Origin of the sequence: Sphaerothrix gracilis Ecp01 (genome assembly GCF_030405905.1) — a bacterium.
Lineage (GTDB): Bacteria > Cyanobacteriota > Cyanobacteriia > Phormidesmidales > Phormidesmidaceae > Sphaerothrix > Sphaerothrix gracilis.
This window is the reverse complement of record NZ_JASATW010000019.1, coordinates 1-56,274: the sequence shown is the minus strand read 5'-3', so window position 1 is coordinate 56,274 and position 56,274 is coordinate 1. Positions and strand designations below refer to the sequence as shown.

Here is a 56,274-nt window from a genome sequence, read left to right as displayed (position 1 = left end):
CATAAACACAATGACCTTTATACAAACTGCCAAATCAGGCTCCCCGCTAGCAGGCAGCTCGCCAGAATTCCCAGAGAAGCCTGAATTCGCTTGAGCAAGGGCCGTACCTGATAGTCTACAATCAGGCGATCGCGAGTAGCGACTTCCTCTGGCTTTAGCCAAACCTGACCGTCATACCAGCCCGACTCTTCGTAGGGTACGGTTTTCGCTTTTAAGCGGTTACCCACATGAATCCAGCCCACATAGAGCTGCAGCAGCGCCAAAGTGGGGAGTAGAATCGCTCCAGCTGAACCGCTAATTAAGAACTTAGGCAGCACTTTATGCGGTGGGAAACTGGCCGCCGAAACAGGGCCGCTCACCAGCCAGCTAATGAGCCATAAGATCAAAATAGGCACAATGAAGCCCCGCAGATCGCGCGCAGCCCAACTGTAAAACCAAGATCCGCGAATGTGCTGATATTCATTAATCGGCTGCTGTTCAGGGGGAACCGGGCAGCGAGTAGATCTAGGCTTCATATGATTCAAGCGCCAGGGCGAGGCATGGACATCCTTTCTTTATTGTTAAAAATAAAGAAAATTAGTGCAAGCGACTCTGAGCGGCCCCCGTAGATGGCTCAAAGGCAACTTCTTGAGCATGGCCCCAAAAAGCCTCTAAGTCATAAAATTCGCGTTCTTGGGGCAAGAAGATATGCACAATCACTTCGCCGTAATCTTGCAGAATCCAGCTACTATCAGTTGTGCCTTCAGTTCGCAGTGGATGCCGCTGCCAGTTTTCTTCTACTTTTTCTTCAACTGATCGCGCGATCGCTCTCACCTGCACGTTGGAAAAGCCGGTCACAATCACAAAGAAATCAGCCAAATAAGAGACATCAGCTACCTGAAGAATCTTAATGTTGCCTGCCTTGCGATCGTCAGCAGCGTGAGCAATATCCATAGCAAGCTGCTTAGCCGTTTCTAAAGAGGCCGCATCAGTGGCGGAGTGGGCTTCTGGGGTTGCTAAGCGCTCAGCGGTGAAAAAGTTAGGACGATCTGCCATTAAAATTACATTTCCTCAATTCAGCTCTAATTACGGTTCATCAATCATTAAAGCCCGTTCATCCAATGGATAAACGAGTCGTCTCCGGATGCGTCTGACTGGCCTGTAGAAACCAATTGCGCGTGCGGACAGCACGGGGATGAATCAGCTTTCCTGACCGGATTAGCTGCGTGAGAGTATGTTCACAGGTTTCATAGACAGCCTGAAACAGGTTTTCATAACATAGCTGCCTGAGCCGATTTAGGTCACTCTGTTGCCCGCGACCTGGTTCTAGCGCATCGGCCAAAAAGACAACACAGCTAATGGCGTCCATGTTGGGCGCGCCTAGCGTGTGATTGCGAATGGCGGCTAAAACCACGGCATCTTTAAGATCAAACACCTCTTCTGCTACGATAGCGCCGATTTCCGCATGAAGCAGGTGCGGGTTAGCGATCGCCACCGGATCAAGGCTTAAGTTGGCTTGTTGAGCCATGCGCAGCAGGCGCTCTGCCGGAAAATATTTGGCTAAGTCGTGCATCAGGCCAGCTTGGGCAGCCTGCTCAACCCTGAAACCATGATGCTGAGCTAGCTCGACGGCTAGTTGCTCAACCCGCAGCACATGCCTGATTCTAGGTAGCGGTACATTTTCATCTAGCCAGCTCAGCACTTGCTGGCGCAAATGGCTAGAAAAATGAGTCATATGCTAGAAGAGTTTGAACGGCCTTTGATATCATTCTAAAGCCATTGTAAACGATGATTTTCTAGAAGCATTTTAAGCCCTGTTTCAAAGCGCAGACCCCAGGTAGACTGAAGCAGTGGTTACGGGTTAGGCCACTGAGGAGCAAATGTTATGACTTCGTTTCTGACTGCGAACGTGCTCTTGGGTTTCTTGGTAGGACTGTTGATTGCCCTGATTGTCTATTGGCTACAGCAGCAGCGAATTCGAAAACAAAGGAAAATGCTGCAGCAGTTGCAGCGACAGCACGAACAGCTTGATCAGACTCAGGTACAGCATCTAAACGAAAACGCTCACCAGATGCGGCAAAGCTATAAGGCCGAGCTGGCTCAAACAATTGAACACTATCAGGATCAGCTAGCTGAGCGGATCGAACAGGTGCGAGAGGAGTATGAGGCCCGGATTGAAGTGATGCAGCTAGCTCAACCTGTTTCGGAATCAGAGACTGCCTCCTCAGTGGACTGGCCTGAAGATGAACCCACGGTAGCAAACCCTGTTCAGCCAGCAACTGTGGGCAACAGCAGCGAACTGACGGCCACGCTGTCAGCCCCCGTCACCCCGCCACCTCAGCCGACGCTAGATCCGGCCCAGCTTGATGCCGCTTTGCAGCAGTTTCGGCTGGACTTAGACCAGCAGATGGCAGAAAGGCTGAAGCAGCAGCAGCGCCTGTTAGTGCAGCAAATTACTGATTTTAAGCAGGCTTACGACGGGCGGCTGCGATCGCTAGAGCAGATGCTCAAATCACAGGCTCAGGCCGCCGAGGAGTCAAACAGCTCTAATGCCAACACCGAGACTTACTAGTCTGTTTCAATAGTATTCAGCCGCGGCTAGGGCCGTGAATGCTGAGAGTCACTGCGGACTTCGCTTGCTAAATCAACCTGCCGGGGGCGATCGCTGTCGGCATCATAGACACCCCATTCTTCCAGTCCTGGGTGGTTAAACAGCACTGACTGTGCTCGTAAAATTTCGTCAGCCGTCCCTTCTACCACAATTAGATAGTCCCCTTGAGACAGGCGATCGCTGTAAACCTTGGCCCGGTCATCTGGAATGCCTAAGCCTGCTAGCGCTCCAACCAAGCCCCCAGAAACAGCACCAATGCCGCCGCCTGCCAGCGTTGTGGCTAGAGTTGTGGCAATCGTGCCCGCCCCGATAAAGACACCCACGCCCGGTATGGCAAATGTCGCTACACCCGCCAGTAATCCGCCCAGCAGTCCCAGCGTTGTGCCAGTAACGGCTCCCACTGCGGCCCCTTTGCCCGTCTCGTGCCCTGGCTCTTGGGTGAGGTCTTTCCCGGCTGTGGAGTTTTCAGTAGGCTGTTTCGCTACGACCGAAACATGATCAACCGGAAAGCCTGACTGTTTGAGATCTTCGTAAGCATATTGAGCATCGCGTTCGCGAGAAAAAACGCCAATAGCGCGCCGATGTTTGCCAAGTGTCATAATGTCACCTCTATAAAAATAAACAGTTACAGCTTAGATTGATAAAAATAGTTTTTTAATGGACTCAATTGTTAGGCGATCGCTTCACCCCAGCCTGTCTTACCGCAATACCAGGATGAAGCTTCACCGCCTGGACCCTCAGCATCGAATGGCAATCTGCCTAAACTGCGCCTAGAGGGCTACCAGATACTCTTTGAGATTGCCGCTTTGCTGACGCAGCTTTTTCACCGCTTGCTGCTGTAGCTGCCGGACGCGCTCGCGGCTGATGTTGAGTCGCTTACCCACTTTAGCCAGTGATAGCTCGCGGCCATCTTCTAGGCCAAATCGCAACGCCAGCACTTCCCGCTGCTGCGGCGTCAGTCCAGACATCATCTCGCGCAAATCTTGCTGCAGATTGGTCTGGATTGTAAAGTCTTCGGGGGAAGAATCGGGGTCTTCTAGCAAATCTCCCAGTTCAGTGTCCTGGTTGTCGCCCATACGCGTTTCCAGCGACAGGGGCTGACGGGCATAGCCGAGATATTGCCGCACTTTCTTGTTAGGAAGCTCTAGATGTTCGGCCAGCTCGGAAACGGTGGCTGAGCGCCCTAGTTCTTGGGCCAGGGTACGCTGAGCTTTCTTGATTTTGTTGAGCGTTTCGTTGATGTGAATGGGCAGGCGAATAGTGCGACTCTTCTCTGCTAAGGCGCGGGTCATGGCCTGACGAATCCACCAGTAAGCATAGGTAGAAAAGCGATAGCCTTTGGCTGGATCAAACTTCTCAACGCCTCGCTGCAGGCCAATGGTGCCCTCCTGCACTAGATCCATCAGATCTAAGTTGCGCTTGGTGTATTTTTTGGCGATGGAAACCACAAGACGCAGGTTGGCGGCCACCATTTTTTTCTTGGCAGACTCACCTTTCTCGACGACTTGCGCTAGTTCCGTCTCTGACACCTTAGCGGCTTCTGCCCATTCAGCTAAGGAGGGCTGACGCTCTTTCTCCTCAGCAAACGAGTCTCGGACGGCTTCTAGGGCCATTAGACGCTTCACCTGCTTACCGTAGGAAATCTCCTGCTCGTGGGTAAGCAAAGGAATACGACCAATCTCTTTGAGATAGTTACGTACTGAATCCGTAGAGTATCGAACAGTTGCCATAAAATTGAAAAACGCTTACCTTAGGTGTGATCTAGTTGCTCTGGAACAGGGCCGACAGGTTTGACTGTTGGGTCGTTTAAGTAAAGTAGTTCACATAGCTTATTATTCGTCTTATTAATAGTTCGCACATCTCCCAGGAGACGTAATCCCAAATTCTTTGGCTGATTACCCCCGCGGATCGCTACCAGCAGGCGGTAAATCTAAACTCAGCCAGGAAAAAGCAAAAAAAAGACGCGATGTAACTGCGTCTTTGAATGATTCACTGAGAAGAGTCAGCGATTAATTACTTGTCAATTTTGGGCACAACGTCAGGACGCTCTTTGTCCTCCCAACCTGCCGGGCGCTTCGAGTTGTACCAGGCAATTGAACCTAGAACGACTGCTGCCACAAAACCAATAAAAAATATCATACCCAGCGATATGGGTAGTGCCGTAGATTCAGCAGTTTGCATAAATAAGTTCATAGGTTAAATCCTTATATATCAACCTTTAAGCTCAGGTTACGAAACTGTTGCTGACGATACATCCCTCTTGCGACTTATTAGCGTATCAGCCCCAAAACGGCTAGCTAACCAGTCCAGTCCGTAGGGCACGGACGGCAGCCTGAGTGCGATCGCTGGCGCTGAGCTTATTGAGAATGTTGCAAACGTGGGTCTTGACCGTGCCGACCGTGATGTAGAGTTCCTCGGCGATCGCCGCGTTGCTGTAGCCCGCTACGATTAGCTCTAAAACCTCTAGCTCCCGCTCTGTAAGCGGATAGGCTGCTAATACCTGCTCGTAGTCGGCCTTAGAATTTTCCGCATCGGCAGCGTCACCGGAACTGGCAATCTCTACCTGCTGCTGCTGGGCCTGATTGAGAACAATGCGAGCAATGGTCGGATCAATCCAGGCATTGCCCGCGTGGGTGACGCGAATTGCCTCAATTAGCTGCTCAATGTCTACATCCTTAACGCTGTAAGAGTCAGCCCCAGCCGCAAAGGCGGCCATCACCGCTTCCTCATTATCGTGCATCGTCAGGATCAAAATTTTGGTCTCAGCCTCCCCCTGACTTTCCTTGAACTGCCGAGTTAGCTCCACGCCGTCAATATCCGGCAGACCGATATCCACTACGGCTATATCTGGCTGGATTTCCCGCAAAATGCTGAGTCCAGCCTTACCATTGCCTGTTTCTCCCACTACGCTCATGTCAGGCTGCTGCTGCATCGCAGCTTTGAGGCCGACGCGGGTTAAGTCATGATCTTCTATCAAAACGATTCGGATGTTGTCCATAGTGGAAAAATCAGGGGATATCTGGGTAAAGGCGATCGCTTAAAGCTCACTTGTAGGCGCAAAATGAAGTTTACTGCAATGCCTAAAATGGAAGCGCTTTAGGGTTCAGCTACACATGGCGGCGCTAGCCGAGATTAAGCTGTTTACGCTTAACTCCCTAATTCTACTATTGCTGCCTAGTTTCCTACAATTAGATTGCTGTTAGCCCTCGTTGAGCTAGCTGAGTTCAATTCAATCAATCCAGTTCACTGGCTAAGTTGCCGCCTTTTTCTTAATCTTGGGAATTGCATCAGGATTTCGCACGTCTGGAACTTTGTCCAGAATAGCTATCATGCCTGTGCGCCCCGTGCTGAGTTTGGCATCTGATAGTAGATCCAGGACTTCAACTGCAAAAATCGTCTCAATGAGCTGCTTGATCTCAGGCCGCAGCAGGCGCTCAATTTGTCCGTGAATTTCATCAGCCAGCTCAGTGCTGCCGTCTTCCACAATCAGCTGCTCTGGCAGGGTCAGGGAGTCTTCAAGCACGATCGCCAACTTCTGCTCGAACATCTGGCAGGTCACTTTACCTACGCGGTGTCCCAGTCGATGACGATAAAGCGCCTGCAGCTTCTGTGATAAATCCCGTTCAAGCTGACCAATCGTTTGCTCTTGAGATCCCATTCAACGCACCTCCCCGAACGGATAATCCAGACAGAGTAGGGGGCTGTCAACTAGCATGATTGGTCTAACTAAACTCAAAACTGCAATCATTATTTAGCAAAAAAGCAAAAACGTAATTTATTGTCACCTCATTAACCGCCCACTCTTCACTTCGACTTGTCTCTAGAATGGCGGTGGAAAATTGCCGTTATGTATTTCCCAAGTAAGTTAAGTGATTGATGAAATAACTGCAAAAATAGACTTCAAAACAGATTACGGCCAAATTTACTAAAACACCTACAGAATTAACGCCTGACAAAAGAACTATTTTTTGTCTTAGCTAGATAAATCTCTAGATAGATTTTGGGGGAGTATCATTTCTTAATTAAGACTTGGAAAACCGCCTTTGAGCCTCAACGGCCTCGCAGACGATTAGCCAAATTCTGAAATTTTGATGGATTGCGCTTTCAGGATAGAATTGCTGGGCGATGAAGATCCGAGAAACTACCCACAGAGTTGAACCATTCGGATATCTGTCTATAGTCATACGCTGTCGGGTTTTAGGGATGATTGAATTTATAAGGTGGGGATCAGGATTGCGCTAGGCTGTCCCTAGCAGCTAGCTCCCTGTGCTTCACGATTTACTGATGTCTGACTGGCATTTTGACAGAGGTTTCGGCTGAGATACCCTGTCTAGATCCCAGTTATGATCGCTCAGTCCTAAAGCGTTGTCTTTCGAATTTTTTCGTTAATGTTTTATGGCTCAGTTTCCAGATGCGTTTCATCCTCAAGAGCCTACGGCGCGCAGTCGTGGCGATCGCCTGCAGGAAAATTTGGCAGACACCCGGGTTGAGTATAGTCAGCTACAGGCCGATCACGAGGAGACTATGAGAGCGCTGCGTCAACAAGAACTTTTTTTACGCAGCGTTTACGACAATGTCAGAGAAGCAATTTTTGTCGTGGATGTTTTGCCCGATGGAAATTTTCGCTATGCCGGCTTCAATCCCGCTTCTGAGCGTTTGACAGGTCTATCGGCTGACCATGTGATTGGCAGCGGGCCAGAAGATATTTTGCCCGCTGCGGCAGCCGCGGCAGTGAGATCGCGCTATCAGTCCTGTGTGGCAGCAAGGCAGACGGTTGAGTATGAGGAAAAGCTGCCTTTTTCAGGCCAGGAGTCGTGGTGGTTAACTACCCTGACTCCTTTGAACGATGCCGACAAAGAAATTCATCGCATTATTGGCGTCAGCTTAAATATCACCGAGCGCAAGCAGATGGAATTCCGCTTGGCGGCGCTGAATCAGGAACTAGAGGAGCGGGTGGCAGCCCGTACGGCTGAGTTAGAAGTCGCTAACCAGGTGAAAGACAATCTGCTAAAACGAGAGCGCACAGCCAAGGCCGAAATCGAGGCTGCTAGACAGGCTCTGAGCCTCAGTGAACAGCGCTATCGCTCCGTCGTAGACAGTATTCGTGAGATTATCTTTCAGACGGACGCGGAGGGCAATTGGACATTCTTGAATGCCTCATGGCAGGCAATTACCGGTTTTTCGTCTGAGGAAAGCTTAGGAAAACCTTTCTGGCAGTATTTCCATGTTCAAGATCAGCCCTGGTGTCGTGACTGCACCCAGCAGATGGCTCAAAATTTGCAGCAGCAGCAGCGTGAACTGAGGTTGCAGACTCGTTCAGGCCAAACCTGCTGGATTGAAATAGACCTACAGCCTCAGCATGACGAAAGCGCCGCTTTTGTCGGTATGGTCGGGGTTATCAACGATATCAGCGATCGCCGTAAAGCCCAAGAAATGCTGGAGGCCCGCGCTAACGAACTGGCGCAAATTAATACGCTGCTGCTACAAACGACCGGCCTCTTAGAGCGACGTAATCAAGAACTCGATCAGTTTGCCTATGTTGCCTCCCATGATCTGAAGGCCCCATTGCGGGCGATCGCCAATCTTTCTACCTGGATAGAAGAAGACGTCGGCGATCAGCTACCAGCAGAAAGTCAAGAACATATGCGACTGATGCGGGGCCGAGTTCATCGCATGGAGGCGCTGATTGAAGGACTCCTAGCCTATTCCCGTATAGGGCGCAAAGAAGTCCCGACAGAAACCTTTTCACTGCAAGACTTTTTGGCAGAAGTGATTGATTTGCAGGCCCCACCCGACGATTTTGTGATTAACCTGCCATCGCATCTGCCGACGATAACCGCTAAGCGCCTGATTTTGCGGCAGGTTTTCTCGAACCTGATCAGCAACGCCGTTAAATACAACGACAAGCCTCAAGGCAAAATAGATATTCAATTCCACGACAAAGACTCATATTACGAATTTTTAGTCAGCGATAACGGCCCTGGAATTGCGCCTCAATATCACGATAAGATCTTTCAAGTGTTCCAAACCCTTGAACCCCGCGACAAAACTGAAAGCACCGGCATTGGTTTGTCTATCATCAAAAAAATTATTGATACGGAGGGTGGCGAGATTAATGTGGACTCTCAGCTAGGAGAGGGGACCACCTTTCACTTCATCTGGCCTAAACAAAACTGACGATGGGAATGCTAATAGATAGGCAGGCGGTTGGCTGAGCGATGGCTGTGAGCGAAAAATTCCAAACGCTAGAGTCTATCCCTTAGCAGATAGGTATTGACCGTCGGACTTGATATAAATGACAAAACCTTAACTTTGCTTTGTAGCAATCGCGCCTCATGGACTCTAGAGCGATCAATATTCTGCTGGTAGAAGACGACGAAGTCGATGTGATGAATGTGAAGCGGGCTTTTCGCAAAAATAACATCGTCAACCCACTTTATGTGGCTGGAAACGGTCTAGAAGCTCTAGAAATGCTGCAGGGAAGTCAAGATAAGCGTCCTTTGATCCCCGATGAGAGGAGACTGGTTTTGCTGGACTTGAATATGCCTAAGATGGGCGGCATCGAGTTTTTACAAAATCTCCGAGCTGATCCTAAGCTGTGCCTAACTCCCGTAATTGTGCTAACCACATCCAATCAGGATCAAGATCGGGTCGAAGCCTACAAGTTAAATGTTGCGGGGTATTTGTTGAAGCCTGTCACATTTCTTAACTTCGCTGAGGTGATGGCAACTTTAAACAAGTACTGGACTCTATGCGAAATGCCGTAAGACTGCCCACGTAAGCGTTAATGAAGAAAACGACTGCTGCCTCAACTGCACAATCAGCAAATTTGCTGAAGATTTTAATTGTTGATGATGACGAGATCGATCGTTTGGCAGTTCGTCGTGCTTTTAGAAAGGCTAATATTCCGCTGCAGTTTGATGAGGCAGAAAACTGCCAAACCGCGATCGCTATGCTGCGGCAGCTTTCCTTTGACTGCATCTTTTTGGACTACCGCCTGCCAGATATGAGCGGACTGGAGTTAGTCAAAGCTTTGCGCCAGTCCGGTCTGAAGATTCCGCTGATTGTGCTCACAGGTCAGGGCGATGAAGAAATAGCCGTCGAGCTGATGAAGGCTGGCGCTTCGGACTATTTATCAAAATCAAAAATCACTCCGGGTACATTAGTGCGCTGTCTGCGCAATGCGATCCGGGTCTATGAAGCTGAGCTTGAAGCGGCGCAGGCCCAGCAGGAGCTACGGGAAAAGAACGAAATTTTGACCCGGCAAAATTTAGAGCTGGAAAAGCAGCGGCAGCAAATCCAGCTCCAAAATATTGAACTCATCCGGGCTTCGCGGCTCAAGTCTGAGTTTTTAGCCACTATGTCTCACGAGCTGAGAACGCCGATGAACGCCATCATTGGGTTTTCTCAGATTTTGCTGCGTCGCGGTCAGGGGCGATTTTCGCAGCAACATGTAGATATGGTGCAGCGCATTTTAAATAACGGCAAAAATCTGCTGACCTTGCTGAATGACATTTTGGACTTTTCTAAGATAGAAGCGGGCCGCTTACAGCTCAAGCTAGAAAGGTTTAATGCGGCTCAGCTAATCGAGTCAACGACTGAGGAGCTGCGATCGCTAGCGGAAGAAAGCGGTCTATCTCTACAGCTCAAGATCCAGCTCAGCAACCCTTGGATCATCAACGATCCGATTCGCTTTCGTCAGATCCTCGTCAACCTTCTCTCCAACGCCATTAAATTTACGGATCAAGGTAGGGTTTCCGTTGAACTCACGGAAATATCGCCTGAGCAACTTTGTTTGCGGGTGAGCGATACCGGAATTGGTATTGAGCCTAATCATCTCAAACACATTTTTGAAGCCTTCAGACAGGTTGATCAAACCAGCACCCGCCGTTATCCAGGAACGGGGCTTGGGCTAGCGATTGTAGATTCTTTAGTCAAGATGATGCACGGCACAGTTGAAGTCAATAGTCATATAGAGCAGGGGTCTGTTTTTACCGTGAGTATTCCTCGCCATGTCCAAACAGCGGAACCTGACAGTTCTGAAACATGTACAAAGGTTGATATTTTGGCTTCCTAAAGGCTTGAGCGATCGCGCCTAGGTTGAGGTCTTGAACCTAATGACTGCGATCGCTGCGTACCTTCCAGCTTTTCCCTCGGCTAAGTTTGAAAATCATGTATTCTTACTAAATTATTTTCAAAATACAATGCTTCAGCCCATTCACGATGTCGATGCCTCACCCTCTTTTCAAGCGCAAAGCGATTGTATTTTAGTCGTTGATGATTCTCCTGATAACTTATTTTTAGTTCAAACCATTTTGGAAGAAGAAGGCTATCAGCTTAGCTTCGCCGAAGATGGTATGTCTGCTTTGGAGCAGGTTCATCAGTCTCCGCCGAGTTTGGTGCTGCTAGATGTGATGATGCCGGGTATGAATGGCTATGAGGTGACACAGAAGATTCGCAGCAATCCCAATTTGCCATTTATCCCCATTCTTCTCGTCACGGCCCACGAGGAGTCAAGCGTGGTGAAAGGATTAGATACAGGCGCTGACGACTTTATTCGTAAACCCTTTGACATGGATGAACTGCTGGCGCGGGTGCGAGCGCTGCTGCGGCTGAAGCACAGCATTGATGCTGAACAAGAAATTATGCGTCAGCGGGAGGATTTTGTCTCTCGCCTTACCCACGACTTGCGCACGCCTTTGGTGGCAGCCGATCGCATGTTAACCCTGCTTCAAAGAGGCACATTTGGCGATGTAGCCTCGACTGCCCAGGAAGCGATCGAGGGCATTATTGGCAGCAACCAAAATCTGCTGCAAATGGTGAATACGCTGCTGGAGGTGTATCGGCACGAAGCGGGTAAGAAAACAATGACGTTTGCTCGCTTCGATTTTGAAGGTTTGATTCGAGATGTGGTTGAAGAACTGCGGCCTTTGATTGAAGAGAAAGGGCTTAATTTGGAGCTGCAAACCAGCAGTTCTCAAGCCGCTAACTGGGATGGCAAGATTGTGGGAGACTGCCTAGAAATCCGGCGAGTGATTACGAATTTGATTGGCAATGCCATCAAGTTTACGGATGAAGGGGGAATTACAATTCGCGTTGAGTTAAAGAATGGCGACGGCAGAATAGATCGAGAAAAGTATGCCGTTGCGGTGATTCAGGATACAGGCACTGGCATTTCGGCAGAGGATCAGCAAGAGCTTTTTGAGTGGTTCCGCCAGGGACAGCACATGCGGGCAGGCAGCGGTTTGGGGCTGCACCTCTCATCTCGGATTATCAAAGCCCATCAGGGACGCATCGAGGTAGAGTCTCAGATCGATGAAGGCAGCACGTTTCGGGTTTATCTACCTGTCGTGCAAAACGTCAGCAGCGCTCAGAGCTAAGTCCCTTCGTCTACGGTCTGATGCACCAGTAAATCCCCAGGCTGACAGCGCAGTGCAACACAAAGCGCATCCAAGGTCGCTTCATCAATGCGGGTAAACCGCCGCCGACTTTTCAGTTTAGAAATTGAAGTCGGATGCATTCCCGTAAGCGCAGCAAGTTCTTTATTGCTCATATCGCGCTCTGCCATGACTACTGCTAACCGCCACCGAATCACACGATCTGCCAGTTCTCTATATGCAAGCAGATGCTATCATCCGGGGCTTTCAAATAGCTGTATGTTTGCCGTAGCGGCAATTTAATTTGCCGCTGCATTGATAAAAGGGCGCAAAAAACTTATACTACGACTTGTCTGATCACCGATAGATACGGACAAAAAAACGCGATCGCATCTGAAAGGCGATCGCGGGCAAACTTATTTGATTACTCATCATGATACCAACTGTTCAGACCATTCCAGAACTGCTGCAGCAAACGGCAGCGCCTTCTCCCGCCAACCGCCAACCGATTCGCCTGCTTGCCTGCGGCGTTCCAGACGGGGTTGAAAGCGTCATTATGCGGCTTTATCTGCAAGGCTTTTCTCAGGTTTATGAGTGGAGTCCGCCGCTGCCCTCCCCCATCCAGGGCGAAGTCATCCGAATTTTGACTCGATACTATCAGGGTTGAACGCCACAGCCGAGTTTCTTCCAACGCAGAAGAAACTCGGCTGTCACAAGCTGACTAATTTTGTAGATACACCCCAAATAGAACAAAGACGCAGATTACTGAGCCGCCCGCCGCTTGAGCGTACGCACAGTACCGAGTGCAAAGAGTCCTAAGGCAGCCGCTGCGCCCGGTTCGGGGACAGAGGCAGGATCTTCCGGCGATTGTGTTTCTTGATAGTCAAAGGAAGCGATCGCGCCGCTGGCTCCCTGATAGTTCACGATGATTTGCTTAATGCCGTCAAAGTCTCCATTCCCGTTGTCGAAAGTGAATTCTCTGAAGGAGTTGTCTCCTTCTAGTGCTCCACCTGTTCTGCCCGTTTTGGTATTGGAGTTGAAGTCCCACTCCTTTGATAAAACAGTGTCAGTCACGTAAGTTTCGTAGTTGTCGTTATCAATCGTGAAGTCGTCTCGGCCATCGGCGTAGGCGAAAGTGAAGTTCAGCTTTTGATTGCGAATAATCGCCTCGTCTAAATCCACAAAGCCAAACTTGTCGAAGGTAATACCGGAGGCAAACTTATCTAGGTCAAAGTCGATAAACACTTTGCCGCCGCTGCCATTGTCGTCCGGCGTATTGCTGCTGTTCTCTTGGATAATCAGGACGTTACCCTGTTCTGGCGTGTCGTAACCATACCAGTTTCCTCCTTGCTTGTAAGCGCCTTTGCCGGTGGCTAAGTCGCGATCGCCGCCTGTGCAGACATTGGTAAAGCCGTTAGCTGAATAGCCATTGTCACCCCCTTTGCCTTTGCAGGCTGTGTCATAGAGCAGCAATCCGTGAGATTTGTTGGTGCTAAAGCTGACGCCGTGCGTATTTTGCCACTGGTTAGTGATGCGAGTGCCGTCAGCCCCAGCAAAGCCCTCGTCAAAGTTGAGGCTGACAGCTTGGGCGGGAGCCGCAACCGTAACACCTGTCCCAGCTAGCAGTAGAGCAACAGCTAAAAGAGAACGTCGAATATGTTTCATGAATACCTCAAGCGAATGGAATTGTGCAGATCTGAGTAGGGGGCTTGAAGTAGTACAGGTTTTAAGCGCTTTAGGGATGGCTGCAAAAGCCTCGTGACATATAAGCGAAAAATTATTTGAAATCTTTTTCTTCTCCAACGCTGGGGAGCCAATGTTAGAGAAGTAATTAAACGGTCTGAGCTACTCAATACAGTCTGAGCGCTAAATTACTGAGCAGTACGCCGCTTGAGCGTACGCACAGTGCCGAGCGCAAAGAGTCCTAGGGCCGCTGCCGCCCCTGGTTCCGGAATTTCTTGGTAACCTTGTTCCGAGTTTTTAGGCGTGAAGATGGCGCGGGCGATAGTGGCATGAGAAAGTGCCTGGGCCTTTCCTTTCTTATTCGTGGAAACTCCATCAGTCTCAAAAGAACCTGCTAGGGCAGTAGCAGCTTGCTGATAGTTATCAAAGAAATAGGCGCTCCAAGAATTACTTGCTTTCAAGCTCAACACAAACGGGCCGTCAATTGTGCTGCCGCTGTTGTTGAAGCTCCAAGAGCCTGATGTGCTGCCGTTATCAGCAGTTAAACCACTGCCGCCCTCATCCGACTTGGCGAGAATTTCCCACCCGCTAATCGTAGATTCATCAATGCTGAAAACATCCCATTCTGAGCTAGTGAAGTCGATGCTGTTCAGCTCATTTAGCAGGTTGCCCTGCGCTCCGGTATCGTTACCATCAAAAGAGCCAATGCAGGCTAATGAGCTTTGGCTAGAAGCGCCCAGGGCCAACGTAACGTTGCCGGCGTTACACTGAGCAGCACCCGCGCTGGCCCCTGAAAGCCCTATCAGGCTAGCTCCCACGAGAGAAGCTCCTAATAAAGAACGAAGTTTCATAGAGTGACGACCTTCCTAAAGACTAAAAAGTAGTATCTGTAAACGTGATTTTGCAGGGGCTAAGTATCTAGTAAAGTGAGTGGCTTTTTTTACTAGACATAATTTCACTTTATCCAGGCTAGCAAGTGAAAAAGCCTTTTTGTGAATATATTTGCAGCTATCATCGACTCTTTAATAAATCAGTATTTCTACGACTGTGCCTGTTGACTATAAAACAGAGTGAGTGAGTTTAGCTGCCGTTTACTTGCTGTTGTCAACATGCCCGACTGCAACTACCTGCTTGCAGTTTTGGCTGAGTCAAAACCTAAACTTTAAGACCGCGGCCCTGATTATTTGGATTTTTCAAAGAATCACTGCTGTCTGAATGATCACCAAGACTTTGAAGCTGCTTTTTTGACTGTCGTTGTAATCTCGGTCACAGCCGCCAGCCCAATTTGGTCACAAGCGATCGCAGCTTTCATCACGCCCCGACTCCAGGAAGATCACGTCGGCGGTATGGGTAGAGTCACGGAGAAATTTTGAGAAAAACGAGATAGTAAGACTATCAGTTCAGTAATTGCATCTATGCGACCTCAGATTCACTTAGCGGCTAACCTCAAAGCCAACTCTCTAACTTTTCAATTTGGGTGCATTGCTCTTCGCAGCGGCTATAGCCTGCTTTCTGCTCTGCTAAGTGAATCGCTAACGACGCAAGAAGAAATCGTGATTGAACGCCTACTGCAGGTTGAACCAAGAGAGGGCTTTCAGGTAACGACCAACGCCTTGGCTTATGATGAGCTGAGGGAGCGTCTTTGTAGTTTGAAACAGGCCCGGACCACCTCACACGGTTGTCCCCGTTGCGATTGAGACACTATTTCATTTTTTACAAACTTTTGTTCCCTAACCCAAAGCCCCAAATGCTAGCACAGACTTCCCCCACCACTTTTTCCACGGGCGATCGCTCAGAGCAAAACGCCTACATCAAGCAAATCGGTATTGCCTACTGGATGAAGCTCGTTCGTGAAGGCATACCTAAAACCGATGCCCGTACGATTGCAGCGGCGATCGCCAAATATGACGTAGCCAAGCGGCTACCCTCCCTAGAACAGAAGGAACTTATCGTACATTACAGTCCGCTGATCTGCCGGGCACAGCTATGGCGCACTCGCTTACTGCTGACCTCGCAAACCTAAGCTTTCGCCAGCTCGGCATCGGTTTCTAGGATTGAAGCCTCTGACAGGCTCACCCGCTCCAGCGTGGCAGCTTCTAGCTGAGACCGCTCAACCACCGCACCTTTCAGGCAGGCTCCGGTCAGGTCGGCCCCAGCTAGATCAGCCCCCCGCAAATCAGCGTCGGTTAAATCGGCATAGCAAAGATTCGCATTTTGCAGGTTAGCCCCCTGAAGCTGCGCCCCTACCAGGCTTGCCAAGCGCAAATCTGCCTGGGATAAGTGGGCCTGAGTCAAATTAGCAGACTCTAAGCAACTGCGAATTAAAACCGCCTGACAGAGATTAGCACCAGGCAAAGCGGCCTGCTTTAGGTTTGCTCGCCAGAGGTTGGCATGAGACAGATTGGCCAGAGTCAGATCAGCCTGCTGCAAACTAGCACAGGATAAGTCGGCGCGGCGCAAGATAATGCCGGTTAGATCGGCCCTTAGGATCCAGGTTTCACGGAGATTCCAATAGCTGAAGTCGCGCTTACCGATGGCGTAGTGTTGTAGTAGCTTGATAGCCTCCATGTTGACTCGATTGGCTCCGTGTCAGGTTTGCTTGAACTTCTGTGACGCACGCTACAGGAATCTCAAAGCGCGGTCAGGGGCGGCGGCTCGCCTTTGCAGTCTTAAAACGCGGTCGGCCCTATCGCCCCTGTCAGAACTGACCGATCAGCTTATTCATGCAGCTACCCGCAGCGCTATGTCAGCGGCAACGCAGTGCTTATGAAGTTTCATTTCTTTGTAAACTAATGTAACAAATGCTCAGGTGAAGTGCAACGTTTGCGTGGAGCTGCTTTATCGCTGATAGGCAAGATTTTTGGGTGACAGCTGTGATCCTTCAGCTCTAATCGGTGGCAACGTTAGCCGAGCAAACTGTAGACCAGTTTTCCAAACTGGCCCGTGCTTCTAGCAGGCCGGTCAGTTCTCCTCGATAAGCCACTAAACGACCTCGCTCAATTGAATCTGGCGGTACCAGAGGCACTAAGGCATCTATCGTCGCAGCGGCACAGACCCAGTCTTGCTCGTCAACGGCTTCTGCTAGCGTATCTTGCAGTTCTTCAACGCGGCGGTTTCTGGCCTCGATCGCTCGTACCTGGTCAATATAAGATTGGACGTTAGCAATCGCGGCAATGGCGTAGCGATCGCCCGGCCTAGCCGCCAGTGCCCGCCGAAAGTTAATCAGAGCCGTCTGGTAGTCCCTCTGAGCGGTGGCGGCATAGCCAATGCGCATGGCTCGCCCATAGTCTTCAGCCGACTGGGCCTGCGCGATTTGAAGCGGTTGCGCCTGGGTGGGGGCGGTAGCCGAGGTGAGTGCCCAGCCTCCCAGCGTTAGCGAAAGCGGAAACGCAATTTTAATTACCTGCTGCCAAATCATGTCAGTGTGCAAATCTATTTAATCGGGCGATCGCCCCTAAGCTACCGAAGTATTAGTAGTTTTTAGCGACTTTGCAAAATTAATATAGGTTCCTTGGCTCTATTTAACTTAACGACCTGCTGGCGCTAGACGCTGCAGGGGCTGCCGCAGGCTGTATATTCTCTCTTTGCCCGAATGTTTTATTCTTAACTGAAGATAAGCGACAGAAAATATTAGGAGAAGCAAGCCGCCATGCGACTGTCTCAGATGCTCTTTGTGACCCTGCGAGAAGATCCGGCTGAGGCAGAAATTCCTAGCCATAAGCTGTTACTCCGAGCCGGCTACTTTCGGCGGATCACCAGCGGCGTCTACGCCTATTTGCCGCTGCTGTGGCGGGTTTTGGGCAAAGTCTCTCAGATTGTCCGCGAGGAGATGAACGCCACGGGGGCGCAGGAATGCCTATTACCCCAGCTACAACCGGCTGACCTCTGGCAGGAATCGGGCCGCTGGGAAACCTACACCAAGGCAGAAGGCATCATGTTTTCCCTGATTGATCGGCGGGAGCAGCTTCTGGGACTGGGGCCAACCCATGAAGAAGTGATTACGGCGATCGCCCGTGATATGATTCGCTCCTATCGTCAGCTGCCGCTCCATCTCTACCAGATTCAAACTAAGTTTCGCGACGAGATTCGGCCCCGCTTTGGCCTGATGCGGGGGCGCGAGTTCATCATGAAAGATGGCTACTCCTTCCACCCCGACACGGAGAGCCTCAAACAGACCTATCAGGATATGTACACGGCCTACAGCAATATTTTACGTCGCTGCGGGCTGGCTTTTCGGGCGGTGGAAGCTGATGCTGGTGCGATTGGCGGCTCTGCCGGTTCCCATGAGTTTATGGTGCTGGCTGAGGCGGGGGAAGATGAAGTGCTCTACACCGAGGACGGCCAGTATGCCGCCAACGTGGAGAAAGCGGTTTCCCAACCCGCCGATGCCGTCGCTTCCTCCTTCGACAGTTACGAAAAGCTAGACACCCCCAATACCCCCACCATCGAGTCGCTGGCTAAGTTCCTCAAGTGCTCACCGACGCAGATTGTCAAAAACGTCCTATACGATATCCAATATCGAAGGTCTTCCTTACTACTTGACTTCAGACTAGTGATTTCAGTGAGTATTCGTGGTGATCAAACAGTCAACGAAGTTAAGTTACAGAATGAGGTTTCTAAAATTCTGGGGGATGTAACAATTGTTTCTCTACAAGCTTTGGAAGTTCTTCCAGTACCGGAGGAACTTAGCTTAGAACCATTACCTGTAGGATACATATCGCCTGAACTAGATTGGAGTAAATACTTTCAGGCTCAACTTCGACTGGAGACAGATGAGGATATTAAGAAAGTTTTGTCAATGAAGAGTATAGGTACAGTTCGAAAAATAACTGAATATATTCCCTCATCAACAGATCTCAGAAACCCTCAAGAGGCATTAGCGGCAATTTGCGAAGCTGCTCGTACTTACTGGAAGAACCTTGAAGATGCCCGTAAACAGACTTCTGGTGATGAGAAAAATAGCTTATTTGGATCAGAAGGATTGACTATTAAGAGCAAACAGTTAGAGAACCTGCTCAATCAAGGTGAAACACTTTTCAAATTTGATCGCATAGTGGATCAGACTGCTGTGGGGCTGCAGAACTTCGTCACGGGGTCAGACGAGTCGGGCTATCACGTCGTCGGGGCCAACTGGGGTGAGCAGTTTGAGCTACCGTCCCATAAAGTAGATGTGCGCAAGGCGCAGGCGGGCGATCGCGCCCTGCACGATCCGGCCCAAACCTTACAAACGGCGCGGGGCATTGAAATTGGCCATATTTTTCAGCTCGGTACCAAATATTCTCAGGCCCTGGGAGCAACCTACACTAATGAAGCCGGTGAAGAAGTGCCGCTGGTGATGGGCTGCTACGGTGTGGGGGTTTCCCGACTGGCTCAGGCGGCAGTGGAACAGTCCTACGACAAGGATGGCATTATCTGGCCAGTGGCGATCGCGCCTTATCAGGCCATTGTGGTAATTCCCAATATTGCTGACTCAAAGCAGGTAGAGGCGGCGGAACAGCTCTACGCCGATCTGCAGGCTGCCGGAATTGAGACGCTTCTAGACGACCGGGACGAGCGGGCCGGGGTCAAATTTAAGGACGCTGACCTGATTGGCATTCCCTTTCGGGTCGTCACCGGGCGATCGCTGAAGGACGGCAAAGTCGAAGTGGTGAAGCGGGCCAGCCATGAGTCAGCCGATATGCCGATTGCCGAGGTGGTCGGTACCCTCAAACAGTGGATTGATCAGGCTCTAAACTCGTAGGTATGGAACTGATTACAATTCTGCTCTCCGGCCTGCTGACCCTGATCTCGCCCGTGGGGTTTGTGGTGGATCAGGTAGCTGAAGATAATATTCGCTCGCGGCTAATTTCAGCCGACGAGCTAGTGGTGCGCATAGACAATGCACCATCCTTTCAGCTTTTGCAGGGCAAGGTGGATCACGTGCGGGTCGCGGGACGGGGCATTGTGCCGGTTGAGAACCTGCGCATTGCCGCCTTTGAGCTAGAAACCGATACCGTCGATTTTAATCTGGAGCGGCTGCGACGGGGTGATTTGCAGCTAGATGCGCCCTTTCAGGCGGCAATGCGCCTGGAGCTAGACGAGCAGGACATCAATCAGTTTCTGGCCTCCCCTGGCGTAGCAGAGCGTCTGAGCAATCTCAGCTTTGACTTTTTCTCATCCCGCCGCGATCGCCGCGCTCAGCGCTATCGCCTGGAAAACCCTCAGATTAACTTTATTGGCAACAATCGGCTGCAGATAGAAGTCGATATCAAGGATATTGTGGCTGACGAAGTCTTGGACGTGGTGATTGAAACGGGTATTGCTATTGCCGGCGGGAGCGATCTGCGTCTAGTCGATCCTGCGATCGCGGTAGACGGTGAGCCTGCTCCTAGTCAGCTAGTGCAGCAGCTAATTGACGGTATTAATACTCGGCTGAATTTACAAACTTTAGAGACTTCGGGGGTGATGGCCCGCGTTTTAGAGCTGAAAATTAATGAATCGACGACAAACCTAGCCCTGTTTGCTAGAGTCGAGCCATCGGTCTTAGCCACTGAGGAGAGTCCCTAGACTTACGGCTAAATTCCCACTTTAGTATTTTTACGCCGACTTTCTACGATAAGGGGCTGCGACCCCAAATGGAGGAGAACATGGAAGATAAAAAAGGACTTCGACAAATTCCACTCGGTGTCGTAGCGGGTCTCTCTGCCGTTGTTTTAGCTGCGGGAGGCGCAACTGCGCTGATTACTTGGCGATCGCTCTCACCCAGAACGGCTACCCCTGAGTTTCCCAGTATCGAAGAACCGATTAGCGAGACGCCTGGCTTTGAAACGCCGTTAGAACCGGCTGAGGAAGCGCCAACTGAACCGCGATCGCCCCAGACCAGCGCTGCCCGTCCTGACGCCGCTCAAACAGGACAGGTTTACTGGCTGCAAGATGAAGGCACTCGCTTTGCACTGACGCCCCAAAGCATTGATTTGGCAGCCGGGGAGCCGGAAGCCCAAATTCAAAAGGCATTTGAACAACTTCTGGCTGGGCCAGGCCAAGCCGTTAAAGGCGCTTCGGCTGTCCCAGAGGCCACCCAGCTTCTAGGCGTAGAAGTGGCTAGCGATGGCGTACACGTTGATCTATCTCAGGATTTCACCTTCGGCGGTGGCAGTGCCGCGATGATGGGCCGCCTGGGTCAGGTGATCTATACCGCTAGCAGCCTCGATCCCGATACCCCCGTCTGGATCTCAGTTGAAGGAGAACCCCTGACCCTGCTGGGGGGTGAAGGCTTAGAAGTCTCTCAACCCATGACCCGCGCTGAGTTTGACGAAAACTACCCGCTCTAAGCGCCCAAAGATACCTGCTCATTTGCTTAAAACCGGAAAGGCTGAACCGCCCAGTTTGCTATTTAACGACATCAACTGCATCGATCTAAAAGACAAAAGTTTCAGGCAAGATAGGCTTGCCCTGTCTATACGCGCCTGATCACGCGCTGGAATTTAGTCTGTGATAGCGGCTATCTGCTGTGCCGCCTGGGGTTTAAGCCTGGGCGGTGAACCGGCATGCCTTAGCCTTAAAGCCTTTGGCTCTATCTCTGGAATCTGTGTGGCGAAGCATTACAAGTCGCAAAGCCTGTGCTACGAACGTAGCTAAATATGGTATCGGCTTTTAACATTAAGAGGTAAGCTAGGCAAATATAGCTAAGCAGATATACACAGTACTGAGATAGTCACCGAAGCGCGGGAAAAGTCATCATGAGTAATGAGTCTCCTCAATTGAATGCCACAGGCACCCTTTCAGAACGGGAATTGCAAATTGTTGAACTGGTGGCGCTGGGTCTGACCAACCAAGAAATCTCTGAGCAGCTGGAGATCAGCAAGCGTACCGTCGATAACCATATCAGCAACATCCTGACCAAAACCGCGACGGGTAATCGGGTAGCCCTAGTCAAGTGGGCGCTGCAGTGGGGTAAAGTTTGTCTAGAAGATGTGAACTGCTGCCCGCTGCCTAATATTCCTCGCAACGGGATAGCTTCATAGCAATTTCAAGACTTTGCCGCCAATGGGTCAGACTAGCTCAATTTCACCGTCTTCAGACAGCAACGACACTCCCCCGTCTAAACAGCTTCAGTTTCAACTGCGCTGTCCGCGCCTGCCGCTAGCTGTGTATCGAGAAGTGGCCGCTCACCTGCGGCAGCTTGACCAGGTTGAAACCGGCCTGCTGCCCCAGACTTCTCAGGAATTTGACTATCTGCAGAGTCAGGTGGGAGGCTTATGGATTCGCTACCCAGCAGAGTCAGCAGAGACATTTCAGGCCCAGGTAGAAGTGATTTTGACCTACTACGGCGATCGCTATGGCGCTTGGGAAAATATTGGGCGCTAGCCGCTTTCCACTACGGTAGGATGGGCTAGTTTGAATCTTTGAAAGAATACTGATGGAAACGCTGCAAAAGCTAACAGGTACGGAAGATATCCTGCCGCTGACACAGTTTACGGGTAAGGACGTCAAGGTAGCCGATGTAGCGATTTGGCAGCACGTTGAGGCTACAGCACGCGGTATTTTACACCGGGCTGCTTACCGAGAAATTCGCACCCCCATTTTTGAGCAGACGGCCCTGTTTGAGCGGGGCATTGGCGAAGCGACGGACGTAGTCGGCAAGGAAATGTATACTTTCCAAGATCGCGGCGATCGCTCGGTGACGCTGCGTCCGGAAAACACGGCTGGCGTGGTCCGAGCCTACATTCAGCATAGCCTCTACGCTCAGGGGGGCGTGCAGCGGCTCTGGTATACCGGGCCGATGTTTCGCTATGAGCGCCCCCAAAAGGGACGGCAGCGGCAGTTTTCTCAGTTGGGGGTAGAGGTCTTAGGTAGCCGCGACCCCAGAGCAGATGCGGAGGTGATTGCGATCGCTACCGACATTTTGCAAGCCGTGGGCCTCAAAAATCTCAGCTTTTATCTGAATTCGGTGGGTAACCAGAGCGATCGCCAAGCCTACCGGGAAGCCCTCGTGGCCTATCTCACCCCCTACAAAGACGACTTAGACGCTGACTCCCGCGATCGCCTCAGCCGCAATCCCCTCCGCATCCTCGACAGCAAAGACCCTAAAACCCAGGAAATCGTTCAAAGCGCTCCCAGCATCCTTGATCACCTCTGCGATGACTCCCGGCAGCACTTCGACACCGTGCAGCAGATTCTCACTGATTTAGAGATTGCCTATGAGCTGAATCCTTGCCTGGTGCGCGGCCTCGACTACTACACCCATACCGCCTTTGAAATTCAGTCGGCGGATTTAGGGGCACAGGCTACCGTCTGCGGCGGCGGTCGCTATGACGGTTTGGTCACTGAGCTAGGCGGCCCGGATACGCCAGCGGTAGGCTGGGCTATTGGTCTAGAGCGGCTGACGCTGCTGCTGCAACAGCTCCAGGAATCCCAGCCTGCCGAACTCGATTTTTACGTGGTGTCGCGCGGGGAGCAGGCGGAGCGGCAAACGTTGGCGATCGCCCAAACGCTGCGTCAGGCCGGATTTTCTGTGGAAATTGACCTCAGCGGCTCTGCCTTTGGCAAACAGTTTAAAAGGGCCGATCGCAGCGGCGCAGTGGGCTGCTTAATTTTGGGGGATAGCGAGGCCGAGAACAAAACGGTGCAGCTCAAGTGGCTCAAATCTGGAGAGCAGCAGGAACTCTCGCAGGCTGATTTGTCTGAGGCGATCGACTCGCTGCGGCAGCAGGTACAGGGACAGCGATAACGCTTCTACTTGCCAATACAAAAACGGCTGAAAATCTGATCGAGCATGGATTCGGTCATTTCCTCCCCCGTGATTTCGCCTAGAGCGCGAATGGCGGCTCGCAGGTCAATAGTCCAAAAGTCCAGCGGCAGGTTGTCTTGCAGCGTCTTTTGTACCTGTTCTAAAGCTGCCTGCGCCCTGGTCAGAGCAGCGGCCTGACGCTGATTGATCGCCAAGTCCCAGTCGGCAGCTATCAGTCCGCCCGCCTGCACCGCGTTCAAGATGGCCTGTTCTAAAGATTCAATGCCGTGATTCTTAGCGGCAGCGGTATAAACAGTCTGTCCGGCAATAGACGGTAGGGTCAGCGTTTCCGGCTGGGCCAAATCGACCTTGTTGATGACCAGAATCAAAGGGCGATCGCCTACCTGCTGATACAGCAGTTCATCCTCATCCGTCCAGCCCGCAGCCGCATCTATCGTCAGCAGCACCAAATCCGCTGACTGTGCCGCCTGCCGCGATCGCTCGACGCCGATTTTTTCCACCTGATCTAGCGCCTCCCGGATGCCTGCGGTATCGAGCACCTGCACCGGAATACCCCTTACCACAAGCTGCGATTCCACCACGTCGCGGGTCGTCCCCGGCAAATTGGTGACAATGGCGCGATCGCTGCGGCTCCAAGCATTGAGCAGGCTAGACTTGCCCACATTGGGCCGCCCCACAATCGCAATCCGCAAGCCCGATCGCAGCAGTTCCCCCTGATGGGCCGTCGCCAGAATTTGCTCCACCTGTGCTGAAGTCTGAGCCAACTGCTGGGCGATCGCCGCTTCATCTAAGGGCGGCAGGTCATCGGCAAAGTCGATACGAGCTTCCACCTCGGCCAGAATGTCTAAGCAGCTCTGCCGTAGGTGGCTAATGGCGTTGGCCAACTTACCCTGAATGCCTGCCAGCGCGCTTTGGGCCGCCTGGGGCGATCGCGCCCCCACCAGGTCGGCGATTCCCTCGGCCTGGGTCAAGTCCAGCCGCCCGTTGAGAAAAGCCCGCAGGGTAAATTCTCCTGGCTGAGCCAGTCGCGCTCCCGCTGCCAAACAGAGCTGCAAGACCTGCTGCACCGCCATGATGCCGCCGTGACAGTGAAACTCCACAATGTCTTCACGGGTGTAGGAACGGGGAGCCAGCATAAGCAGCAGCAGGGCTTCGTCAATCATCTGCTGGGTCTGAGGGTGGCGCACATAGCCGTAGAGAATGCGGTGGCTCTCCCAGGGCTGCTGGCCGGGGGCGTGAAAGAGCGTTTGAGCGATCGCCTGAGCCTCGGCTCCCGACAGACGCACAATCCCCACGCTGCCCTGCTGGGGCACAATAGCTGTGGCGATCGCCGCAATGGTTTCTGCTTGAACAACTGATGACATTGTGATGGCTGCGGATTCTTTGAAAATAAGCGGACTTTTTGAAGAGATGGGGGATTCCTAGGGTAACGGCTGCGGATCATGCCTTGCAGTCAGCATAATAAAAGCTACAGGGATAATAAACGCGCTCACCCCATGTCATTTAAACCGTCTAGCTTACTGGGCGAGCCTGTATTGCCCTCAGCTCAGTCCCGCCGGACTCCCGTTGTTTTGCCACCCAGTTCATTGCATACACTCTCTGCCCATCCTCTCCCCGCCGCGACCGTGAAGAAAAAGAAAGTCTGGCAAAGGCGTCTGAAATACTTTTATTATCGCTTTATTCGCCTCCAGGGCAGCCCTAAAGCTTTAGCGCGGGGCTTGGCCGCAGGCGTTTTTGCCGGATTGTTTCCCTTGTTTGGCTTTCAGACCATTTTAGGAATTGCCATTGCTCTTGTGATTCGCGGCAACAAGATCCTGGCGGCAGCGGGTACCTGGGTGAGCAATCCCTTTACCTATGTGCCGATCTACGCCCTGAACTTTCAGGTGGGCCGCTGGCTATTGGGCGATCGCAGCGGCGCAGTTGCCATTCCCGATGAGCAGTCTTTAGAGGCGTGGATGGCGATGGGCGCAGATATTACGCTGACTCTGTTCGTCGGCTGTGCGGTAATGGGAGCGCTGTGTGCGATCGTGGCTTACTTTGGGGGGCTGCGGCTGATTCTTTGGGGACGGCAGCGACGCTTGCAGCGTCGTCGGTAGGGAACTAAGGTTTTACTGGAGTGCTAAGGCGTGGGCCTGGGTGATACAGCTACTGGAATGGAATGCCGCTCAGGCACGCTTATGCAAGCAACTGGTAGCTGCGATCGCTGAACCTAAAGTCAAAGCGCGATCGCATTATGTAGAAGTCCCTAGTTTTTTTCGAGGGTTCTAGCCCCTCAACCAGCCCGGTGCAACGCCAAGGTGCATCCGAGCGAGTCAGCGACTTGCGAGAGCGCTCTTGTCTAAACTAAATGGCCTGAGCAATGAAAGTGCGGTGGCGAGGACTATTCTGCACCTGCACCGGAGTCGTGAAGCCTGATGCTTGCATAACCTGAGGCATGTCTAGGCCAAAGTACTGATCCAGATAAGGTTCAGTGCTTTTGAGCAGCGTCAGCACAAAGGCAGGCATCTTGGCGAAGACCTCGGAGTGGGGGTTCATGTCCATGATGGCGAGATGTCCACCGGGACGCAGCAGTCGCCGGGCTTCTTGAATGATGGCGATCGCCGCCGTTTTGGGCAGCTCGTGAAAGACCAGGCAAGCGGAAACTAGGTCGCAGGAGACGCTGGGGAGGGGCGTTGCTTCAGCGGCAGCATGGAGCCAATTGATAGAGGCCGACCGCTGGCGATCGCGGTACTGCGCCACTGCCAAAAAATAGGGCGACAAATCAATACCCGTAAGCTGGGCTTGCGGAAAGGTATGGCGCAGGGCAAAAGTGCTAAGGCCCACCCCACAGCCAAGATCTACAATCGCTTGAGGGGAGGTCGGCAGGTGGGCGGTGAGGACATCGTGATAGCTTTGGCGCAGGCAGGTATCCCCCTGGGCACCCGCTTCTGGCCAAATGCGGGCATGGACAGCGCGGGCAGCAACTTCCACTTCCATCGCCGGTGTCCAGCCGAGATTGCCCTCCTCGTAGGCATGGAAGCTGGTGACGTAGTAGTCAGGATAGGCTAAATCAGGATTTTGCAGAGCGGCAAGATCGCTCTGCCAGTCAGGGGCAAAGTCGTCGGGGCGATCGCGCTGCTGCAATGCCTTGACCTCATCTCGCCAAAAGACACCGATAGATTCGGCCCGATCGATCATCATTTTCCTGGCTCTGGACTTGGCGATATTAGCCAGCGGCTTGACGGCAAGGAGGCCATTGACGGCGCGAGAGGTAAGGCTAGGGACAACAGCAGTCATATTAAATTCGCTTTTTAAATGCAGTAGGCTTATTATTCCAAACCTTCCTCCCTTCAGCTAGTAGATAGACGCTACTCTAGGTAAAAGGTGCTGAGTCAGTGCCACCAATGTCGGACAGGCAAAGAGTATTCCCCTATATATCCTGCTATGAATAGTCTCGGTAGGATGGGCAAAGCGAAGCGTGACCATCATCTACAAAATATTCTATTGCCTAGACAAAACATTTTATGGATATGGGCCAGACCCTTTGCCCATCCTACGGGCTAGCTCCGGATTGATCAGCGTTTTATCTCTCGTTCAGAATTCAGGTTTGCCGATGGAAAACTTCTACCTAGATACCGAAAAGCCTCAATACAAGTCTTTTGAACTGCCCGGTGCCAAGCCCCATTACAGCCCCGATAAACCCGGCAAAGTTGAGCATATTGCTTTAGATCTAGCGTTAGATATTCCGCATCAGGCTTATACAGGTACCTGCAAGATTCGGATTAATCCCATCCGTGACAACATTGAGCATCTGACGCTGGATGCAGTCAGCCTGCAAATTGACTCGGTTAAAATTGGCGGTACCAAGCAGCCCTTCGACTACGACGGTGAGCAGCTCCGGATTACGCTGAAAGAATCGCCCGCGACCGGCAAACCCTTCACCCTGGCGATCGCCTATCGCAGCGAAAAGCCCCAGCGCGGCCTCTATTTTATTGGCCCAAATGACGACTATCCCGATAAGCCCGTGCAGGTCTGGACCCAGGGCGAAGATGAAGATTCCCGCTTCTGGTTCCCCTGCTTCGACTATCCCGGTCAGCTTTCCACTTCAGAAATTCGGGTGCGGGTGCCTCAGGAATACGTGGCTGTTTCCAACGGCGAGCTGATTGCCACTGAAGAAGACGGCGACAGCAAAATCTACCACTGGGCGCAAAAGCAGGTCCATCCCACCTACCTCATGACTCTGGCAGTAGGTGATTTTGACGTTATCCAAGACCAGTGGCGCGACATTCCAGTTACCTACTACGTCGAGAAAGGGCGTAAGACAGATGGCCAGCGGACAATGGGCAAAACGCCCCAGATGATTGAATTTTTTAGCCAGTTTTTTGGCTACGACTACGCCTTTCCTAAATACGCCCAGGTCTGCGTTGCCGATTTCATCTTTGGCGGCATGGAGAATACCTCCACCACCCTGCTCACCGATCGCTGCCTAATCGACGAGCGCGCCGCCGTGGATAATCGCAGTTCGGAAAGCTTAGTAGCCCATGAGCTAGCCCATCAGTGGTTTGGCGATTTGCTGGTGATTAACCACTGGTCACACGCCTGGGTGAAAGAGGGGATGGCCACCTATTCCGAAGTGCTGTGGACCGACCACGAATATGGGGCTGAAGAAGCCGCCTACTACCGCCTGGGCGAAATGCGCAGCTACCTGAGCGAAGACAAAACTCGCTATCGCCGCCCGATGGTGACCCATGTTTACCGGGAAGCGATCGAACTCTACGATCGCCACATTTATGAAAAAGGCGCTTGCGTCTACCACATGCTGCGCACTGAGCTGGGCGACACGCTGTTTCAAAAAGCGATTCATACCTTTGTGCAAGACAACGCCCACAGTACGGTAGAGACGATTGACCTGATTCGGGCGATCGAAAAGGCCACCGGGCGCAATCTACGCTTCTTGTTTGACCAATACGTTTTTCGTGGCGGCCACCCTGACTACAGCGTCAGCTATAGCTGGGACAGCGACAGTAACCTGGCAAAGCTCAGCGTGACCCAGACTCAGGCCAAAGAAGGCGATACCAGCAGCAGTAGCGGCCTATTTGACCTGCGTGTGCCGATCGCCTTTGGCTATGTGAATGACGGCAAGGCCGAGCTGAAAACCTTCACGGTACGGCTGCATGAGCGGGCCCAAACCTTCTACTTCCCGCTAGAAAACAAGCCCCAGTTTGTCAGCTTTGACGCCGGCAACCACTTCACCAAAACCGTCAAGCTGGAATATCCAATGGCGGAACTGAAGGCCCAGCTTCAGTTTGACCCCGATCCGCTCTCGCGGATTGCCGCTGCCGAGGCGATCGCCCAAAAAGGCGGCTTAGAGGCGGTTAATACCCTAACCGAAGCGATGCAGGCTGAAGCTTTTTGGGGGGTGCGGGTAGAGATGGCCAAGAATCTAGCCAAAATCAACCTCGATCAGGCGTTTGAGGGACTGCAGAAAAGTCTGCAAGATCGCCATCCCCGTGTTCGTCGGGCTGTCGTAGAAGCCTTGGGAGACATCAAAACTCAGGAAAGCTATAAGGCGCTGAAGGCGCTGGTTGAAGCGGGTGACGATAGCTACTATGTGGAATCTGCCGCGACCAAAGCCCTGGGCAGCGTCGGGGCGACTAGCCTCAACGGCAAGTCTAAAGAGAAGAAAGTGGTGAAGCTGCTAGAAACGGTGCTGAAAGAGCGATCGGGCTGGAACGAGGTGGTCAGATCTGGGGCGATCGCCGGACTCAGCCAGCTCAAAACTTCGGATGAAGCTCTAGAAATCATCCTTAAGTACACCGAAGCAGGTGTCCCCCAAGCCCTGCGGTTAGGTGCCATCCGGGCTTTAGGCAGCATTTCCACCAGCCAAAGCAAGCCCAATCTCAACAAAATTCTGGAGCGGCTCGAAGCCCTCTCCCGCGAAGACTTCTTCTTAACCCAGGTTTCAGTAGTGGGAGCGCTAGGCCAGATGGAAGTCTCCGGTGCCGTCAGCGTCTTGCAAGCCCTAGCCCACCAAACTCCAGACGGTCGGGTGCGGCGTCGGGCCGAAGAGGCGCTCGAGAAGGTGCGTAAAGCGATCGACTCGAATCAGGCGGTGCAGACGCTGCAGAAGGAAGTCGACGAACTGAAGCAGGCCAACCAAGAACTCAAGAGCCGACTAGAAGCACTAGAAGCCAAAAGCAAAGCTGACTAATAGACCGCCAGAATTTGGTGGGTTGATAGCAGGCAAGTCGGGGTTCGGTGATGCCAAACCCCTGCGGGTGAGTGCGCAAGCAGCCAGTGGCGAGGCTATACCCGAACTTGGGCGCGGCGAACGCGGGCGATCGCCTCTACCAAACTGCGCACCACTGCCACCATTGCCACCACGTTGTCCAGCTTATTCACCGCTGAGCCAACGCCAATTCCGGCAGCGCCTGCTGCGATCGCCATAGGCGCGGTTACGTCTGACAGACCAGAGGCACACAGTACCGGCACCGAGACGGCCTGAGAAATGGCGTGAGCGGCTGCTAGGGTCGGCGCTGCTTTTTCAATTAGGCCCAGGGTGCCAGCATGAATGGGTTGGCTGCTGGTGCCCCCCTCGGTTTGAATGATGTCGGCTCCGACCTCAACTAGCTGTTCTGCTAAGGCCACCTGCTCGTCTAGGGGCAGAATATGGGGTACCGTCACAGATAGCGTCATCTCAGGCAGGAGCGATCGCGTTTGCTGGGTTAGCGCCAAAACTTCAGCCGCTTCAAAACGGCGTCCTGCGGCATAAAAAGCGTCAAAGTTGCCAATTTCAACTAAATCTGCTCCGGCAGCCACGGGGGCTAAGAATTTCTCCGGCTCCACGGCAGAGACGCAGATCGGCAGCGCTGTGTGCTGCCGAGCCAGACGCACGAGTTCAGCATCGGCAGCGATATCGACAAAAGTGGCGCCGCCCTGATCAGCCGCCTGTACCACGCGGGCGACCTGCACCGGATCAAAGTTGGTCAGGCCGCTAATGATTTTCAGCGCTTGGCCTGCGGTCAGCGATCGCTGGAGATGAGGATGAAGGGTCATAGTTTCTCAGTCTTTGAGGTCTGACCTATTTTGCCATTCCAGCGAAGCATTGAAGTAGGAATGTGTCGCTTCTTTTAAGCGTCAGCCTGATAGTCTCCCGATTTGCCCCCCGTTTTGCTCAGCAGCCGGATGTGCTCAATCTGCATTGACTTTTCCAGCGCTTTTGCCATGTCGTAGAGCGTCAGTGCCGCCACAGAAGCTGCCGTCAGCGCCTCCATTTCTACGCCGGTTTCAGCCTTGGTCTTAACCTCGGCCCGAATCTGATAGCCCGGTAGGGCCGCATCGGCAGTGATTTGCACCTCCACTTTCTGAATTGGCAGGGCGTGGCAGAGCGGAATCAGATTGGCGGTTTGCTTAGCGGCCATAATGCCTGCTAAACGGGCTGTGCCAATCACGTCCCCTTTGGGCGCGTTACCCGACTCGATCGCCGTCAGGGTTTCCGGCTGCATTCGTAAAGCTGCCGCCGCGATCGCCCGTCGCACGGTAACTGCCTTGGTAGAGACATCCACCATGTGGGCCTGTCCCTGGGCATTCAAGTGGCTCAGCGCCGGAGATTGAGCCGTCTCTGAAATTTTTTCCATGAGCGCAATTGTTTTGCCGTTTCTTGTATGTTAGGATTAAAAGCCTGACAAGGGCGTGTAGCTCAGTGGACTAGAGCACGTGGCTACGGACCACGGTGTCGGGGGTTCGAATCCCTCCTCGCCCGTTTAGAAGCTAAACATAAATGAATGTATGGGTGTGTAAATATCTATATGTTTTGAATTGACTGAAAATCTATACTAAGAGGCTGTTACACTTACCTGCTGTTGGACCTGCAATGGTTGTCGAATTTGAGTAAAAGCCTCGTAGATGGGAATTTTCGAATTCACTGCCTCAAAGCTGACGACTAAAGAGTATGGCACAGTGGCTTCTGAATCTTTATTCCAGCCTTGGTGACCTACTACGGCAACGCAGAAGCCCTCACGGAGATTGTAGGATTTAACGATTGCCCAATCTTTTTGAATAGTTCCAGCGCTTCTGGAAACTTCTTTAACGATGCCATCAATTCCTTGTAAAGGAACTGTTCCATCATCGCGTCTTCTCGCTTGTCTCTTACCTAAGGTCCAGGGAAACCCACTTTCTCCCTCGTCAGCATCTGGGGGGACTTGGTCGTACTCTTTGAGAATCCTGGTAAGGAAAGCGTCGGGGTCTTCTCCGCGTTTGCTACAGGTCCAGTCGAGCCAGGTTGAGAGGTACTTCCGGCGATTGCGGCGGGTGCGCCGAGGTTCAGCAACATAGGACAGGGTAATTTCGATGCGAATGTCGAAGCCTTCGCCTTCCCTAAGCAGGAATTCAGGGATTTGAACCTGATAGATTTTGGCTTGCCGGGCTTTGATGTATTCATTACCCGGAGTTGTGAGGGTGATCCTGTTGAGGGAATTTCCTAAAGCCCGTTCAAGGTTGGGAAGACCATACCCCATCGTCCGAATGCCGTGATAAAGCCTGTCATCAGATTCTTGCGTCCAATTGGGCAAGCGGGCTGATTGAACAATCAGGGCGCGATAGAGCAAGGCGCTCTCCTCAGGAAACGCGGCAGCCAGGGCGGCTGCAATATGGGTGACTTTGGGAGCCGCAAATGACGTGCCAACAGTATCTCGGCTGATGGCAGGGCCATTACTTATAGAGCGTACTAATTCGGGGCAAACAGGCTCAGGCCAAGTGATGTTGGGCTGAGCGCTGGAATCAATGACAAAGTCTCCGCCATATTCTACAACTTCAGGTTTGATAGTATTCCAGATGCCTAAGCCTGTGCATGAAAAAGCTGAACAGCAGTCTGTGTCTGCTAGAGATCGCAGGGGTGGTAAATCATAAGTGGTATGAGCAATTGAACCAACTGTCAGAGCTTGAAAACTTTGTCCTGGGCTAGCAATTCTTGCTGATGACGTAAGCAAGTAGTCCGGATAATTTCTACCGGCCCCAACATGAACAGCAACAGAGGGGCGAGTGGTATAGTCCTTCGTACTGCTGAGATTCCCCGATGCCACAATGAAGAGGAGATCTCCACCCATATTCCAGGTTAGCTTGTCGATGGCAGCAGCCCAGGCAGTCATGAACTGGGTTCGGCAAGGGGTAATGTTAGTAACGGAATGATTGAATAGACGAGTTCTGGTACGTCCGAAGTAAAAGTCAACAATTTCTTCCAATACTTCTGGAGGAAAAATATTTTTAGGGAGTTTATTGAAGCGGTTAAGGATTCTCGCGTTTTGTAGCCAACAGATTGATTGAATGTGTCCCGTTTTAGGAATTTTACGAGGGTAGATGACTGCACCAGCGACTCTAGTACCATGCCCACCGTTGGGAACAGAGTCTGCTGTTTGATTTTGCTCTCCTGGTACCCAAGATCTCGAATTAGATATATCGATCGCCCTTCTAAGGAGAGGATGGCGTTCCTGAATACCGCTATCAATGACACAGACAAAGACTTGGGGGGCACTAGGATTGGGAGGTTCGAGGACAAAGCTATCCCGCTCATCTCCTAAAGAATCAGGGTTTACTGGTAGGAAATCAACTCTATCAACTTCACTGACATCAAATATATAAGGAAAACTGAGAACAAGATCCTTTAGGCCCTTACCAGAAATACGTATGCGGCAAGAAAAACTATCTGGCAGTTTTGAAACTCCAACCTCGTCGCCTCCAGTATCACTGATAATCGTCCCACCATAACCGTGAATAAATGCATTTAATTTGATCAAGCGGTCACAGTAAAGGTCATCCCATTCATCAGGAGTTAGGTTGTGCTTAGACAACCATTTTTTGACTCCTTTTTGAAAACTTTCATCGGTCTTGTAGTGTTCTCGTTTAGGACAGCGGGAATATTGGTCCTGAATATCGATACAGGAGATACCAACATCAACAATACAGTCATGACTATCCTGAACCTGATCCCATTCGGCTTTGAGTGCGTCAGACAAAATATATTCTGGGCGACGAGTGCCTTCTAGGAGTTCCCAAATTTCTGGAACCTTGCCGCCACCGCGCTCAGAGCTAATAAAATTTTCAATTTTCTTCCTCAGTTCGGATAGCTCCGTATCTGCCGAAGCGCCGATAATATAGCCTTCTTCCAAGTCAGCGACCACTTCAATACCGAAGCTTTTGAGGGCATCGGCGTCGAAGGCGTCGGGATCAACTTGCAGGATGAATGAAACGGCATAGGAGAGATCCGGTTTGCTTTCCTCTTTCCGCTTTTCCTGTTCCTCTCGCCAGTTGGTCGTGATTAGGTCAACGGAAGATCTGAGTTTTCCTCCGTGACCTCCTGCATTTCCTCTATTGGCAGCAGTAATCGGAGAAACTTTTCGCCCTCCGCCTCCTTGAGGAGCAGCAATCCCCTGACTGGCTAATCTGAGACGAATGTGGGGAAAAGGCGAGGCGTTATCCGGCATGTGTGACTAAAACGTCTTGAGTTGAAGCTTCCAAGTGCTCTTGGATGACCAGGTCTTCCCTGTCTAAGATGGCACGCTTGGCAGCGCTTTGTGCAATCTTCACAATTTGAGCAGCAGAAACGCCAACCAGCTTCTGAACGATCGCATCCCAATCCACTGTTCCCACTTCGACTGAAGCAAGGGTCTGTTTCAAAATGGTGCGAATTTCTGGCTCTGTGGGTTTAGGAACTTCGATCGCATCGTCAAACCGCCGCCAAACGGCCTCATCCAAAAATTTGGTCAAATTGGTGGCGGCGATAAGCAGCCCGTTAGACACCTCGTATTCATCCAGCAACTGGAGGAAGGTATTGACCACTCGTTTGATTTCGCCGACTTCCTGGGCGTCTTCGCGGGACTTGGCGAGAGCGTCGCATTCGTCAATAAACAGCAAGCAAGGATTCGCAGCGGCTGTTTCGAAGACTTCCCGGAGGTTGGTGGCGGTTTCGCCTAGGTAGGAAGACACCATCGCGTCAAAGCGGACTTTGACTAGGGGCAGCCCTGTGTTCCAGGCAATGCGCTCGGCTCCCATGGTTTTGCCGCACCCTGGAGAGCCATACAGCAAAATCTTCTGACGATACTTCAAGCCATAGTGGGCCAACCGATCGCGGGCCGTATATTCCCGCTCGATACGGCAGAAGCGCTCCTCAACGGCATCGGATAAGACCATGTGATGCCGCAGGCGATCGCGGGGGATCGTCACGATAAAAGGATGGTTGAAGCGTCGATTGCTCGACAGCGGTTTAAGCGGCTGGGCAATCGTACAACTAGAGGCAGATTGTTTAGGAACTGCTAAGGCATCTTGTGATTGAGGCGCTAGGGATAGTTGCTCAGAACTAGCGAGGCGATCTCGCTTTTGCAGAATAGCATCAAGCTGCTCGGCTAACTTGGTATGACCCAGTTTACGCTCTTCGGCGATGACAACGGACAGCATACTTTCCACTGCCTGTGAATCGTCACTGGCAACCGCCCGAAATAACCGCTTGAGCACATCTCCTTTCATGGTGTCGCTTGTGATTGCAGCCTTACGTCTAAGATACCTGAGCTACCTGCGATCAAAATAACTATAACGGTCAAAATACAACATTATTACATAGTAAACTCTATCAAATAACGTGTATTTTATAGAGCTATCTCTATGTCAATAATTATTGAACATTGAGTAAAAAATATTAATTTTTTGATAGGAGAAAACTTTAGTTTTGGAACTGGACAGAACTTGCTTCCACCAATTTAGCTAATTGAATTCCGTTACTTCTAGGAAGACTTTCCAGAAGGCTATGAACTCAATGCCTGTTTATAAACTAACTACGAATCAATGGCGTAAACGTCGCGGCCTCGGCTGAGGGAAAACTGCAAAGAGTGGCGGATGTCCTTGCTGGAAGCAGTGACAAAGATGACAAAGCCCAAGGCCGTCATTAGTGCCGATAGGCCAAATACGCCGCGATAGCCAATCGTGTCGGCCAGCGTGCCTAAAATTGGCCCAGCCAAGGCAATTCCCAGATCAAAACCCACCATACACAGGCCAAAAATACGTCCGCGCTCAGTGGCTCCAGAGCGATCGGCCATTAGGGCGGCAATCATGGGAATCAGCATTCCAGCCGCTGTCCCCTGCACCAGTCCGCCAATCAAGAAGGTCGGTGCCCCCTGGGCTGACCACAAAATTACCATTGCCACGCTGTAGAGCAGCAGACTCATGCTGATGAAGCGGCCCCGTCCGTAGCGATCAGAGGCGCGGCCAGCCAGCAGACGGACGCCAAAGCTAGCGATCGCCGAGGCGGTATAAATCAGTCCGACAAAGCTGAGCTCTAGTCCCACTTCCCGCACATAAAGTGGTGTAAACGTGCTGAGAGTTCCAAAAGCTAACCCTACTAGAAAGAGAATGATCGCCGGAATCCGAATCCGTGGCGTCAGCAACAGTCGCCAAAAGAGCTGATCGGGCTGATTTTTAAGCACTTCTGGATCCGGCTCATAGGACTCGCGCACTCGGCTAGACAGCGCTAGCCCCACCAGCCCTAAGCCACCCATCACGGCAAACGCTACCGTAAACCCGGCCCAGTCCAGCAGATAGCTGCCCAAGGCTGGCCCTAGCGCCATCCCTAAGGGATTTACCAGGCTCATATAGCCAATCAGCTCACCCCGATTAGCAGGCGGAGCAATATCCACAATCAAAGCGCTGTAAGCCGTAACGTAGGCCGCAATGCTAATCCCGTGAAAGGCTCGAAACAGCCCCATAAGCGCTAACCGTCCGTCTAGCACCACGGCTCCCAGTGGTAGACCAAAAGCCGGAAGCTGATCTACCAGCATGTAGCAGAAGGGTGCTCCGGCGATCGCAAACAGCCCGGTCAGCAGCACCAGTTTGCGTCCCCGCTCGTCGGCCAGGCGAGATAAAGTTGGTCTAGCCACCAGCAGGCCAATGGCGAAAGAAGCCATAACGAAGCCAATTTCCTGTCCGGTAGCGCCAAGGGATTCGATATAGAGAGGCAGCACGGGTAGTAACCCGGCCAATCCAGCCCAAAAGCATAGGCCAGAGGCAAACAAAAAGCTTAAATTCGATCGCAGCGCCGGACTAAAGGTGGAAAAAAGCTTCAAAACGTTCTCCTAAGGGCACAGGTAGATACTCACAGATACTAAATGTTAACAATTGTTAAAGCGAATGCCATGCATCTAGAGGCGGTAATTGATCCCAGTGGCTTTTATCGCTATTCGCTGAGTCGCACCTGGGACGCGAGCAAACCCCGCCTAGCCTTCATCATGCTCAACCCCAGTCGTGCCGATCACCAGCGCAACGACCCTACAATTCGGCGCTGCCTTAGCCTAGCGCAAGGCTGGGGCTACGGTTCGCTGGAGGTGGTCAACCTGTTTGCCTTTCGCACGGCTCATCCAAAGCTGCTCAAGCGGGCGATCGCTCCCGTTGGCCCCGAAAATGACGAACATATCCAAGCGGCAGTGCAACGGTCGGAGAAAACGGTTTTGGCCTGGGGAAATTGGGGAAGCTGGCAGGGACGCGATCGGGCAGTTTTGGCTTTGCTGTCGGCGGAAAAGCAGAAGCTTTACTGTTTAAGACTGAATAAGACGGGACAGCCGAGGCATCCACTGTATATATCGAGTCAGATTGAGTTTAGTCGGTGGTACAAACAATGAACAAGATTTAGACTAAGGCTTGGCTATTCATGCTAAGTCATAAAGTGTCTTAAACCAAGTAATAAACTGTTGGGACTTAGGATTAACAGGACTCAAAATTCGCTCTTTAACAGCCTGATGTAGTTGTCTGCCAGGAGGACTTTGCCAAGCTAGCCAGGTATAAATATTGGCTTTATCGAATTGAGCAGTCTTAAGAGGCTGTATGAGAAGTGCTAACGGGTAGCTAATGCTACGCCAACCGCCTGACCATCAGGCGAATCATCGAGATGTAGACCATCGCTTCAGAAGAAGCCGGCAGTCGCTCATAGTCTTTGCTCAAGCGCCTCGACCAGTTGAGCCAGCCAAAAGTGCGCTCCACCACCCACCGCTTCTTGAGCAGCACAAAACCCTTGGCTGCTTCTGGCCGCAAGACCACTTGCAAAATCCATCCCAGCGTGTCCATCACCCAGCGTAGAAAGGGCTCGCCGCCGTAGCCTCCATCAGCCCAGACTAGGTAAAGCCGCTTGACCGGCTCTCCCATTTGCTTGACTCGCTTGAGCACTGCTTTGGCCTGGCTCTTTTCTGAAGCATTGGCAGCAGTGACCAGTACCCGCAGCACTAAGCCCAGTGTATCGACTGTTAGATGACGCTTGCGTCCCTTGACCTGTTTGCCACCGTCATAGCCGACCGCTTCACTGACCATCGTTGCACTCTGGACGCTTTGGCTGTCGATAACGGCTTGAGAGGGGCTTTCTGGCCGACCGCTATCGGCTCTGAGCCAGCCGCGCACGCGGTCGTGAATCGCTATCCAGGTGCCGTCATTTCGCCAGTTGCGGAAGTAGGTGTAAGCTGTTGACCACGGCGGCAGATCTCCTGGAATATCGCGCCACTTACACCCCTGAACCACCACGTACAAGATGGCGTTGACGATGGCCCACATCTCTACTGAGCGCGGCCGACCACCGGGCTTGGCTGGCGGAATTAGGGGTTCTATCAGCTCAAACTGTTCCCGCGTCAGATTGCTTGTGTATGCTTTACTCATAGCTCTCACGGTGCTGTAGCTCTTCAACTTCAGCTTATCCGTGTGAGCTTTCCTACGTCAGTTTTGGCTTCTCATACAGCCTCTAAATGAGGCTCCCATATCTTTTGCTTGTTGAACTGTCTCTTGCGCAAACTGCCAAAGTTGCTCATCTTGAGATGGAATGATGTATGCCAAAAAAGTCTCTAACATACCCTGCATTTTATTGTCTGGCATCATCCAAATGCCAAACTTAATATCATTCTCGGCTGTATGAACGAGTCCAGATTTGGGAAGAAGTTCAGGTAAGTTAGGAATACTTTTTGAACATGAGTTTCTAATACTCTGCCAGCGCTCTAAAGGATTGTCATCTGCATCAATAATAATGCCGAGGGCAGTAAGGCTGCGAGCTTGTAAATAAGTTGAAATTACGTCTGGATCTGCCAGGTTTTCGTAGCCACCGTGTTCTTGAATGTAAACAACTGGCTGATTATTGATCTCCCAGGTTATCTTATTGGCTTCAATCAGTTCAGGAATAACACGAACGTCTTGTCTGCCTTCAACAAGCAGTATCTTTGAATAGACGACCATTCCCTAGCGCACCTCAATTCCTCGTTCAGCTGCAATCACAATCTGTCGCTCAGTGAAGACCACGCTGTGTGGCTTATCTTTTTCAATTCTCTGAATCGTGATGCCCTCCTCGCTGGGATTTTCGGCATTTGCGATCGCAGCTAAACTTGTCCAACAGTCATTACTATGAGTTGTGGCAAAAACCTGAACATTGAGACGTTTAGCAGCTGTCCAGACTAATTTCCACATGTCAGACATAACGCTAAAGTGAAGCCCTGTATCAACTTCGTCAACTAATAAGAAGCCGTTTCTAGCATTCACAATAGACAAAGTTAAAGCTAAAAGTCGCCATATTCCATCTCCCATACTGCCAATTGGAATAGGCTGTTCACTATTTGATAAACGCACTCTAAATCCATCACGTAAACCGGGATTTCTGGTTCTCAGTTCGCCAGGAGCAATTCTTTCTATCTTTGGCTCAATAGTTTGGAGTGCTTCAATTACAAAATCTTCTTCATCAGTTAAAACAACTTTATTAAATAAATTAATCATTTCTTCTGTCGTAAGAGAAGAAGATGTTACAAATTGCGTCTTGGCTTTGGAAATATCAAAATCTCTACGAATTCGCCTCAAATAACCTATGGGCAATCCTTCTTCGAGTGATAAAGGTAGCTTGATGCTTTCGGAGTTTTGGTCTAACCGCCATTCAACAGCTAGAGCTAGCTCGCGTAAGTTTTCAAACAAGCTTAACTGACCTGTATGTTCTATTGATACAGTAATGCCTTCTTGTTTCTCTTTGTCAATATTGGTATTGCTTATTATCGAAAAATTACTACCTATATCAATTTCATGCCCATAGAAAAGATGGCGTACATCTAGTTCGCGACTGCCACTGCGCTCATCATTCAATATATACTCCCCTCGGCTAAGCATTACTTCCCGTAGGGAATCGAAGGCCGCTTGTGAGTTGAGAAGTTGAACTGCCTCTAAAATCGAAGTCTTACCGCTGTTGTTTGTCCCTACAAATAGATTTAATCGACCGAGTTGTTGCAGCTCAAAAGCTTTGAAGCAGCGAAAATTCTCAATTTTTAGAGACCTCAGCATAATAGTTTTAGAAAATTGCGTGAACGGTGAGCCTTCGTATCAGAATAGGCTATTTCAGGCTAAACGGTGTTCTAGCATGAGTATGGTAAAACGTTAGCGATCGCCCACCTTCCCACATGCTGCTAGCTTCACCAAATATCACAAATTTGGACCTGACTTCTCCAGTCAAATCCGATGGCGTTTTGAGCTATGGCTGTTTAACCCGCAGCTTGTCCCAAAAATTTGGTCAGCGGTACCTTTGGTCAGCGGTACCGAAAGTTGGTGGCACAACAATTAATACCTTACTCCCAGGACTGTCAGCCTAGTCCGGAAGCTAGAGTTATTTTAGCCGTCCCAACTTGTCATACGTTCGGGGCGGCTGCTTTTTTGTGATTCTGTTCCACATCCCTTGGAGGAATCCCTCATGTTTTCGCCTCATATTGCAGCGCCCACCTCACAATACCTGGCGTAAACCTGTACGCAAGGCGATCGCTAGCTGACTGACGGCATGGCGATCGCTGCTTGGGAATCCTGCAAAGCATCCAAGAACGCATAGACTGCTGGGGTGTGCAATGCCTTCTTCAGTAGCGACGCGCCAATCGGACGAAACAGCTGAAACGGCAAGCGGCAAACCTGTACCCCTTCTGGGATGGGCTCGGCTGCCATGCGCGGCATGATGGCAATGCCCAGGCCCTGCTTCACCATGCTGGTCATGGAAGAGTCGTGACGGATACGGTAGGTAACTTTGTGAGGCGGATCGAGCTGGGAGAGCTGTAGGCGAATGCGATCAAAGCAGCTACTGTGCTGAGAAGCAATCAGCGGATACTTACTTAAATCGTCTAAGCAAAGCTGAGCATCGCGTAGTCCCACTGAAGGTGGCAGTAAAGCCACATATTCATCTTCCACAATGGGAATGACCTCGTAGTCTTCACCATAGAGAATTTCAGCTACGCAGAGATCCACCTGTCCCTGTAGCAGCGCCTGTTCTAGCTGACGCAGCTCATCAAACTCAGAAATCGAGACTGAAATATTGGGATAGCGGCTGTGAAGCTGGGCGATCGCCTTGGGCAGTACGTTTGTCGCCACGCTGCGAAAGGCGGCAATTCGCACGGTGCCCCCCTGTAGTCCCTTGGCTTGATCGGCTTCGCCAGCCATTTCCTCTAGCAAAGCAAGCACCTGCTGCGCCTTTGCCGTGATTCGCTCTCCTACCGGCGTCAGACGGGCACCATGTCGGCCTCGCTGCAGCAAAATCACTCCTAGCTCATCTTCTAAAGTTGCGATCGCATGGCTGATGGTTGACTGGGTAACTTCCATCTCTAATGCTGCCCCGCTGAAGTTACCGCAGGTGGCAACGGCAACCAAGGCTCTGAGCTGAGATAGCTTTAGCTTAAGCGTCATGGTTTCAGAGAGATAGCCAGAGGCTACCGGAGATCAGGACAATAAAGGGCTTTGCCTGTGTCCATTAGACTATCGCATCTATTTATAGAAGACGTATCGATTTTATTCATACGAGCTATGCATCTTATGCTTTGGCACTTTTGGCCTAGTTTCTTACAGTGAGTTAAGTAGGTCATTAGCAACTGTTCCCACTGCCAAAAAAACAGTTTTTAAGACCTCAGCTCAACAGTTAAACATAAGCGCAGCAATAGGAGAATTTCATGACAGGTTATACCCGCTATACTCACGAAAATCAGCTCGATCTCAACCGGCAGCAGCTTGAAGAAACCCTACAGCAATCGCAAACTCAGTCCGCTAAAAATGCGATCGCTCAGCTCTTGTCAAAGGCTGGCTCTACGCTGCTGAGCCTCTTTATCAACAGCGATCAGCCTCGTATCCAGGCAACGACTGTCAACGGTGAACAGGTTTGGAAGGTCTACGATCCGATTAGCGGCAGCCGAGCTGCCTTCACCTCCGAGCAAGACCTGAGAGCCTGGTTAGAGCAGCGCTACTATCAGTAAATCACTGAAAATCTGTTGAGTTTGACGGATTTATTGATGATTGCCACAGCCTCCAGTGCAAGCCGACTTGCTAATCGTAATCAGCCTCAATCTATCAGCAGCGGCGTAGAATTTCTACGCCGCTGTTTTGTTTTATCAGCTATTTGTTATTTTTTCTTAGCTCGAATTTGACCAATACATTATTTATTTGTTGAGATCCAGGTGAGGCAAAATTACGCCTATCGTGGCTGCGTGCTGCAACGCGAATATTGACGGCAGGGTCTTCTGCTACCTGAGGCGATCGCCCTATCCTGCCTGACACAGCGTATCCTCTTGTCGATAGAGACTAGAAAAATTGGCAAGAGCACAGCGATCGCCCTGATTGTGGTGATCTATAAACGCGACAATACAAAAACCTGTATCCAGCTATAATTTGCCGCGCATGAAAGCGATTGTGATTAATCAATATGGTTCAGCAGACGCTCTAGAATACGTCGATTTGCCTGAACCGACGTTCAACGCCAATGAGTTAAAGGTCAAAGTGCAGGCGGCCAGCATCAACCCGGTTGACTGGAAAATTCGCCAGGGAAAGCTCAATCTGCTCTCAGGCCGCCGCTTTCCCAAACGCTTGGGCAGCGATTTGGCCGGGGAAGTGGTGGCCTGTGGCGATCGCGTCACACTCTTTCAGCCGGGAGACGAAGTTTACGCCTTTCTCAATCCGCTGGCGGGAGGAGCCTATGCCGAATATGCCATCGTCCCAGAGTCTCTCGCCTGCTTTAAGCCCAAGAATTTGACTGCTGCCCAAGCGGCGGCGGTGCCGCTGGCGGCGACGACGGCGCTGCAGGCCCTGCGGGATTTGGGTAATCTGCGCAGCGATCAGGCAGTTTTAGTCAATGGGGCTTCTGGCGGAGTGGGAAGCTTTGCGGTACAGATTGCCAAAGCCTTTGGCGCTACGGTGACTGGGGTATGCAGTGGCCGCAATTTTGAGCTGATGACGGCCCTCAACTGCGATCGCATGATTGACTACACCCATGAGAACTTCACCCAGCATCAGGAGAAATACGATCTCATCTTTGATGCTGTGGCGCAGCAGACTTTTAGTCAGTGTCGCCAAGTCCTCAAGCCCAATGGCGTTTACATCTCCACCTTACCCAGCCCCCAAACGCTGATCCAGGCCGCTATTACCACTGTTCTACCCGGTAAGCGCTGTAAGCTGGTGCTGGCTCAGCCTAAAGGTATCGATCTGGCCTACTTGCAAAGCCTGATTGAAACTGAACAAATTAGACCCGTATGCGATCGCGCCTTTCCCCTGGCGGAAACGGCAGCCGCTCACCGCTATAGCGAAACCGAACGCGCCGTCGGCAAGATTTTGCTGACGGTATCCTAGCAGGGGCGATCGCCCAGCGCCCCGCCGTTTTTTGTCAGATAGGATATAGACACAGTCTCTTAAATCGACATCACAGATGGTGGGCTTAGCCTATGGCCTCTCTCACACTCCCCCTCAAAGTCGATCTCAAACAGGTGCATCTCAGCGATGAGCAGTTTTACCAGCTTTGCCTTAATAATCCCGAACTGGTCATTGAACGGGATACCCAAGGAGATTTGATCTTAATGTCACCTGTGGGCGGTGAAAGCGGCAATCAGGAATTTGAACTAGGCGTTGATTTGGGTCTGTGGAATCGCCGCACCCAGTTGGGCAAGGTCTTCAGTTCCTCTACTCTATTTAAGCTACCGGGGGGCAGCGATCGCTCTCCCGATCTGGCCTGGGTGGAGCTGCCCCGCTGGCAGCAGCTCACCCCAGAGCAGCGACAGAAGTTTCCGCCTATTGCTCCTGATTTCGTCATTGAGCTGCGATCGCGCACCGATGGCTTGGCAGCGCTGCAGGAGAAAATGCAGGAGTACCTAGACAGCGGTGTCCGTTTGGGCTGGCTGATCAATCCCCAGGATCAGCAGGTGGAAATCTACCGCCCCGGGCAGGTCAGAGAAGTTCGCAGACTACCGGCTGATCTATCGGGCGAAGACGTGCTGCCGGGATTTGTTTTAACCGTAGAGCGTTTTGAATCATCATAAATGTGTTTCTGACCAAGACGGCGATCGCCATAGCCCAGACTTGATCAGGATGCATACGGATTTGTCGCTCTCTGATCCCTTAGCGCAACGGCCACCAGGAAACTTTATCGCGGGTAGCGCCGTAGACTTCTTTGAGTCCTTCTGGATCGGCGATAACGACCCAATCGCCAGCCGTCTCAGCCTCGTCAGGCGGCTGCAACAGGCCCACCTTCAGCATTCCTTTCAGCACCTGTTCAACCGTGCGGTGATTGAGCTGGCAGGCACGAGCAATCAGATCCACTGGCAAATCGAACCTGTATAGGCCATCCGGCTGGGGCTGATTGCTTAAGGATCGCTCCTGGTAGATTAGCGATCGCAGCAGCGCCGCTACGGCCTGGGGCGGATAGGTACTGCAGTTGAGCAGGTGATACTGAAACTTTTCGCGCAGCTCAAACAGCAGCCTATAGCGCTGTCGTAAGGGTTCGCTATTCTCATAAAGCGCCTGCACCGCCGCTACCGGCACCTTGATGACGTCTGTGGTTTTGTAGGCTTCCACTAGGCTAGGGAAAGCTCGCATCACAGGGCCACAGCCCACCGTCAGGTTGCGCATACCAAAGCAGCTACCGGGATAGGTCAGGGCAATGACGCGATCGAGCGGGGCGCTGCGGGTAATGACGGGGCCACCAGCTACGACGACGTACAAAAAATTCAGAGAAGCCCCAGGCCGGAAAGCTGTGAAGACGGGCCGATTGGAATAGAGCTTTTCAGCCATCAGTGATTCTGGCAACAAATGCTGAAGCAGCCAGGGGCGATCGCATTCCTTAAACAGAAACGTTTGCTGCAAAGCCGCGACCAGGTCGGATTTTTCAGAACCTTCGGCCTGATTTGCCATGCAAGTTCTCCCAAATCCAAGCTTTTCCATTTTTGCACGGGGCAATTTAACACTTCACACAATCCTGATTAATACTGAAGTGATTTTCAAATGCATTATGATTCAATCTAAACATGATCGCAATTAGAATTAGACAACGCCGACTTATACCGACTCTTGGTTTTACAGCTACAGATCAGACCCTTCCCAACCTCTCCTTGCCAAGGGGAGGTGCCGCAGGCGGTGGGATGCCGATAGGTAGTGCTAGTTCATAAAACTGGTATTACCCAATTCTGATAACGGTTTTGCCGTAAGGATTTTTGTATGACAACTGGATATCTGCGCTGGCGTCGATTCACCCCCAAATCGCCTAAAACTTGGTTACTGTTGGCTTTGGCGGCCTTTGGTCTCAGCCTGGTTGCTTCGATTATCTGGGTGCTGCCAGAGTCTTTGATGGTCTTGGGCTGGCAGGGGGGACTGGCGATCGCCGTGGTGTTGGTCACTTTCTGGCTCAATGCCACCACGTCGCTGCCTGCCGACATTGTCTTCTTGGGCGGGGCGGCAGTGCTGTTTCTCAGCGGTATTTTGGATGAGGAAGCGGCCCTAGCAGGCTTTAGTAACAGCGGCATGATCACCGTGGCGGTGCTCTACATTGTGGTGACGGGCCTGCAGCAGACCGGCTCATTGGCCTGGATTTCGCAGCGGGTTTTAGGGCTGCCCAAAAGTGAGCGAGCGGCACTGTGGCGCTTGATGGCCCCGGTGATGGGTCTAAGTGCTTTTCTCAATAACACCCCCGTCGTGGCCATGTTTATTCCGGTCGTGAGCGACTGGTGCCGCAAGCTGCGAATTAGCCCCTCCAAGCTGATGATTCCGCTAAGCTACGCCGCCATCTTTGGCGGCATTTGTACGCTGATCGGCACTAGCACTAACCTGGTGGTCAACGGTCTGCTGATTGAATCTACTGACTTACCCGGCATGGGGCTGCTGGATATCGCCTGGGTAGGCGTTCCCTGCGCGATCGCTGGCACCGTTTTTCTGCTGCTGGCCCAGCGCTGGCTGCTGCCCAATCGCCAGTCGAGCTTTAGCTCGATTGAAGAAAGTCGGCAGTACACGGTAGAAATGGTGGTGGCCCAAAGCAGTCCGCTGGCTGGCAAGACGGTGGAGCAGGCCGGACTGCGGCATCTGCCCGGTCTGTACCTGGCTGAAATTATGCGGGGTGAGCAGTTGCTACCGGCTGTGAGTCCGAGGGAAACCCTGAGGGAGCAGGATCAGCTCATCTTTGTCGGCGTGATTGATTCGATTGTAGATTTGCAGCGGCTGCGGGGATTACAGCCCGCCACCGATCAGGTGTTTAAGCTGGAGGTACCGCGCACCGAGCGCTGTCTGATTGAAGCGGTGGTTTCCAACACCTGTCCGCTGGTTGGTCGCACGATTCGCGAAGGTCAGTTTCGCACCCGGTACAACGCGGTGGTGTTGGCCGTGGCCCGCAATGGGGAGCGGCTGGTGGGCAAAATAGGCGACATTCGCCTGCAAGCCGGAGACGTGCTGCTGCTAGAGGCCCCACCGCAGTTTTTAGAGCAGCGGCGGGTGTCGCGGGATTTTTACTTGATTAATGGCGTGCCCGATTCGGAACCGCTGCGCCACGAGAAAGCGGCGCTGGCAGTGGGAATTTTGACGGCAATGGTGCTATTGGCAGCTTTGGGCTGGCTCAGTATGCTGAAGGCGGCAATTTTGGCGGCGATCGCCATGTTGGTGACGGGCTGCTGTTCCCCTAGCCAGTCGCTGCGTAATATTGAGTGGTCGGTGCTGCTGGTGATTGGAGCGGCGCTGGCAATGGGCAAAGCCCTAGAGGTGACAGGGGCCGCCGGGGCGATCGCCGCTAGTTTTGTCGGCCTCGCCGGGGATAATGCCTGGGTGTCGCTGGTCATGGTCTATGGCATCACCACGCTGCTGACAGAGGTGATTACCAATAACGCGGCGGCGGCGCTGGTCTTTCCCATTGCCCTCTCCCTGGCCCAAACGCTAGGCGTTAACTTTATGCCCTTTGTCATTGCCATCATGGTGGCGGCCTCAGCTAGCTTTTCTACCCCCATCGGCTATCAGACTAACCTGATGGTTTACGGGCCGGGAGGCTATAAGTTCACTGACTTTATGCGGGTAGGGATTCCTCTAAACTTACTGTTTTGGCTGATTACAGTGATCGTGACGCCCCTGGTTTATCCTTTTTAAGCTGACGCAGCAGTGCCACATTGGGGGCAATATCGCTGGTGAAACGGCTCACGGCGATCGCCGCTGGCTGATTCAGGGTAAACCAGTAGTTCTGCTGGGTGACAGTTGGCGGAACGCTGGCGGTGTCAAACTCCACCAGCGCCATATTGTTGAGTCCGACGACCTCGCGCCCTGACTGAAACCAGCGATTTTGCCAAAAGCAAAGCGGCTGTAGCCAGGCACGCAGCTTAGCCGGAGAGCGGCGCGGATAAAAATCGCCCGCTGCCACTAGATTTTGATAGCGCTGACGCGGAATCCATTCCAAAACGCAGCGCCAATCTGGCTGGGGATGAGATTCGGCAGTGGGCAGCTCAATCATATCTGGTGGTTCCGACCAGCCCACCCAGCGGCGGACAGGTTCGGGCAGCAGCCAGCCTTTAAGGCGGGTGTGCAGCAGGCGGGTCAAGGTTTCCTCATTTTTGAAGGCGCTGGCGGTGAGCTGCACCAGCACTGACTGGATCTGTTTGTCCTGATAGGAAAGACGCACTACGGAGCTATAGTGAATGTCCCCAGACAGGACCAGAATCCGCTGCCGCTGCTGAAACAGACGGGTGAGGAGCTGAGCTAAGGCTTCATCATGCACGTTCCAGGCATCCCCAACATCGGTGGAAAAAACCTTGCGGCGCTGTAGCTGCCAGTCATGAATGCGATCGATAATTTTGAGGCCAAAGACGTTAGTGGGGGCAACTACCAGAGTGACATGATCGGCATCGTCGGGCTGGCGGCTGGCCTGCAGGGGCTGGGTGAGCTGCTGCTCAAAAGCGCTAGGGCAGAGCAGCATCGGCGGGGCGATCGCGGATTTGTCGGTGGGATAGCCGCGCCAGGTACGGGTATCGAGCACGATCACTTCATGGGCCGGGCCGCCGATTGTGTAGTGCCAGGTGATCGCCTCTGGATGACGCGCTAGAATCTGCACGCCGTTGGTTTCTACAAACCGGGGTAGGCCCGTGTGCAAATCCAGCGGGGGCATCCCCAAATACTGGGCGATCGCCTGATCCGCATTCTGATCGCTGCCGGCTGAGGCCGACCAGCGCTGAGCGGCCTGCAGCAGCTTGTCGCCCGCCGTGTTAGCCGCGAATCGCTCTGGCGTATTGCCCCAGGCTTGAAAAATGGCGTAGCCCAACAGGGCATTTTGCACTGCCCGCCGCCCCAGGGGTTTTCCCAATACCCGCAGGCACCACGCCTGGTTAAGGTTCCAGTCGTCACTGACATCGTGATCGTCAAAGATGGTGTAGCTAGGCACGTTGGCTAAAGCCCGCCGTACTCGCCATAGATTGTGAATAAACTGGCGCAGGTCTTTGGCTTCGCGGTTCCAACTGCGAATATCGGCGCGATCGCGGCAAATTTCTTTACCGTCAGGAATCTGCGGCGGCCAGCAGGCAGGCGACCAGGCCAGGATGTAAGCGGCATAAAATTCGCCCAGGCCCAGCAGGTGGCTAGTGACTTTGTGGCGCTTGTTGCGCAGACCTGCCGTGAAGCCCGCCTGCCGGGTAGCCGTTTCGGCCCGCCGCCCAACGGATAGCTGCGCTGGCGTGTAGTATTCCACCGGGTCAAGCTGGTTGTGGCCTACGGGCAGCTTTTCTTCCCAGCCCAGCAGGGCATCGCCTAGACGAGAGGCCACCCACAGCAGCGGATTGGCTACGTCGTCAGCATAAATTTGGTCGCCCGTGAGAAAAAGCTGATGGGGCCTTGCCTGGGACTGGTCTGCCTTTTGCTGAATCAGAACATCCAAAATGGCGAGGGCGTCCATGCCGTCACCGTGGGGTTTGCGGCAAGATCCCTGAGCTAGGCGCAGATCCTGTAGGCGGCTCGGCGGCAGGGCAAAGGTAGGGCAGTGATGGGGAAAGTAGCTGAGGGCATCTGCTGGTACTGGCCCCAGGGCTTGCAGGAGCGTCTGTGCAGTTTCATGCTCCACCTCGGTAAAACTGAGATCGTAGGCATAGAGGCGATCGCGCGCTAAGGTTTGACCCACAGGCGATCGCGCCGTAATTAGCGCTACATGCAGATTTTGGCCGATTGCCAGAGTTGACTGCTCTCCCTGCAGTCGGCAGTCGGTCAGCCTGCTCCCGTTCTCAGCGGTTTCATAGACCCGCAGACTAACTCGACAAGGCCGCTTCAGCGCGACCCAAACCGAAACCTGAGCAGGGGTTGTGTGGCGTAGGAGCGGGCCAGCCAGCAGCAGCGGCAGCGCGTCGATCATCTTGTCTCAGAAAAAAGTGAGCTGTCTCTGACGATTTTAGTTGAGGCAAACCGAAACAGGCTCCATCGCAGTGATGATGCTGTCTTCAGCGCCACAGTTTAAGCTTTGTAAAAAGTTTTCATAGTTTTGATTAGCACAGAAAGGGCATGGATCGAGTCGATTTCAGCGTGTTTGGGCGATTCTGGGCGATCGCTAAGGACTACTGGTTCAGCGATGAAAAGTGGTCAGCTAGAGGACTGCTGCTGGCGGTGGTGGTCTGCCTGCTGGCCTACACGGGCCTGAGCGTGGTTTTGAACAACAAGCGGGGGGTGCTGATTTCGGCTCTCTCGGCTCAAAATGAGTCCCGCTTCTGGCAGACGGTGATGGTATTTATCGTCGTGCTGGTGCTGTATGCGCCGCTGCTGGCAGGCTATGTGTATCTGCGCGATCGCTTGGGGCTGCAGTGGCGCCGCTGGCTGACCCATCGCTTTGTAGATCAATATTTTGGCGATCGCGCCTTTTACCAGCTCAATCAGAGCCGCGCTGATATTGACAACCCCGACCAGCGGATTGCCGAAGACGTGCGCAGCTTTACCCAAGAGTCCCTGACCTTCGTGCTGGTGGTCATGGACTCGCTGATTGAGGTGATTGCCTTTAGCGGCGTACTGTGGGGCATTTCCCGCTCGCTGGTAATTTTTCTGGTGCTCTATGCGGTGGTGGGTACTGCCATTGCCGCCTTTGTCTTTGGTAAACCCCTGGTACGCCTGAACTTTGAGCAGCTCAAGCGTGAGGCCAACTTTCGCTTTAGCCTGGTGCGGATTCGAGAGAATGCCGAAGCGATCGCTTTTTATCGCGGCGAAGATCAGGAATCCCAGCAGGTGAAAAATCGCTTTCTAGCTGCCTTCGACAACTTCAAAAACCTGCTGTTTTGGGAACTCAATCTCAATGCTCTCACCAACGCCTATGAGTTTATTCCCTACGTGCTGCCGGCTATCGTCGTGGCTCCCAGCGTCTTTGCCGGGGATTTGGAAGTGGGCAAGGTGACGGAGGCCCAGGGCGCTTTTGTGCGGGTATTTTTCTCCCTCAACGTGATTGTGGCTCGTTTCCAGGAGCTGACGGCCTTTGGCGCAGGCATTGACCGTCTCTATACCTTTGCCGATTTCCTGCAGGGAACGACGGCGGAGCCTTCCGAGGAGACTCCCATCATCGATACCAAGCTGTCGGAAGACCTAGCCCTGATTGACCTAACGCTGCAAACCCCCAACTATCAGCGCACTCTGGTAGAGAAGCTGTCGCTGCAGGTGCCCCTGGAGGAAGGTTTGCTAATTGTGGGGCCGAGCGGCTGTGGTAAAAGCTCGCTGCTGCGGGCGATCGCGGGGCTGTGGAATTCAGGTTCAGGGGCGATCGCTCGCCCAGAGCTAGACCACATGCTGTTTTTGCCCCAAAAGCCTTACATGATTTTGGGCACGCTGCGACAGCAGATGTGCTATCCCAATGTGGAGGCTGAGGTAGACGATGAGAGGCTGCAGCAGATTCTGCAGCAGGTCAATCTGCCCGATCTGGCCGAGCGCTTCGGCGGCTTGGAGGCTGAGCAGGATTGGGGCGACGTGCTATCCCTGGGCGAGCAGCAGCGGCTCACCTTTGCTCGCCTGCTGGTGAATCAGCCGGATTACGCCATTTTGGACGAGGCTACCAGCGCCCTAGATGTAGACAACGAAGCCAGCCTTTATCACCACCTGCAGAAACTCAAAACCACCTTTGTCAGTGTCGGTCACCGCCGCACCCTCGCCGCCTATCACCAGCATGTTCTCCAGCTTGATCAAGAACACCAGTGGCAACTGCGCTCGCCTGCCGACCTGCTCGACACTCTCACCGAACCCACAGCGGATTTGAATCCTGGATAGCACAGCGTGCAGGCCATACGCCCTGAGCTAACTTTGCTTTCTCCTTAAAGCTTTTATGAAGTCAACTGGGAGCTATCGGATTTCCGCAAGTTGATTATCAGAAAGCTCCTGAAAAGCCTGAAAAGCTTATGTGACGGGGGCTATCGACCTCAAAATTGAGATTCTATCTATCACACGCTGCACCTCTAAAGGTGAGACATTAGGCTGTGTCTCGCTAGCAGGCAAACGTTCTCAGGACTTTCTAGCTCTTATTTAGACACCCTCTGCAATAGTGCGATCGTAAAAACACTTACGTGTAGAAGCTGAAATTGAGGATTTGATGAAGTCAAATAGTTTACGCTATCCAATTGCTGCAAACTGATTTTAATGGACTAGCTCCCTTGGATCTTGCGTAACGACATTGACTCATAATTCATCAAATTGCTATGAAACTGCGTAATATTACTGTGGCAACCTGTCTTGGCTGGGTAGCCTGTATGGGCGCTGCCAACGCTGTCTTTTTAACCACCTCCGGTACCTGGTCTGACACGACTGGGACTGCTGTGATTTCGGGAGAAGGAACCAGTCAAATTTCCTGGGGAATTCCATCCAACCCAGAGAATGCGCAGAGTTCCTATATCTTTGAGGGGGTCACTGAATCAGTAGAAATTAACGACTTGATCAGTCAAAACTTCCTCTTGGGGGAATTTACTCACAATAACCGGACAATTTCGGGGGCGGGCGGCTCCTTGTCAACGGCCGTGTTAAACGTTGACCTAACTTTAGATGCCTTCAGCCAGTTATTTTCCTTCGACTTCAGCCACAATGAAACCACCAATCAGCCAGTTGGGGGTATTTGCCCAGATGGGGGGATACCCCCGTGCCCAGATGTCGTCAGCTTCCCTAATGCTGTCTCTGATCAGTTTATTACCTTAGAGGGAGTTGACTACAACCTGACCCTAATTGGCTTTTCTCAGGATGGGGGCAGTACCCTGGTCGAGAATTTCCTGACTCTAGAAGCTGCTAGCAATGAAGCGGGCTTGTATGCTCGCCTGACAGAAGTGACCGATTCAGGGGAGCCTGTTCCAGAGCCGACAGGATTTTTGGGGCTTATGGCTGTGAGTGGGGCTGCGATCGCCCTGAAGCGGCGCCAGCAGCTAACATAACCCGATTCAAACCGATTGCAACTTTCTAGAATCTGGAAGCGAGAGTAATAGCAGCTCTCGCTTTTTTAATTTTTGCCGTCAACTACTGTTGAATTTATTAAGATTTGCTTTCAGCTTAAGTTTATTCAAAAACGGATTAAACCAGAGATTATGAGTTTGACTTCTATTCTCTTATGAATCAGAAAATTCCGGGCAAAGATGGGCGATCGCCAGTGATTGCGTCATATTTTGGCGGGCGGTGGCGCTAGCAGAATTGTTATAGCTTGCCAGTGCCTGCAGGCGGCGCTGGGCAGCTTCTACCCCTCCATACTGCAGGACCCGACAGGCGGCTTGGGCTGAGGCTAGGGCGCTATTTTGCTCTTGGGTGACGTAGGTATTGAGCGATCGCTGAACGGCCTCCGGATACTGCTGGGCTTGCTGCTGAAAAGCACTGAGGAAGGCGTCTTCTGGCGATAGGCCCGTGGCTGAATTGGACTGACCACAAAGCTCTGAAAGATCGACGAACTGGCCATCAGGCCGCTGCCAAAAGCAGATTTCATCTCTGGGCTGGGCCTTGGCGGGACTGATGCTAAGGAGTGCTGAGCTCCACAGCGCTAGCGGTATCCAAAACAGAAATTTCATAGCCGAATAGAAATGAGCTACAACATCATTCTTTGTGAAATTAAGTATCAAAATTGAGGATTAAAATTCTCTTTCAAAAAATATTTTTCTAGACAAAATCTGCCATGCTGCTATTTTCAAAAAAATCTTTTTTCTTGGCTCAAAAACGTCATGAAATGTAAGAAAAAATACAAAATTCAATCGATATACTTTGGCCAATAGGAAATCTAGTTTCAATTTTCTAGTAGCCGCTCTTTAGTAAACAATTTCTGAGGATTCGGACAATGCGCAGGCAGCGGAAAAGCTTGGCTCTGATTTTGACCATAATCGTGAGTTCGGTTGCGTTTGTTCTATCCAGTTCGCTGCTGCATCCACCCGACGCGATCGCCGTTGACCCGCTACTGAGCCCGGCTCCCACTCAGACCGTTGGTGTTTTTGACTATTTCGGCCGGCGCCTAAACCCTCGGCAAGCTGCCCGGTTAGTGCGACGACGAGGACTAGATCCCTCTAATTCCAGTTCCTATGCTCGCATTGGTGCTGTTCGTGTCACCCAGTCACTGATTGATCAGGGAGAAGAAATATTTTTTGAGCGGCCTATCGGCGACGCGTTTGGTCTGCAGCGAGTCTTTGGCTTTGCGCCGGGGCTGCAGCGGATTGCGCCGGAATTAGCGCAGGCTATTGGCGCTTTGCAGGGACAGCCCACCTCTAATCTGCAAATTCGTCTGCAAAAGCCGATTCAGCTCGGCAGTCGTAGTCTACCGGCTGGAGCCGTTGTGCCTACTGGCTTGGAGGTAGAAGCAAGGAGTCCAGAACCGCTGGGCTTAAATCTGCAGGGGGAACTGACCTGCGCCGCCTGCCACGTGACGCTGACAACAACGGGCGATCGCCAAGACGGTGTACCCAATGGCGATCTCAACGTACCGCTGCTGGTGGCTCTCTCAACCAATACGGCGGCTGGCTTCGCCCGTTTAAATCTCAATCCCCTCGATCCGCAGTACCAGGGCAACGGCAAGGTTATTCTTGACAGCAACAATCAGCCGGTTGAGCTACCCGATCCGCAGAAGTTTGAGCGGGCAATGGACGATGCCGTGCTCGATGTCCCCTTTGGCAACTTTGAAAGCTCTCCCGACGGCATCAACAATACTACTCAAATTCCCTCCCTGTTTACGTTCGAAAATCAGCCCTATACGGCGGGCGGCGAGTTTGCGGTAGGCCCCTTTGCCGGACTCAGCGCCATCAACAACGGTGTCCACTCATCTGAAATTAATCTGCTAGCCGCTGCCCAACTCAGCGCCGCTACTTTGGGGATTGACCCAGAGGTTTATCTGGGGGTTAGTCTGCAAAATGCTGCCGATCCGTCTTTGCGTTTGCCTGCAGGCGCTCCGGTCAAGCCTTCGCAGTGGCTACGCCAGGTTGCACCCGATGTCAGACAGGCCGAGCTAGAAGACCAAATTCCGGCTCCTGGTGCAGGCACATACCCGCAGCTCCAGCCCAGCTTGTTTACCTACAACGGCCTGATCTTCAGCCCTGATACTCAAGATTTAGAAGCCTTTGAACAAGAAGACGAAAAGGGGTTGCCCGCCAAAGCAGACCCCTCCCTCAGCAGTAAGGCAAATTTGAAAGACAGTGAAGGGGATGAAGAGAGCGGCGAAGATAACGACGGCCCTGGAGACGAAGGAGATGAGGAGAGCTTTGATATTGCTAGCGGGCCTTTTCTCTTTGCTAATAACGCCATGTCTGCCTGGCAGAATTCTCTAACCCCGCCACCTAACCGCACTCCTGCAAATCAGCAGGCTATTAGTTCAGGTGCAGTACGGCGCGGGGCGCGGGTTTTCGCGCAGGCCAACTGTGCTAGCTGCCACGTGCCGCCTTTCTTCACGGACAACATCATTCACCCAGTTGATCAGATTGGCACTAATCCGGCCCGGGGGCTATCTCGGCTGGCTCTGAACGAACTGCTGGTGCCGCCTAAAATGTATGCGCTCAATACGCCCGTACCGCCCCCCGCCAATGCTGCCGTCCTCGATATTCCGACGGCGGGTATTGCGCCTAGTCCAACGACGTTGCCCTTCGGCGTTTTGCCCAACGGTGGCTACAAAACCACCTCGCTGCGAGGGCTGCATCTCAGTGCGCCCTATCTGCACGACGGCGGGGTTGCGGTTCGCGCTGGCGCGCTGCAGTTTGCCCCAGACGGTAGCTTCAGCCTCGTAGATCCAACCGGCTTGGGCCTGACGGGTACGCTCAGCCAGGGGATTCCGGCTGACAGCACCAGCAGCCTCTATGCGCTGATCGATCGCAATCTTAGAGCCCAGGTGATTCAAGCCAATCGCTTCCTGCCCGCCTTGGTCAGCAGCAACTTAGACGGCAGCGGTCACCCCTTCTATGTCGATGCCCAGTCTGGTTTCAGCCCCGCTGAACAACAGGACTTAGTGAAGTTTCTGCTGGCGCTAGACGACAATCCACAACAGTTCTAAAAACGGCCTAAAGCGATCGCGGCAAAGTTGTTTCTAGCAGATACTGTAGTATGTGGTTCAGCATTTGTCGTGATCAGGATAGTGCGCGTGCAATACCACCAGCCTTTGAAGTGGCTTGGTCTAACCGTGGGTCTGTGGAGTGGGGGAGTTGGCGCAGCCGCTTGGGCAATTGAATCCGCCAGCATTACCCCAGGGTCTGCGTTGCAGTTAGCGCAGGTTCTACCGCCACCTCAAGATTTAGATCCCAGTCCTCAGGAAGAACCGTTTGAGGAACTGACACCGCTGCCCACTTTGCCACCAGTTGAAGATTTGCTGGGTCCACAGCCTGCTGTTCCTGATGAAGAACTGGGCATCACGACCGACGAAACCACGGTCGTGATTGAGCGGTTTGAGGTGGAGGGCAGCACGGTCTTCAGCGAGGTGGAACTGGCAGCGGTGACGGCTCCCTACACCCAACGCCCACTCACCTTTACCGAAATCTTACAGGCGCGATCGGCGGTGACGCAGCTCTACGTGGATAATGGCTACGTTACTTCTGGCGCTATTTTTCCGCCGCAGCAGCTCCAGAACGGGGTAGCTACCATTCAGGTGATTGAGGGGCGCTTAGAGCAGATTTCAGTCAGCGGTACTCGCCGTCTGAGTCCTGACTATATTAGTAGTCGTTTGGGGATCGGGGCTACATCGCCGCTCAACGTCAATCGCCTGCTGGAACGGCTGCAGCTCCTGCAGCTTGATCCGCTGATTGAGAGCATTTCGGCTGATCTGCAGGCGGGTACTCAGCCGGGGACTAATCTACTGGTGGTGTCGGTGATTGAGGCCGACAGTTTTGATGTCACCTATACCCTAGACAATAATCGATCGCCCAGCGTCGGCAGCGTACGTCATCAGCTTCAGGCCGAGGAGAGAAATCTGCTGGGGTTGGGCGACAGTTTGCGGCTGGGCTACAGCACGACTGAGGGCAGTGACGGGATCGATCTAGCCTATACGCTGCCGCTCAATCCCCGTGGTGGCACGGCCCGATTTACCTTTAGTAGTACAGACAGCCGCGTCATCGAAGTTCCCTTTGATATCTTAGAAATTGAGGCAGAATCTAGGTTTTACGAGCTGACGCTCCGGCAGCCAGTGGTGCAAAAGCCGACTCAGGAAGTTGCTTTGGGGCTGACCCTGTCTCATCAGCAGA

Annotated in this window: 52 protein-coding genes, 1 tRNA gene and 1 pseudogene; 26 read left to right on the top strand and 28 right to left on the bottom strand. The window is 52.3% G+C overall.

The genetic code is table 11. From position 1 onward, the window contains the following. Nucleotides 1-17: 17 nt before the first annotated feature. The 3 genes from QJQ48_RS19545 to yqeK all read right to left on the bottom strand — a co-directional run bounded on the left by QJQ48_RS19545 (nt 18) and on the right by yqeK (nt 1,714). The gene (locus QJQ48_RS19545) at nt 18-515 is read right to left on the bottom strand and encodes a CGLD27 family protein (RefSeq protein WP_346292933.1); all 498 of its coding nucleotides are present in this window, start codon (nt 513-515) and stop codon (nt 18-20) included. A 61-nt stretch (nt 516-576) separates the two neighbouring features. Beyond that, nucleotides 577-1,035 carry a ribosome silencing factor gene (gene rsfS / locus QJQ48_RS19540; RefSeq protein WP_428843069.1) on the bottom strand — a complete coding sequence of 153 codons (459 nt, stop codon included), beginning with the start codon at nt 1,033-1,035 and terminating at the stop codon, nt 577-579. A gap of 58 nt (nt 1,036-1,093) precedes the next feature. Then, complete coding sequence (yqeK, locus tag QJQ48_RS19535; RefSeq protein ID WP_346292932.1) at nt 1,094-1,714, bottom strand: bis(5'-nucleosyl)-tetraphosphatase (symmetrical) YqeK; 621 nt, start codon at nt 1,712-1,714, stop codon at nt 1,094-1,096. A 150-nt stretch (nt 1,715-1,864) separates the two neighbouring features. Here yqeK and QJQ48_RS19530 point away from each other — a divergent pair, with 150 nt between their 5' ends. Continuing rightward, nucleotides 1,865-2,551 carry a hypothetical protein gene (locus tag QJQ48_RS19530; RefSeq protein WP_346292931.1) on the top strand — a complete coding sequence of 229 codons (687 nt, stop codon included), beginning with the start codon at nt 1,865-1,867 and terminating at the stop codon, nt 2,549-2,551. Nucleotides 2,552-2,577: 26 nt separating this feature from the next. Here QJQ48_RS19530 and QJQ48_RS19525 read toward each other — a convergent pair whose 3' ends face one another. The 5 genes from QJQ48_RS19525 to QJQ48_RS19505 form a co-directional block, all read right to left on the bottom strand. Continuing rightward, nucleotides 2,578-3,189, bottom strand: coding sequence for a general stress protein (locus QJQ48_RS19525; RefSeq protein ID WP_346292930.1), 612 nt, complete (start codon nt 3,187-3,189; stop codon nt 2,578-2,580). 171 nt (nt 3,190-3,360) lie between these two features. Then, nucleotides 3,361-4,320, bottom strand: a complete 960-nt coding sequence (locus tag QJQ48_RS19520) for an RNA polymerase sigma factor, RpoD/SigA family (RefSeq protein ID WP_346292929.1) — start codon at nt 4,318-4,320, stop codon at nt 3,361-3,363. A 283-nt stretch (nt 4,321-4,603) separates the two neighbouring features. Then, complete coding sequence (psb35, locus tag QJQ48_RS19515) at nt 4,604-4,783, bottom strand: photosystem II assembly protein Psb35 (RefSeq protein WP_346292928.1); 180 nt, start codon at nt 4,781-4,783, stop codon at nt 4,604-4,606. Nucleotides 4,784-4,883: 100 nt separating this feature from the next. After that, on the bottom strand, nt 4,884-5,588 hold the full coding sequence (locus QJQ48_RS19510) for a response regulator (protein WP_346292927.1): 705 nt from the start codon (nt 5,586-5,588) through the stop codon (nt 4,884-4,886). Nucleotides 5,589-5,840: 252 nt separating this feature from the next. Next, nucleotides 5,841-6,248: a Na-translocating system protein MpsC family protein gene (locus tag QJQ48_RS19505; protein WP_346292926.1), complete on the bottom strand. Its 408-nt coding sequence runs from the start codon at nt 6,246-6,248 to the stop codon at nt 5,841-5,843. Nucleotides 6,249-6,985: 737 nt separating this feature from the next. Here QJQ48_RS19505 and QJQ48_RS19500 point away from each other — a divergent pair. The 4 genes from QJQ48_RS19500 to QJQ48_RS19485 all read left to right on the top strand — a co-directional run bounded on the left by QJQ48_RS19500 (nt 6,986) and on the right by QJQ48_RS19485 (nt 11,970). Continuing rightward, on the top strand, nt 6,986-8,767 hold the full coding sequence (locus tag QJQ48_RS19500) for a PAS domain S-box protein (protein ID WP_346292925.1): 1,782 nt from the start codon (nt 6,986-6,988) through the stop codon (nt 8,765-8,767). A gap of 158 nt (nt 8,768-8,925) precedes the next feature. Beyond that, nucleotides 8,926-9,357 carry a response regulator gene (locus tag QJQ48_RS19495; RefSeq protein WP_346292924.1) on the top strand — a complete coding sequence of 144 codons (432 nt, stop codon included), beginning with the start codon at nt 8,926-8,928 and terminating at the stop codon, nt 9,355-9,357. Between the two features lie 62 nt (nt 9,358-9,419). After that, a complete protein-coding gene (locus QJQ48_RS19490) occupies nt 9,420-10,667 on the top strand; it encodes an ATP-binding response regulator (RefSeq protein ID WP_346292923.1) in 1,248 nt (415 codons plus the stop codon). Between the two features lie 127 nt (nt 10,668-10,794). Continuing rightward, nucleotides 10,795-11,970: a hybrid sensor histidine kinase/response regulator gene (locus QJQ48_RS19485; protein ID WP_346292922.1), complete on the top strand. Its 1,176-nt coding sequence runs from the start codon at nt 10,795-10,797 to the stop codon at nt 11,968-11,970. Here QJQ48_RS19485 and QJQ48_RS19480 read toward each other — a convergent pair. Further along, nucleotides 11,967-12,185, bottom strand: a complete 219-nt coding sequence (locus tag QJQ48_RS19480; protein WP_346292921.1) for a helix-turn-helix domain-containing protein — start codon at nt 12,183-12,185, stop codon at nt 11,967-11,969. The genes QJQ48_RS19485 and QJQ48_RS19480 overlap by 4 nt on opposite strands. A 215-nt stretch (nt 12,186-12,400) precedes the next feature. On the opposite strand from QJQ48_RS19480, the gene QJQ48_RS19475 reads away from it, so the two are divergent. Continuing rightward, nucleotides 12,401-12,634: a hypothetical protein gene (locus tag QJQ48_RS19475; protein ID WP_346292920.1), complete on the top strand. Its 234-nt coding sequence runs from the start codon at nt 12,401-12,403 to the stop codon at nt 12,632-12,634. A gap of 95 nt (nt 12,635-12,729) precedes the next feature. Here QJQ48_RS19475 and QJQ48_RS19470 read toward each other — a convergent pair whose 3' ends face one another. Both QJQ48_RS19470 and QJQ48_RS19465 read right to left on the bottom strand, forming a co-directional pair. Then, nucleotides 12,730-13,632: a hypothetical protein gene (locus QJQ48_RS19470; protein ID WP_346292919.1), complete on the bottom strand. Its 903-nt coding sequence runs from the start codon at nt 13,630-13,632 to the stop codon at nt 12,730-12,732. A gap of 206 nt (nt 13,633-13,838) precedes the next feature. Beyond that, nucleotides 13,839-14,501 carry a hypothetical protein gene (locus tag QJQ48_RS19465; protein ID WP_346292918.1) on the bottom strand — a complete coding sequence of 221 codons (663 nt, stop codon included), beginning with the start codon at nt 14,499-14,501 and terminating at the stop codon, nt 13,839-13,841. Between the two features lie 393 nt (nt 14,502-14,894). Here QJQ48_RS19465 and QJQ48_RS19460 point away from each other — a divergent pair, with 393 nt between their 5' ends. Both QJQ48_RS19460 and QJQ48_RS19455 read left to right on the top strand, forming a co-directional pair. Then, nucleotides 14,895-15,023 carry a hypothetical protein gene (locus QJQ48_RS19460; protein ID WP_346292917.1) on the top strand — a complete coding sequence of 43 codons (129 nt, stop codon included), beginning with the start codon at nt 14,895-14,897 and terminating at the stop codon, nt 15,021-15,023. Nucleotides 15,024-15,397: 374 nt separating this feature from the next. Further along, nucleotides 15,398-15,673: a hypothetical protein gene (locus QJQ48_RS19455; RefSeq protein WP_346292916.1), complete on the top strand. Its 276-nt coding sequence runs from the start codon at nt 15,398-15,400 to the stop codon at nt 15,671-15,673. Here the strand turns inward: QJQ48_RS19455 and QJQ48_RS19450 are convergent. After that, on the bottom strand, nt 15,670-16,218 hold the full coding sequence (locus QJQ48_RS19450; RefSeq protein ID WP_346292915.1) for a pentapeptide repeat-containing protein: 549 nt from the start codon (nt 16,216-16,218) through the stop codon (nt 15,670-15,672). The two genes, QJQ48_RS19455 and QJQ48_RS19450, sit on opposite strands and share 4 nt — an antisense overlap. Before the next feature lie 319 nt (nt 16,219-16,537). Next, on the bottom strand, nt 16,538-17,080 hold the full coding sequence (locus QJQ48_RS19445) for a hypothetical protein (protein WP_346292914.1): 543 nt from the start codon (nt 17,078-17,080) through the stop codon (nt 16,538-16,540). A gap of 219 nt (nt 17,081-17,299) precedes the next feature. Here QJQ48_RS19445 and proS point away from each other — a divergent pair, with 219 nt between their 5' ends. The 6 genes from proS to hisS all read left to right on the top strand — a co-directional run bounded on the left by proS (nt 17,300) and on the right by hisS (nt 23,359). After that, nucleotides 17,300-19,390, top strand: coding sequence for a proline--tRNA ligase (proS, locus tag QJQ48_RS19440; RefSeq protein ID WP_346292913.1), 2,091 nt, complete (start codon nt 17,300-17,302; stop codon nt 19,388-19,390). 2 nt (nt 19,391-19,392) lie between these two features. Beyond that, nucleotides 19,393-20,196 (top strand): LmeA family phospholipid-binding protein, encoded by an 804-nt coding sequence (locus tag QJQ48_RS19435; protein WP_346292912.1) that lies wholly within the window; start codon nt 19,393-19,395, stop codon nt 20,194-20,196. A gap of 80 nt (nt 20,197-20,276) precedes the next feature. Continuing rightward, nucleotides 20,277-20,960: a GerMN domain-containing protein gene (locus QJQ48_RS19430; RefSeq protein ID WP_346292911.1), complete on the top strand. Its 684-nt coding sequence runs from the start codon at nt 20,277-20,279 to the stop codon at nt 20,958-20,960. A gap of 408 nt (nt 20,961-21,368) precedes the next feature. Further along, a complete protein-coding gene (pedR, locus tag QJQ48_RS19425; RefSeq protein WP_346292910.1) occupies nt 21,369-21,653 on the top strand; it encodes a photosynthetic electron transport-dependent transcriptional regulator PedR in 285 nt (94 codons plus the stop codon). Between the two features lie 22 nt (nt 21,654-21,675). Continuing rightward, nucleotides 21,676-21,996: a hypothetical protein gene (locus QJQ48_RS19420; RefSeq protein WP_346292909.1), complete on the top strand. Its 321-nt coding sequence runs from the start codon at nt 21,676-21,678 to the stop codon at nt 21,994-21,996. Between the two features lie 52 nt (nt 21,997-22,048). Next, on the top strand, nt 22,049-23,359 hold the full coding sequence (gene hisS, locus QJQ48_RS19415) for a histidine--tRNA ligase (protein ID WP_346292908.1): 1,311 nt from the start codon (nt 22,049-22,051) through the stop codon (nt 23,357-23,359). 5 nt (nt 23,360-23,364) lie between these two features. Here hisS and mnmE read toward each other — a convergent pair whose 3' ends face one another. Beyond that, nucleotides 23,365-24,744, bottom strand: coding sequence for a tRNA uridine-5-carboxymethylaminomethyl(34) synthesis GTPase MnmE (gene mnmE / locus QJQ48_RS19410; protein WP_346292907.1), 1,380 nt, complete (start codon nt 24,742-24,744; stop codon nt 23,365-23,367). 132 nt (nt 24,745-24,876) lie between these two features. Between mnmE and QJQ48_RS19405 the strand changes: the two genes are divergently transcribed. Continuing rightward, the gene (locus tag QJQ48_RS19405; protein ID WP_346292906.1) at nt 24,877-25,476 is read left to right on the top strand and encodes a DUF2062 domain-containing protein; all 600 of its coding nucleotides are present in this window, start codon (nt 24,877-24,879) and stop codon (nt 25,474-25,476) included. Between the two features lie 247 nt (nt 25,477-25,723). Here the strand turns inward: QJQ48_RS19405 and QJQ48_RS19400 are convergent, their stop codons facing one another. Then, nucleotides 25,724-26,656: a class I SAM-dependent methyltransferase gene (locus QJQ48_RS19400; protein ID WP_346292905.1), complete on the bottom strand. Its 933-nt coding sequence runs from the start codon at nt 26,654-26,656 to the stop codon at nt 25,724-25,726. A 316-nt stretch (nt 26,657-26,972) separates the two neighbouring features. Here QJQ48_RS19400 and QJQ48_RS19395 point away from each other — a divergent pair, with 316 nt between their 5' ends. Next, nucleotides 26,973-29,570 (top strand): M1 family aminopeptidase, encoded by a 2,598-nt coding sequence (locus QJQ48_RS19395; protein WP_346292904.1) that lies wholly within the window; start codon nt 26,973-26,975, stop codon nt 29,568-29,570. 95 nt (nt 29,571-29,665) lie between these two features. Here the strand turns inward: QJQ48_RS19395 and QJQ48_RS19390 are convergent, their stop codons facing one another. Together QJQ48_RS19390 and moaC are read right to left on the bottom strand one after the other, a co-directional pair. Continuing rightward, complete coding sequence (locus QJQ48_RS19390; protein ID WP_346292903.1) at nt 29,666-30,415, bottom strand: DUF561 domain-containing protein; 750 nt, start codon at nt 30,413-30,415, stop codon at nt 29,666-29,668. Nucleotides 30,416-30,489: 74 nt separating this feature from the next. Then, a complete protein-coding gene (gene moaC / locus QJQ48_RS19385; protein WP_346292902.1) occupies nt 30,490-30,996 on the bottom strand; it encodes a cyclic pyranopterin monophosphate synthase MoaC in 507 nt (168 codons plus the stop codon). A gap of 51 nt (nt 30,997-31,047) precedes the next feature. Here moaC and QJQ48_RS19380 point away from each other — a divergent pair. Next, a tRNA-Arg gene (locus QJQ48_RS19380) sits at nt 31,048-31,121 on the top strand. A 73-nt stretch (nt 31,122-31,194) separates the two neighbouring features. Here QJQ48_RS19380 and QJQ48_RS19375 read toward each other — a convergent pair. From QJQ48_RS19375 to QJQ48_RS19365, 3 genes are all read right to left on the bottom strand, one after another. After that, complete coding sequence (locus QJQ48_RS19375) at nt 31,195-33,837, bottom strand: S8 family peptidase (RefSeq protein ID WP_346292901.1); 2,643 nt, start codon at nt 33,835-33,837, stop codon at nt 31,195-31,197. Beyond that, nucleotides 33,827-34,876, bottom strand: coding sequence for an AAA family ATPase (locus QJQ48_RS19370; protein WP_346292900.1), 1,050 nt, complete (start codon nt 34,874-34,876; stop codon nt 33,827-33,829). Before QJQ48_RS19370 ends, QJQ48_RS19375 begins: the two co-directional genes overlap by 11 nt. Nucleotides 34,877-35,181: 305 nt before the next feature. Then, complete coding sequence (locus QJQ48_RS19365; RefSeq protein WP_346292899.1) at nt 35,182-36,465, bottom strand: MFS transporter; 1,284 nt, start codon at nt 36,463-36,465, stop codon at nt 35,182-35,184. A gap of 42 nt (nt 36,466-36,507) precedes the next feature. Here QJQ48_RS19365 and QJQ48_RS19360 point away from each other — a divergent pair, with 42 nt between their 5' ends. Then, the gene (locus tag QJQ48_RS19360; RefSeq protein ID WP_346292898.1) at nt 36,508-37,017 is read left to right on the top strand and encodes a DUF1643 domain-containing protein; all 510 of its coding nucleotides are present in this window, start codon (nt 36,508-36,510) and stop codon (nt 37,015-37,017) included. A 27-nt stretch (nt 37,018-37,044) separates the two neighbouring features. Here the strand turns inward: QJQ48_RS19360 and QJQ48_RS19355 are convergent. From QJQ48_RS19355 to QJQ48_RS19335, 5 genes and pseudogenes are all read right to left on the bottom strand, one after another. After that, nucleotides 37,045-37,209: pseudogene (locus QJQ48_RS19355) on the bottom strand (DUF3226 domain-containing protein); the annotation flags it as partial. A 37-nt stretch (nt 37,210-37,246) separates the two neighbouring features. Then, nucleotides 37,247-38,038, bottom strand: coding sequence for an IS5 family transposase (locus tag QJQ48_RS19350; RefSeq protein WP_346292897.1), 792 nt, complete (start codon nt 38,036-38,038; stop codon nt 37,247-37,249). Nucleotides 38,039-38,095: 57 nt separating this feature from the next. After that, nucleotides 38,096-38,605: a DUF3226 domain-containing protein gene (locus QJQ48_RS19345; protein ID WP_346292896.1), complete on the bottom strand. Its 510-nt coding sequence runs from the start codon at nt 38,603-38,605 to the stop codon at nt 38,096-38,098. A 3-nt stretch (nt 38,606-38,608) separates the two neighbouring features. Beyond that, entirely contained in the window at nt 38,609-39,688 is a 1,080-nt protein-coding gene (locus QJQ48_RS19340; RefSeq protein ID WP_346292895.1) for an AAA family ATPase, read from the bottom strand. A 471-nt stretch (nt 39,689-40,159) separates the two neighbouring features. Then, complete coding sequence (locus QJQ48_RS19335; protein ID WP_346292894.1) at nt 40,160-41,065, bottom strand: LysR family transcriptional regulator; 906 nt, start codon at nt 41,063-41,065, stop codon at nt 40,160-40,162. A 260-nt stretch (nt 41,066-41,325) separates the two neighbouring features. On the opposite strand from QJQ48_RS19335, the gene QJQ48_RS19330 reads away from it, so the two are divergent. From QJQ48_RS19330 to QJQ48_RS19320, 3 genes are all read left to right on the top strand, one after another. Then, the gene (locus QJQ48_RS19330) at nt 41,326-41,625 is read left to right on the top strand and encodes a hypothetical protein (protein ID WP_346292893.1); all 300 of its coding nucleotides are present in this window, start codon (nt 41,326-41,328) and stop codon (nt 41,623-41,625) included. Nucleotides 41,626-42,046: 421 nt separating this feature from the next. Further along, on the top strand, nt 42,047-42,991 hold the full coding sequence (locus tag QJQ48_RS19325) for an NAD(P)-dependent alcohol dehydrogenase (protein ID WP_346292892.1): 945 nt from the start codon (nt 42,047-42,049) through the stop codon (nt 42,989-42,991). 92 nt (nt 42,992-43,083) lie between these two features. Then, on the top strand, nt 43,084-43,674 hold the full coding sequence (locus QJQ48_RS19320) for a Uma2 family endonuclease (protein WP_346292891.1): 591 nt from the start codon (nt 43,084-43,086) through the stop codon (nt 43,672-43,674). A gap of 79 nt (nt 43,675-43,753) precedes the next feature. Here QJQ48_RS19320 and QJQ48_RS19315 read toward each other — a convergent pair whose 3' ends face one another. After that, entirely contained in the window at nt 43,754-44,545 is a 792-nt protein-coding gene (locus QJQ48_RS19315; RefSeq protein ID WP_346292890.1) for a cyclic nucleotide-binding domain-containing protein, read from the bottom strand. A 303-nt stretch (nt 44,546-44,848) separates the two neighbouring features. Between QJQ48_RS19315 and QJQ48_RS19310 the strand changes: the two genes are divergently transcribed. After that, nucleotides 44,849-46,753: an SLC13 family permease gene (locus tag QJQ48_RS19310; protein ID WP_346292889.1), complete on the top strand. Its 1,905-nt coding sequence runs from the start codon at nt 44,849-44,851 to the stop codon at nt 46,751-46,753. Here the strand turns inward: QJQ48_RS19310 and QJQ48_RS19305 are convergent. Further along, on the bottom strand, nt 46,716-48,992 hold the full coding sequence (locus QJQ48_RS19305; protein WP_346292888.1) for an alkaline phosphatase D family protein: 2,277 nt from the start codon (nt 48,990-48,992) through the stop codon (nt 46,716-46,718). The two genes, QJQ48_RS19310 and QJQ48_RS19305, sit on opposite strands and share 38 nt — an antisense overlap. A 146-nt stretch (nt 48,993-49,138) precedes the next feature. Between QJQ48_RS19305 and QJQ48_RS19300 the strand changes: the two genes are divergently transcribed. Together QJQ48_RS19300 and QJQ48_RS19295 are read left to right on the top strand one after the other, a co-directional pair. Further along, nucleotides 49,139-50,875, top strand: coding sequence for an ABC transporter ATP-binding protein/permease (locus tag QJQ48_RS19300; protein ID WP_346292887.1), 1,737 nt, complete (start codon nt 49,139-49,141; stop codon nt 50,873-50,875). A gap of 425 nt (nt 50,876-51,300) precedes the next feature. Next, nucleotides 51,301-52,020, top strand: a complete 720-nt coding sequence (locus QJQ48_RS19295) for a THxN family PEP-CTERM protein (RefSeq protein ID WP_346292886.1) — start codon at nt 51,301-51,303, stop codon at nt 52,018-52,020. 171 nt (nt 52,021-52,191) lie between these two features. Here QJQ48_RS19295 and QJQ48_RS19290 read toward each other — a convergent pair whose 3' ends face one another. Next, entirely contained in the window at nt 52,192-52,641 is a 450-nt protein-coding gene (locus QJQ48_RS19290) for a hypothetical protein (protein WP_346292885.1), read from the bottom strand. Nucleotides 52,642-52,904: 263 nt separating this feature from the next. On the opposite strand from QJQ48_RS19290, the gene QJQ48_RS19285 reads away from it, so the two are divergent. Together QJQ48_RS19285 and QJQ48_RS19280 are read left to right on the top strand one after the other, a co-directional pair. After that, the gene (locus QJQ48_RS19285) at nt 52,905-55,094 is read left to right on the top strand and encodes a hypothetical protein (RefSeq protein WP_346292884.1); all 2,190 of its coding nucleotides are present in this window, start codon (nt 52,905-52,907) and stop codon (nt 55,092-55,094) included. A 105-nt stretch (nt 55,095-55,199) separates the two neighbouring features. Next, nucleotides 55,200-56,274, top strand: a 1,075-nt coding sequence (locus QJQ48_RS19280) for a ShlB/FhaC/HecB family hemolysin secretion/activation protein (protein WP_346292883.1), incomplete at its 3' end; no start/stop codon positions are given.

What these genes read in the sequence shown, in the direction of transcription:
- QJQ48_RS19545 (WP_346292933.1), bottom strand. Translation starts at nt 515, where the DNA reads ATGAAGCCTAGATCTACTCGCTGCCCGGTTCCCCCTGAACAGCAGCCG.
- rsfS (WP_428843069.1), bottom strand. Translation starts at nt 1,035, where the DNA reads ATGGCAGATCGTCCTAACTTTTTCACCGCTGAGCGCTTAGCAACCCCA.
- yqeK (WP_346292932.1), bottom strand. Translation starts at nt 1,714, where the DNA reads ATGACTCATTTTTCTAGCCATTTGCGCCAGCAAGTGCTGAGCTGGCTA.
- QJQ48_RS19530 (WP_346292931.1), top strand. Translation starts at nt 1,865, where the DNA reads ATGACTTCGTTTCTGACTGCGAACGTGCTCTTGGGTTTCTTGGTAGGA.
- QJQ48_RS19525 (WP_346292930.1), bottom strand. Translation starts at nt 3,189, where the DNA reads ATGACACTTGGCAAACATCGGCGCGCTATTGGCGTTTTTTCTCGCGAA.
- QJQ48_RS19520 (WP_346292929.1), bottom strand. Translation starts at nt 4,320, where the DNA reads ATGGCAACTGTTCGATACTCTACGGATTCAGTACGTAACTATCTCAAA.
- psb35 (WP_346292928.1), bottom strand. Translation starts at nt 4,783, where the DNA reads ATGAACTTATTTATGCAAACTGCTGAATCTACGGCACTACCCATATCG.
- QJQ48_RS19510 (WP_346292927.1), bottom strand. Translation starts at nt 5,588, where the DNA reads ATGGACAACATCCGAATCGTTTTGATAGAAGATCATGACTTAACCCGC.
- QJQ48_RS19505 (WP_346292926.1), bottom strand. Translation starts at nt 6,248, where the DNA reads ATGGGATCTCAAGAGCAAACGATTGGTCAGCTTGAACGGGATTTATCA.
- QJQ48_RS19500 (WP_346292925.1), top strand. Translation starts at nt 6,986, where the DNA reads ATGGCTCAGTTTCCAGATGCGTTTCATCCTCAAGAGCCTACGGCGCGC.
- QJQ48_RS19495 (WP_346292924.1), top strand. Translation starts at nt 8,926, where the DNA reads ATGGACTCTAGAGCGATCAATATTCTGCTGGTAGAAGACGACGAAGTC.
- QJQ48_RS19485 (WP_346292922.1), top strand. Translation starts at nt 10,795, where the DNA reads ATGCTTCAGCCCATTCACGATGTCGATGCCTCACCCTCTTTTCAAGCG.
- QJQ48_RS19475 (WP_346292920.1), top strand. Translation starts at nt 12,401, where the DNA reads ATGATACCAACTGTTCAGACCATTCCAGAACTGCTGCAGCAAACGGCA.
- QJQ48_RS19470 (WP_346292919.1), bottom strand. Translation starts at nt 13,632, where the DNA reads ATGAAACATATTCGACGTTCTCTTTTAGCTGTTGCTCTACTGCTAGCT.
- QJQ48_RS19465 (WP_346292918.1), bottom strand. Translation starts at nt 14,501, where the DNA reads ATGAAACTTCGTTCTTTATTAGGAGCTTCTCTCGTGGGAGCTAGCCTG.
- QJQ48_RS19455 (WP_346292916.1), top strand. Translation starts at nt 15,398, where the DNA reads ATGCTAGCACAGACTTCCCCCACCACTTTTTCCACGGGCGATCGCTCA.
- QJQ48_RS19450 (WP_346292915.1), bottom strand. Translation starts at nt 16,218, where the DNA reads ATGGAGGCTATCAAGCTACTACAACACTACGCCATCGGTAAGCGCGAC.
- proS (WP_346292913.1), top strand. Translation starts at nt 17,300, where the DNA reads ATGCGACTGTCTCAGATGCTCTTTGTGACCCTGCGAGAAGATCCGGCT.
- QJQ48_RS19435 (WP_346292912.1), top strand. Translation starts at nt 19,393, where the DNA reads ATGGAACTGATTACAATTCTGCTCTCCGGCCTGCTGACCCTGATCTCG.
- QJQ48_RS19430 (WP_346292911.1), top strand. Translation starts at nt 20,277, where the DNA reads ATGGAAGATAAAAAAGGACTTCGACAAATTCCACTCGGTGTCGTAGCG.
- pedR (WP_346292910.1), top strand. Translation starts at nt 21,369, where the DNA reads ATGAGTAATGAGTCTCCTCAATTGAATGCCACAGGCACCCTTTCAGAA.
- QJQ48_RS19420 (WP_346292909.1), top strand. Translation starts at nt 21,676, where the DNA reads ATGGGTCAGACTAGCTCAATTTCACCGTCTTCAGACAGCAACGACACT.
- hisS (WP_346292908.1), top strand. Translation starts at nt 22,049, where the DNA reads ATGGAAACGCTGCAAAAGCTAACAGGTACGGAAGATATCCTGCCGCTG.
- mnmE (WP_346292907.1), bottom strand. Translation starts at nt 24,744, where the DNA reads ATGTCATCAGTTGTTCAAGCAGAAACCATTGCGGCGATCGCCACAGCT.
- QJQ48_RS19405 (WP_346292906.1), top strand. Translation starts at nt 24,877, where the DNA reads ATGTCATTTAAACCGTCTAGCTTACTGGGCGAGCCTGTATTGCCCTCA.
- QJQ48_RS19400 (WP_346292905.1), bottom strand. Translation starts at nt 26,656, where the DNA reads ATGACTGCTGTTGTCCCTAGCCTTACCTCTCGCGCCGTCAATGGCCTC.
- QJQ48_RS19395 (WP_346292904.1), top strand. Translation starts at nt 26,973, where the DNA reads ATGGAAAACTTCTACCTAGATACCGAAAAGCCTCAATACAAGTCTTTT.
- QJQ48_RS19390 (WP_346292903.1), bottom strand. Translation starts at nt 30,415, where the DNA reads ATGACCCTTCATCCTCATCTCCAGCGATCGCTGACCGCAGGCCAAGCG.
- moaC (WP_346292902.1), bottom strand. Translation starts at nt 30,996, where the DNA reads ATGGAAAAAATTTCAGAGACGGCTCAATCTCCGGCGCTGAGCCACTTG.
- QJQ48_RS19375 (WP_346292901.1), bottom strand. Translation starts at nt 33,837, where the DNA reads ATGCCGGATAACGCCTCGCCTTTTCCCCACATTCGTCTCAGATTAGCC.
- QJQ48_RS19370 (WP_346292900.1), bottom strand. Translation starts at nt 34,876, where the DNA reads ATGAAAGGAGATGTGCTCAAGCGGTTATTTCGGGCGGTTGCCAGTGAC.
- QJQ48_RS19360 (WP_346292898.1), top strand. Translation starts at nt 36,508, where the DNA reads ATGTTAACAATTGTTAAAGCGAATGCCATGCATCTAGAGGCGGTAATT.
- QJQ48_RS19350 (WP_346292897.1), bottom strand. Translation starts at nt 38,038, where the DNA reads ATGAGTAAAGCATACACAAGCAATCTGACGCGGGAACAGTTTGAGCTG.
- QJQ48_RS19345 (WP_346292896.1), bottom strand. Translation starts at nt 38,605, where the DNA reads ATGGTCGTCTATTCAAAGATACTGCTTGTTGAAGGCAGACAAGACGTT.
- QJQ48_RS19340 (WP_346292895.1), bottom strand. Translation starts at nt 39,688, where the DNA reads ATGCTGAGGTCTCTAAAAATTGAGAATTTTCGCTGCTTCAAAGCTTTT.
- QJQ48_RS19335 (WP_346292894.1), bottom strand. Translation starts at nt 41,065, where the DNA reads ATGACGCTTAAGCTAAAGCTATCTCAGCTCAGAGCCTTGGTTGCCGTT.
- QJQ48_RS19330 (WP_346292893.1), top strand. Translation starts at nt 41,326, where the DNA reads ATGACAGGTTATACCCGCTATACTCACGAAAATCAGCTCGATCTCAAC.
- QJQ48_RS19325 (WP_346292892.1), top strand. Translation starts at nt 42,047, where the DNA reads ATGAAAGCGATTGTGATTAATCAATATGGTTCAGCAGACGCTCTAGAA.
- QJQ48_RS19320 (WP_346292891.1), top strand. Translation starts at nt 43,084, where the DNA reads ATGGCCTCTCTCACACTCCCCCTCAAAGTCGATCTCAAACAGGTGCAT.
- QJQ48_RS19315 (WP_346292890.1), bottom strand. Translation starts at nt 44,545, where the DNA reads ATGGCAAATCAGGCCGAAGGTTCTGAAAAATCCGACCTGGTCGCGGCT.
- QJQ48_RS19310 (WP_346292889.1), top strand. Translation starts at nt 44,849, where the DNA reads ATGACAACTGGATATCTGCGCTGGCGTCGATTCACCCCCAAATCGCCT.
- QJQ48_RS19305 (WP_346292888.1), bottom strand. Translation starts at nt 48,992, where the DNA reads ATGATCGACGCGCTGCCGCTGCTGCTGGCTGGCCCGCTCCTACGCCAC.
- QJQ48_RS19300 (WP_346292887.1), top strand. Translation starts at nt 49,139, where the DNA reads ATGGATCGAGTCGATTTCAGCGTGTTTGGGCGATTCTGGGCGATCGCT.
- QJQ48_RS19295 (WP_346292886.1), top strand. Translation starts at nt 51,301, where the DNA reads ATGAAACTGCGTAATATTACTGTGGCAACCTGTCTTGGCTGGGTAGCC.
- QJQ48_RS19290 (WP_346292885.1), bottom strand. Translation starts at nt 52,641, where the DNA reads ATGAAATTTCTGTTTTGGATACCGCTAGCGCTGTGGAGCTCAGCACTC.
- QJQ48_RS19285 (WP_346292884.1), top strand. Translation starts at nt 52,905, where the DNA reads ATGCGCAGGCAGCGGAAAAGCTTGGCTCTGATTTTGACCATAATCGTG.